The 57,671-nt window shown below is 41.7% G+C and carries 53 protein-coding genes, 1 rRNA gene, 1 riboswitch and 3 other annotated features (1 of these 58 only partly in view); of the genes, 13 read left to right on the top strand and 41 right to left on the bottom strand.

Going from position 1 to position 57,671, the window contains the following annotated elements; all coding sequences use genetic code 11:
• From pheT to lepB, 6 genes are all read right to left on the bottom strand, one after another.
• A protein-coding gene (pheT, locus tag A5877_RS16815; RefSeq protein WP_086317394.1) for a phenylalanine--tRNA ligase subunit beta crosses the window boundary here: on the bottom strand, positions 1–1,673 show its 5' portion. Its footprint begins 748 nt before the window's first position; the window shows 1,673 of its 2,421 coding nt (coding positions 1–1,673); the start codon lies at positions 1,671–1,673; its stop codon lies beyond the left edge, outside the window.
• On the bottom strand, positions 1,674–2,720 hold the full coding sequence (pheS, locus tag A5877_RS16810; RefSeq protein ID WP_086317392.1) for a phenylalanine--tRNA ligase subunit alpha: 1,047 nt from the start codon (positions 2,718–2,720) through the stop codon (positions 1,674–1,676).
• Positions 2,721–3,077: 357 nt separating this feature from the next.
• Positions 3,078–3,398, bottom strand: coding sequence for a helix-turn-helix domain-containing protein (locus A5877_RS16805; protein WP_005226192.1), 321 nt, complete (start codon positions 3,396–3,398; stop codon positions 3,078–3,080).
• 67 nt (positions 3,399–3,465) lie between these two features.
• Positions 3,466–7,143 carry a helicase-exonuclease AddAB subunit AddA gene (gene addA / locus A5877_RS16800; RefSeq protein ID WP_086317390.1) on the bottom strand — a complete coding sequence of 1,226 codons (3,678 nt, stop codon included), beginning with the start codon at positions 7,141–7,143 and terminating at the stop codon, positions 3,466–3,468.
• Positions 7,136–10,753: a PD-(D/E)XK nuclease family protein gene (locus tag A5877_RS16795; RefSeq protein WP_086317388.1), complete on the bottom strand. Its 3,618-nt coding sequence runs from the start codon at positions 10,751–10,753 to the stop codon at positions 7,136–7,138. The genes addA and A5877_RS16795 overlap by 8 nt, the downstream gene beginning before the upstream one ends.
• A 124-nt stretch (positions 10,754–10,877) precedes the next feature.
• A complete protein-coding gene (gene lepB / locus A5877_RS16790; protein WP_005236123.1) occupies positions 10,878–11,426 on the bottom strand; it encodes a signal peptidase I in 549 nt (182 codons plus the stop codon).
• Positions 11,427–11,641: 215 nt separating this feature from the next.
• Here lepB and A5877_RS16785 point away from each other — a divergent pair, with 215 nt between their 5' ends.
• Both A5877_RS16785 and A5877_RS16780 read left to right on the top strand, forming a co-directional pair.
• Positions 11,642–13,093: an NAD-dependent succinate-semialdehyde dehydrogenase gene (locus A5877_RS16785; protein ID WP_008381925.1), complete on the top strand. Its 1,452-nt coding sequence runs from the start codon at positions 11,642–11,644 to the stop codon at positions 13,091–13,093.
• Between the two features lie 112 nt (positions 13,094–13,205).
• Positions 13,206–13,802, top strand: a complete 597-nt coding sequence (locus A5877_RS16780) for a nitroreductase family protein (RefSeq protein ID WP_008381927.1) — start codon at positions 13,206–13,208, stop codon at positions 13,800–13,802.
• Positions 13,803–13,869: 67 nt separating this feature from the next.
• Here the strand turns inward: A5877_RS16780 and A5877_RS16775 are convergent, their stop codons facing one another.
• On the bottom strand, positions 13,870–14,364 hold the full coding sequence (locus tag A5877_RS16775) for a hypothetical protein (protein ID WP_005236128.1): 495 nt from the start codon (positions 14,362–14,364) through the stop codon (positions 13,870–13,872).
• A gap of 137 nt (positions 14,365–14,501) precedes the next feature.
• Here A5877_RS16775 and A5877_RS16770 point away from each other — a divergent pair, with 137 nt between their 5' ends.
• Together A5877_RS16770 and A5877_RS16765 are read left to right on the top strand one after the other, a co-directional pair.
• Complete coding sequence (locus tag A5877_RS16770; RefSeq protein ID WP_008381929.1) at positions 14,502–15,029, top strand: HdeD family acid-resistance protein; 528 nt, start codon at positions 14,502–14,504, stop codon at positions 15,027–15,029.
• A 120-nt stretch (positions 15,030–15,149) separates the two neighbouring features.
• Positions 15,150–15,593, top strand: coding sequence for a hypothetical protein (locus A5877_RS16765; protein ID WP_008381931.1), 444 nt, complete (start codon positions 15,150–15,152; stop codon positions 15,591–15,593).
• Between the two features lie 31 nt (positions 15,594–15,624).
• Here the strand turns inward: A5877_RS16765 and A5877_RS16760 are convergent, their stop codons facing one another.
• A complete protein-coding gene (locus A5877_RS16760; RefSeq protein ID WP_254907500.1) occupies positions 15,625–17,562 on the bottom strand; it encodes a heavy metal translocating P-type ATPase in 1,938 nt (645 codons plus the stop codon).
• 181 nt (positions 17,563–17,743) lie between these two features.
• On the opposite strand from A5877_RS16760, the gene rsxC reads away from it, so the two are divergent.
• From rsxC to A5877_RS16745, 3 genes are read left to right on the top strand one after another with little or no spacing between them, the layout of a single operon-like run.
• On the top strand, positions 17,744–19,081 hold the full coding sequence (rsxC, locus tag A5877_RS16755) for an electron transport complex subunit RsxC (protein ID WP_008381935.1): 1,338 nt from the start codon (positions 17,744–17,746) through the stop codon (positions 19,079–19,081).
• Complete coding sequence (locus A5877_RS16750; RefSeq protein ID WP_086317384.1) at positions 19,074–20,144, top strand: RnfABCDGE type electron transport complex subunit D; 1,071 nt, start codon at positions 19,074–19,076, stop codon at positions 20,142–20,144. Before rsxC ends, A5877_RS16750 begins: the two co-directional genes overlap by 8 nt.
• 24 nt (positions 20,145–20,168) lie before the next feature.
• Positions 20,169–20,741 (top strand): hypothetical protein, encoded by a 573-nt coding sequence (locus tag A5877_RS16745; protein ID WP_015509782.1) that lies wholly within the window; start codon positions 20,169–20,171, stop codon positions 20,739–20,741.
• A 36-nt stretch (positions 20,742–20,777) separates the two neighbouring features.
• Here the strand turns inward: A5877_RS16745 and A5877_RS16740 are convergent, their stop codons facing one another.
• Positions 20,778–20,975 carry a hypothetical protein gene (locus tag A5877_RS16740; RefSeq protein ID WP_086317382.1) on the bottom strand — a complete coding sequence of 66 codons (198 nt, stop codon included), beginning with the start codon at positions 20,973–20,975 and terminating at the stop codon, positions 20,778–20,780.
• Between the two features lie 135 nt (positions 20,976–21,110).
• Between A5877_RS16740 and A5877_RS16735 the strand changes: the two genes are divergently transcribed.
• Positions 21,111–21,383, top strand: coding sequence for a hypothetical protein (locus A5877_RS16735; RefSeq protein WP_005226206.1), 273 nt, complete (start codon positions 21,111–21,113; stop codon positions 21,381–21,383).
• Positions 21,384–21,472: 89 nt separating this feature from the next.
• On the opposite strand, the gene A5877_RS16730 is transcribed toward A5877_RS16735, so the two are convergent.
• The 3 genes from A5877_RS16730 to A5877_RS16720 form a co-directional block, all read right to left on the bottom strand.
• Positions 21,473–21,844, bottom strand: a complete 372-nt coding sequence (locus tag A5877_RS16730; RefSeq protein WP_005236147.1) for a hypothetical protein — start codon at positions 21,842–21,844, stop codon at positions 21,473–21,475.
• Positions 21,845–22,017: 173 nt separating this feature from the next.
• Complete coding sequence (locus A5877_RS16725) at positions 22,018–22,563, bottom strand: ECF transporter S component (RefSeq protein WP_016612116.1); 546 nt, start codon at positions 22,561–22,563, stop codon at positions 22,018–22,020.
• Complete coding sequence (locus A5877_RS16720) at positions 22,547–22,966, bottom strand: DUF4430 domain-containing protein (RefSeq protein WP_016612115.1); 420 nt, start codon at positions 22,964–22,966, stop codon at positions 22,547–22,549. Before A5877_RS16720 ends, A5877_RS16725 begins: the two co-directional genes overlap by 17 nt.
• A 165-nt stretch (positions 22,967–23,131) precedes the next feature.
• On the opposite strand from A5877_RS16720, the gene A5877_RS16710 reads away from it, so the two are divergent.
• Both A5877_RS16710 and A5877_RS16705 read left to right on the top strand, forming a co-directional pair.
• Entirely contained in the window at positions 23,132–24,532 is a 1,401-nt protein-coding gene (locus tag A5877_RS16710; protein WP_086317380.1) for a C69 family dipeptidase, read from the top strand.
• A 185-nt stretch (positions 24,533–24,717) separates the two neighbouring features.
• On the top strand, positions 24,718–24,888 hold the full coding sequence (locus tag A5877_RS16705) for a hypothetical protein (RefSeq protein WP_005236154.1): 171 nt from the start codon (positions 24,718–24,720) through the stop codon (positions 24,886–24,888).
• A gap of 63 nt (positions 24,889–24,951) precedes the next feature.
• On the opposite strand, the gene A5877_RS16700 is transcribed toward A5877_RS16705, so the two are convergent.
• The 4 genes from A5877_RS16700 to A5877_RS16685 all read right to left on the bottom strand — a co-directional run bounded on the left by A5877_RS16700 (position 24,952) and on the right by A5877_RS16685 (position 28,943).
• Positions 24,952–26,112 carry a MalY/PatB family protein gene (locus A5877_RS16700; RefSeq protein ID WP_086317378.1) on the bottom strand — a complete coding sequence of 387 codons (1,161 nt, stop codon included), beginning with the start codon at positions 26,110–26,112 and terminating at the stop codon, positions 24,952–24,954.
• Between the two features lie 30 nt (positions 26,113–26,142).
• Positions 26,143–27,705, bottom strand: a complete 1,563-nt coding sequence (gene malX / locus A5877_RS16695; protein WP_008381946.1) for a maltose/glucose-specific PTS transporter subunit IIBC — start codon at positions 27,703–27,705, stop codon at positions 26,143–26,145.
• A 103-nt stretch (positions 27,706–27,808) separates the two neighbouring features.
• A complete protein-coding gene (locus A5877_RS16690; protein ID WP_086317375.1) occupies positions 27,809–28,591 on the bottom strand; it encodes a MurR/RpiR family transcriptional regulator in 783 nt (260 codons plus the stop codon).
• A gap of 169 nt (positions 28,592–28,760) precedes the next feature.
• Positions 28,761–28,943 (bottom strand): hypothetical protein, encoded by a 183-nt coding sequence (locus A5877_RS16685; protein WP_008381949.1) that lies wholly within the window; start codon positions 28,941–28,943, stop codon positions 28,761–28,763.
• Positions 28,944–29,107: 164 nt separating this feature from the next.
• On the opposite strand from A5877_RS16685, the gene A5877_RS16680 reads away from it, so the two are divergent.
• Entirely contained in the window at positions 29,108–29,773 is a 666-nt protein-coding gene (locus A5877_RS16680) for an NAD(P)H-dependent oxidoreductase (protein ID WP_016612106.1), read from the top strand.
• Positions 29,773–29,946, top strand: coding sequence for a hypothetical protein (locus A5877_RS17260; protein ID WP_005236169.1), 174 nt, complete (start codon positions 29,773–29,775; stop codon positions 29,944–29,946). The genes A5877_RS16680 and A5877_RS17260 overlap by 1 nt, the downstream gene beginning before the upstream one ends.
• A 98-nt stretch (positions 29,947–30,044) precedes the next feature.
• On the opposite strand, the gene dat is transcribed toward A5877_RS17260, so the two are convergent.
• From dat to A5877_RS16580, 20 genes are all read right to left on the bottom strand, one after another.
• Positions 30,045–30,899: a D-amino-acid transaminase gene (gene dat, locus A5877_RS16675; protein WP_016619965.1), complete on the bottom strand. Its 855-nt coding sequence runs from the start codon at positions 30,897–30,899 to the stop codon at positions 30,045–30,047.
• A gap of 129 nt (positions 30,900–31,028) precedes the next feature.
• Positions 31,029–32,129 (bottom strand): AI-2E family transporter, encoded by a 1,101-nt coding sequence (locus A5877_RS16670; protein ID WP_008381956.1) that lies wholly within the window; start codon positions 32,127–32,129, stop codon positions 31,029–31,031.
• 161 nt (positions 32,130–32,290) lie between these two features.
• The gene (locus A5877_RS16665) at positions 32,291–32,719 is read right to left on the bottom strand and encodes a hypothetical protein (RefSeq protein WP_008381958.1); all 429 of its coding nucleotides are present in this window, start codon (positions 32,717–32,719) and stop codon (positions 32,291–32,293) included.
• A 73-nt stretch (positions 32,720–32,792) separates the two neighbouring features.
• A complete protein-coding gene (locus A5877_RS16660; RefSeq protein ID WP_005236183.1) occupies positions 32,793–33,209 on the bottom strand; it encodes a GNAT family N-acetyltransferase in 417 nt (138 codons plus the stop codon).
• Positions 33,210–33,409: 200 nt separating this feature from the next.
• A complete protein-coding gene (locus tag A5877_RS16655; protein ID WP_008381960.1) occupies positions 33,410–34,333 on the bottom strand; it encodes an LCP family protein in 924 nt (307 codons plus the stop codon).
• 1 nt (position 34,334) lies between these two features.
• On the bottom strand, positions 34,335–34,988 hold the full coding sequence (locus A5877_RS16650) for a phosphatase PAP2 family protein (RefSeq protein ID WP_086299476.1): 654 nt from the start codon (positions 34,986–34,988) through the stop codon (positions 34,335–34,337).
• Complete coding sequence (locus A5877_RS16645; protein WP_008381962.1) at positions 34,985–36,178, bottom strand: FtsW/RodA/SpoVE family cell cycle protein; 1,194 nt, start codon at positions 36,176–36,178, stop codon at positions 34,985–34,987. Before A5877_RS16645 ends, A5877_RS16650 begins: the two co-directional genes overlap by 4 nt.
• The gene (locus A5877_RS16640; RefSeq protein ID WP_008381965.1) at positions 36,156–37,310 is read right to left on the bottom strand and encodes an FtsW/RodA/SpoVE family cell cycle protein; all 1,155 of its coding nucleotides are present in this window, start codon (positions 37,308–37,310) and stop codon (positions 36,156–36,158) included. The genes A5877_RS16645 and A5877_RS16640 overlap by 23 nt, the downstream gene beginning before the upstream one ends.
• A gap of 126 nt (positions 37,311–37,436) precedes the next feature.
• A riboswitch (M-box (ykoK) riboswitch) is annotated at positions 37,437–37,612 on the bottom strand.
• A gap of 288 nt (positions 37,613–37,900) precedes the next feature.
• Positions 37,901–39,796, bottom strand: coding sequence for a mannonate oxidoreductase (locus tag A5877_RS16635; RefSeq protein ID WP_086317373.1), 1,896 nt, complete (start codon positions 39,794–39,796; stop codon positions 37,901–37,903).
• A gap of 359 nt (positions 39,797–40,155) precedes the next feature.
• Positions 40,156–41,685 carry an alkyl hydroperoxide reductase subunit F gene (ahpF, locus tag A5877_RS16630; protein ID WP_086317371.1) on the bottom strand — a complete coding sequence of 510 codons (1,530 nt, stop codon included), beginning with the start codon at positions 41,683–41,685 and terminating at the stop codon, positions 40,156–40,158.
• 9 nt (positions 41,686–41,694) lie between these two features.
• Positions 41,695–42,258 carry an alkyl hydroperoxide reductase subunit C gene (gene ahpC, locus A5877_RS16625; protein ID WP_005226227.1) on the bottom strand — a complete coding sequence of 188 codons (564 nt, stop codon included), beginning with the start codon at positions 42,256–42,258 and terminating at the stop codon, positions 41,695–41,697.
• A gap of 308 nt (positions 42,259–42,566) precedes the next feature.
• Positions 42,567–42,770: a hypothetical protein gene (locus tag A5877_RS16620; protein ID WP_008381972.1), complete on the bottom strand. Its 204-nt coding sequence runs from the start codon at positions 42,768–42,770 to the stop codon at positions 42,567–42,569.
• 152 nt (positions 42,771–42,922) lie between these two features.
• The gene (locus A5877_RS16615; RefSeq protein WP_008381974.1) at positions 42,923–43,882 is read right to left on the bottom strand and encodes a permease prefix domain 1-containing protein; all 960 of its coding nucleotides are present in this window, start codon (positions 43,880–43,882) and stop codon (positions 42,923–42,925) included.
• Positions 43,879–44,211, bottom strand: a complete 333-nt coding sequence (locus A5877_RS16610; RefSeq protein WP_016612097.1) for a PadR family transcriptional regulator — start codon at positions 44,209–44,211, stop codon at positions 43,879–43,881. Before A5877_RS16610 ends, A5877_RS16615 begins: the two co-directional genes overlap by 4 nt.
• 185 nt (positions 44,212–44,396) lie before the next feature.
• A complete protein-coding gene (locus A5877_RS16605; protein ID WP_086317369.1) occupies positions 44,397–45,368 on the bottom strand; it encodes a siderophore ABC transporter substrate-binding protein in 972 nt (323 codons plus the stop codon).
• 25 nt (positions 45,369–45,393) lie between these two features.
• The gene (locus tag A5877_RS16600) at positions 45,394–46,152 is read right to left on the bottom strand and encodes an ABC transporter ATP-binding protein (protein WP_008381979.1); all 759 of its coding nucleotides are present in this window, start codon (positions 46,150–46,152) and stop codon (positions 45,394–45,396) included.
• Positions 46,149–47,093 carry an iron chelate uptake ABC transporter family permease subunit gene (locus A5877_RS16595; RefSeq protein WP_086317367.1) on the bottom strand — a complete coding sequence of 315 codons (945 nt, stop codon included), beginning with the start codon at positions 47,091–47,093 and terminating at the stop codon, positions 46,149–46,151. The genes A5877_RS16600 and A5877_RS16595 overlap by 4 nt, the downstream gene beginning before the upstream one ends.
• Entirely contained in the window at positions 47,090–48,040 is a 951-nt protein-coding gene (locus A5877_RS16590; protein ID WP_086317365.1) for an ABC transporter permease, read from the bottom strand. The genes A5877_RS16595 and A5877_RS16590 overlap by 4 nt, the downstream gene beginning before the upstream one ends.
• Before the next feature lie 635 nt (positions 48,041–48,675).
• Positions 48,676–50,040, bottom strand: a complete 1,365-nt coding sequence (locus A5877_RS16585; RefSeq protein ID WP_061054071.1) for an FAD-dependent oxidoreductase — start codon at positions 50,038–50,040, stop codon at positions 48,676–48,678.
• Entirely contained in the window at positions 50,037–51,506 is a 1,470-nt protein-coding gene (locus tag A5877_RS16580) for a helix-turn-helix domain-containing protein (RefSeq protein WP_008381983.1), read from the bottom strand. The genes A5877_RS16585 and A5877_RS16580 overlap by 4 nt, the downstream gene beginning before the upstream one ends.
• A gap of 162 nt (positions 51,507–51,668) precedes the next feature.
• Here A5877_RS16580 and A5877_RS16575 point away from each other — a divergent pair, with 162 nt between their 5' ends.
• Positions 51,669–52,772, top strand: coding sequence for an SLC13 family permease (locus A5877_RS16575; protein WP_086317363.1), 1,104 nt, complete (start codon positions 51,669–51,671; stop codon positions 52,770–52,772).
• Between the two features lie 131 nt (positions 52,773–52,903).
• On the opposite strand, the gene A5877_RS16570 is transcribed toward A5877_RS16575, so the two are convergent.
• From A5877_RS16570 to rrf, 5 genes are all read right to left on the bottom strand, one after another.
• Entirely contained in the window at positions 52,904–53,617 is a 714-nt protein-coding gene (locus A5877_RS16570; RefSeq protein ID WP_086317361.1) for a class I SAM-dependent methyltransferase, read from the bottom strand.
• Complete coding sequence (locus A5877_RS16565) at positions 53,618–54,625, bottom strand: zinc-binding alcohol dehydrogenase family protein (RefSeq protein WP_016619978.1); 1,008 nt, start codon at positions 54,623–54,625, stop codon at positions 53,618–53,620.
• A 71-nt stretch (positions 54,626–54,696) separates the two neighbouring features.
• Positions 54,697–55,758, bottom strand: coding sequence for a hypothetical protein (locus A5877_RS16560; RefSeq protein WP_008381988.1), 1,062 nt, complete (start codon positions 55,756–55,758; stop codon positions 54,697–54,699).
• Positions 55,727–56,641: a hypothetical protein gene (locus A5877_RS16555; protein ID WP_008381990.1), complete on the bottom strand. Its 915-nt coding sequence runs from the start codon at positions 56,639–56,641 to the stop codon at positions 55,727–55,729. The genes A5877_RS16560 and A5877_RS16555 overlap by 32 nt, the downstream gene beginning before the upstream one ends.
• Before the next feature lie 139 nt (positions 56,642–56,780).
• Positions 56,781–56,896 (bottom strand): 5S ribosomal RNA (gene rrf, locus A5877_RS16550).
• Positions 56,897–56,988: 92 nt separating this feature from the next.
• Positions 56,989–57,251 (bottom strand) — a sequence feature (23S ribosomal RNA rRNA prediction is too short).
• A gap of 19 nt (positions 57,252–57,270) precedes the next feature.
• Positions 57,271–57,430 (bottom strand) — a sequence feature (23S ribosomal RNA rRNA prediction is too short).
• Between the two features lie 19 nt (positions 57,431–57,449).
• Positions 57,450–57,618, bottom strand: a sequence feature (23S ribosomal RNA rRNA prediction is too short).
• Positions 57,619–57,671: the final 53 nt, after the last annotated feature.

Below are 57,671 nucleotides of genomic sequence, written 5' to 3'. Positions count from 1 at the left end.
ATCAGATTCAAGCGCAAGACGGCACGCTCTTCGGTCATTGGCCAATCCAATCGAGTCACTTGGCTCGATTTATCCGTAAATTGTTGCGCCTTCTCTTCCGTTGTCAAAGCATAGCTGATGGCTTCACTGACCCCGTTGCCTTCCAAAAGAGTCCGAACTTCTCTAGTCAGACGTTGCGCTTTGGTTAAATGACCGGCAACCGTTTCTCCTTGCGGTAAAGTCGATGGCAAACGATCATAACCGTAAATACGCGCCACTTCTTCAATGATATCTGCTTCGATCGTAATATCCCAACGACGAGGTGGGACTGAAACAATATAGCTGTCTGCTTCTTGACGATGACCAAAGCCTAATGCATCAAAGATTTCTTGCACTTCTTCATCAGTGATTTCTGTGCCTAAATAGCTATTGATCCGTGCTAAAGTAATCGCAACCTCCACAGGTTCTACTGCTACTTGGGAACCTATTACTGCCTCTTTTAAGACCGTTCCGCCAGCAAGTTCCGCAATCAGTGCTGCTGCTGCATCACAAGCTTTTGCAACCGTTGCTTGGTTGATCCCTTTTTCAAAACGAGCGGATGATTCGCTTCTTAAATTGAATTTTTTCGAAGTCAAACGAATCGCTAATGGATCGAACAAGGCCGCTTCTAAAGCGACTGTGGTCGTCGTTTCCGTGATTTCAGAATCAAGACCTCCCATGACGCCTGCGAGCGCAACTGGTGTCGTTCCGTTGGTGATAACGATGTCTTCTGGGGAAAGCTGACGAGTTTCTCCATCTAAGGTAACCAGGCTTTCATTTTCTTTGCCGCGACGTACCAGTATTTCCTTGCTGTCTAGCTTTTGATAATCAAAAGCATGCAATGGTTGACCAAATAACAGTAAGATATAATTCGTCACGTCCACGACATTATTGATTGGACGAATGCCTTCATTCATCAAGCGATTTTGCAGCCATTGTGGACTTGGGGCGATCGTTACGCCATCAATGATTCGAATTTGGTAGGCGGGTGCATCCGTTACTTCAGTGACCTTCACCTGAATTTTATCGGCAGCAGCTACTTCACTTTCGGTAAGCGCAATTTCAGGAAACTTCGGTGTTTGCCGATAGATTGCACCGACTTCATAAGCAACCCCCCGCATGCTTAACGCATCCGCACGATTCGGAGTGATCGATAATTCGATAATGTGATCATCCATATCAAGATAAGGAAAAACCGGTGATCCTGGTTCTGCTTCTGCTGGTAAATAATAAATTCCTTCTGCGTATTCTTTGGGAATCACGCTATCGGCATATCCCAACTCTTGCAACGAACAAATCATGCCGTTGGAAACTTCTCCCCGCATCTTGCCCTTTTTGATTTTTACGTTGCCCGCGATTCGAGAGCCTGGTAATGCCACGATGACTTTGATGCCGCTTTTGACATTCGGCGCACCACAAACGATCTGTGAGTCTTCATCCTCGCCAATATTTACTTGGCAAATTGATAGATGATCAGAATCTGGATGTGGTCGGCAGTCGGTCACTTCTCCGACAACGATTTTTTTTAAACCCTCTTCAGGCACGTCAATACCTTCGACTTCGATCCCCGTCACTGACATTTTATCCGCCAGCTCTTTGGGTGTGATCTCAGACAGATCAAGGTATTCATTTAACCATTTGTATGATACTAACATTTATTGTTCCCCCTTGAACTGGCGAATGAAACGCACATCATTTTGATAGAATTGGCGAATGTCGTTCACGCCGTAGCGCAGCATTGCCACTCGATCAGGACCTAAACCAAAAGCAAATCCTGAATATTGGGTTGGATCGATCCCTGACATTTCTAAGACGTTAGGATGCACCATTCCAGCACCGAGGATCTCGATCCAGCCAGTTTGTTTACAAACATTACAACCGGCACCACCGCACTTGAAGCAGCTGACATCGACTTCGACCGATGGTTCTGTGAAAGGGAAATAGCTTGGTCGCAAGCGAATTTGGCGATCTTCCCCAAACATTTTTTGCATCATGACTTCTAAGGTTCCTTTTAAGTCACCCATCGTAATATTCTTATCGATTACCAATCCTTCAATTTGATGGAATTGGTGGCTATGGGTCGCATCATCTGTGTCACGACGGAAAACTTTCCCGGGTGAGATCATCCGCAGCGGCCCTTTAGAAAAATCATGAGTCTCCATTGTTCTCGCTTGCACTGGTGACGTATGGGTTCGAATCAGCACTTCCTCTGAAATATAAAAAGTATCTTGCATGTCTCTGGCTGGATGATCTTTTGGTAGATTCATCCGTTCGAAGTTGTAATGATCTTTTTCCACTTCGTAACCTTCGACTACTTGGTAGCCCATACCAACAAAGATATCTTCGATTTCTTCCATGATTTTCGTTAACACATGGCGTGTTCCTCGGTCCATCTTTTTACCAGGCAACGTCACGTCGATGGATTCTTCAGCAAGAGCTTTTTCCAAGTTTGCTGCTTCGATAGACGTCTTGGCTTCTTCGATCGCTTCTGTCAAGATATCACGAATCTCGTTGGCATAGCTCCCCACCTTCGGCCGTTCTTCCGCAGAAAGATCTTTCATCCCCCGTAGAACTTCTGTGATAGGGCCTTTTTTCCCAAGCACTTCCACTCGAATTTGATTCAAGTCATTCATGGTTGGACTTTCTTTGATTTTAAGCAATGTCGTTTCCTTCAATGCTTCTAATTTCTCTTGTAAAGACATGTGTTTCCTCCTTCTATGCTGTGAATAGTGCAAGAATAAAAAGACTGGATTGACTGAATAAAGTGAGTATCATTCGTATAAAGACAAAAAAAGACATCATCCCTTAAAAAGGAACGACGTCTCGTGTTACCATCCTCATTCGCGAAAAAAACCGCGCACTCACTTCGGCTAACGACAGCAAAACTGCCGACTGACTGTAATCAGCAAGCTCCAGAAGTGAAATTCATTTTTCGAATACAGGACTTGCTTTCAGTCTGTGACAAGTCTCCCTTTTTCTGATTCAGCCAAATTACTAGTTTCTATCAACGCTTTTTATCTATTCATTTAAGCTTAGTTTACCTAATTTCCGGTGAGAAATCAACTGCATTCTTCCTCACGCACCCAGGTTTCTGCCCAACGCTTCACACTCATCATACTCTTTTCAAGAGCAATACCTCTTGGCGTCAAGCAGTAAAGATTGTTTTCTTTGCAGACAATTTCTTCCCGCTCTAATTCTTTCAAGCGTTCGACTAACACCCGATCACTCACTTGAGGAATCTTGTTTGCTAACTCAACAAATCTTTGTTTGCCGTCTTCAAGAAGGACATCAATGATCAAGCCGTTCCACTTTTTGCCTAAAATAGAAAAAGCTTTTTCAAATTTAGGACAAAGGGCATAATCCGATTCTACTTTTATCATTCTCCATCACCTCTTTTACCTATTATAGCATATGACTTACGAATTGTAAGAAACTAGGATCGATCAGCTAGAATGCCACGATCATTTTAGGTTTTAACAGCACTAAATAGGTCTGTTTCACTGGTTTGCTCAATGCTTTCTCCAATGCTTGGCAGTAGAGTTTCAATTGACCATAATATCGTTCGCGCATTTTCTTTTCAATCTGAGCCTGACTGCCGAAAACATCATCTGTTTTAAAGTCATATAAAATGATTTCATCCGCCAATTCAATATAGCCGTCGATAATACCATGGATCAAAAGCGGCGCATCTGGTTCGTCAAACCCTTCAAAGATCGTATCAGCCTCTTTTAGCATCGAAAACGGCTGCTCCCGCTTCACCACATCAGAGGATCGGTTCAGCAGTTCACCTAGTTCAGTTTGATAAAACCACAAAATGCTCGATCGGTCAATTTTTTTGGCGATTTCTTCAGAAAAAAATTGCTTTTTCACGAGTTCAGCAATCAGGAGCTCCAAAGTATCTTGTGTTGGCGTCATTCCTAATGGAATCATTTGCAAAACCGTATGTGTTGCTGTCCCGATACTGCTGGCGAGAGGCTTCGTTTCCTGCAGAAATTTTGGTTTCGCCAATTCATCCTGTACGTAGCGATATTGCTGAGGATTCGTCTTCTCGGAAACCGACCGCCATTCCAACAAAGTGGTCTGTTGATCATCGGGATCGTTATAGAGTCTTTTCAATTCTGATACAGATTGATAACTAGTCGTTTGGGTCGCTTTTTGATAAGGATAGCGATATGCTAGGCGTTTCAAAAGATCATCGATATTGCTATCTGGCGCAAGCAATCGTTTAGACTCCTCGACTGGCACAAGGGTCTCTTGGACTTGTTGCGTGATCGTTTCTTGATTCCACCATGACAGACGAAAATGAGCAGGATGATCGATCGTCCGCTTGCGCTCTGACGCTTCAGAGAATACTGCTTCCATATCTGGATGGCGCATCAGGGTCCGTCCGACCCAATCCATCAAGCTCCCCCGGGCAACAAGCCGTAATGCAGGATCAAGAACCATCTCGGCTTGTGTCAGGCCAGATTGCCAAGTCTTAAAGGCATCCGCTTGATTTTTATAGGAGCCCACTAAGAAAAGCTTCTGCTCTGCTCGTGTCAATGCTACGTATAATTTTCGCATTTCTTCTGACAAGGCTTTTTTCAAACGAACTTGCTTGATGGCTTGAAACGGCAGTGTCTCAAATTTAAGGTTTTCTGCTGGATTCACATATTGGATCCCAGCTCCCAGCTGTTCTTCAAAGATATAGCGTTTTTGAAAATCTTGGTAGTTAAAGAATTTTGTTGTATCCAGTAAGAACACAACAGGGAATTCCAAGCCTTTACTTGCATGAACGGTCATCACTCGAACGGCATCTTCTACAGGAGTAGCCACAGGCTCCGCCAAATCTTTGTTTTTTTCTTGCATTTTTTCGATGAAGCGAATGAATTGGTACAAACCACGGAAACTGCTCTTTTCGTATTTTTCAGCTCTGTGTATCAATGCCACTAAATTTGCATAACGCTGCTGTCCTGCAGGAAGTCCCACAACATAATCCAAGTAAGCAGTATCTTCATAGATTTGCCATAATAAGGTTGGGATCGGTAATCTGCGTGCTTCTTCGCGCCATTGATTTAGTTTGGCTAAAAACCCATCCAACGTTTGCCACAAGGGTGACTCTTCTTGTTGAACATGATAATCCAATACTGCATCATAGTAGTCGCTGGAACGATTCGCTAAACGGATCTCAGCCAATTGATCTTCTGTTAGGCCGACGATTGGCGAACGCAAGACCGCCACAAGGGGGATATCTTGGTACGGATTGTCAATGATTTGCAGCAAAGAAACGACGGTTTGGATTTCCGTTGCCTGAAAATAGTTTTGAGCATCATTGACCGCCATCGGAATCCCAAACTGCTTAAAGACATCCAAAATGACAAGATTGTTTTTACGTGTAGGGGTCAATAAGACGATATCGTTGTAAGTGATTGGTCGATTTGTTTTGGCTTTTTTGTCATAGATCATGAATTTTGATTCAATCAACTCTCGAATCTTCAATGCAGTAATCTGCATTTCACCCTCTGTTTTGTCATCGATCAATTGTTCTTCGGATTCATGCTCTTTTTCATATAACAAGAGCTCTGTGGCAAAGGCGTCGCTTTCTGGAAAATGAGGAAAACCGGTAATCAAGGCTGCCGCCTCATCATAAGGGATTTGTCCAACCCGTTCATCCATCAGCTGTTGAAAAACTAGATTCGTAAAATCCAATACGTCGGAGCGAGAACGGAAATTTTCTGCTAAGACGATTCTCCGCCCACCATTCTCCGTTTCAAATGCCAAGTATTTTTCGATAAATAGCGTCGGATCTGCTAGTCGAAACGAATAGATCGACTGCTTTACATCCCCCACCATAAACATATTGCCGGGGTTATGATCGACTTGTCTCACCCAATATAAAATTGCCTCTTGCAGCCGATTGACGTCTTGATATTCATCAACTAAAACTTCTTCAAAGCGATCACGATAATAGGTCGACGCTTCACTTCCGCTACCGTCTCCTTGTAAAATCTGCAAGGTGAAATGTTCCAAATCATTAAAGTCTAAACGGCCTTTTGAAAGTTTCCTTTCTTGGAATGCTTTCATAAACGCTTCGGTCATAGCTGCCATTTTTTCAACGACAGGTGCGGACCGATGAAGCAGCTCCATCATTTCAGCCGGTGGGTATGGAAAGGCCGCTTTCAATTGCTCAACCAATTTTTTCGCATCATCTCGCAAAGGTTTAATTTCTTGAGAGAGTTCCTTTTGTTCTGGTTTGCGAAAAGCTGGGTAGCGAGCAAAACGCAACACTTGGATTTGCTCATAGAAGCCATCGACATCGTCTGCATCAAGCAGAGCCTTTAAGGTTTCCACCATTCCTAATTCGGTATCGATCAATAGTGCCGCTTTTTCCATCGCTTCATCAGAACGGGCATAGTCTTGCGCCGCCTGCAGCAAATGCGCCGCTGTTTTCAAGTTTTCTTGCAAAGTCGGCTTGATTTGCGATTGGTACAGGGTATTTTCAGCAAAGGTTTCTTTGCCGATATAGTGATCACTTAGATGAGCTAACCAGTTCACTGGATCCGGATTTGCTCGGGCAAAGTCATAAAGAGACAGGATCAGATCCCCGACGCCTTCATCGGAACGATCACTAGAAAAATTTTCCGTCAAACGAAAGAACGCTTCATCATTGGCTTCATATTGTTGATCTCTCAGCTGTGTCCAGATTTCTTCTTTCATCAATAAAATTTCGGTTTCATCAGTCATCATGCGGAAATTTGGATCTAAATCGATCAAATAATAAAAACGCCGAATCACAGTTAAACAAAACGCATGCAAGGTAGAAATGTTAGCTGTCGGCAATAGCTGCAGCTGACGGACGAAGTGCTGGCGCTTTTGCTCGTCACTTTCTTGATTGATGGCCTGCTGCAATGCCGCTTGAATCCGTTCTTTCATTTCTCGAGCAGCTGCTTCGGTAAAGGTCACGATCAGTAAAGAATCGATCGTCGTTCCTGCTTTTAGCTTTTCAATCACTCGCCGAACCAAAACGGTGGTTTTACCTGAACCCGCTGAAGCGGAAACGAGGATATTATCCCCTTTATCAAAAATGGCTTGCCATTGGGTATCCGTAAAGGTTTCATTTTGCGGTTTTAAAGGGATCTTACTCATCTTCTTCCTCCCTTAAGCGATGGATAATCTCATCTTTAGATAAGTTTTCTAAACGGTGGTACTCATTTTCTTTCAATAATACATCAAAGTCACAGATGCTGCGAAACGGACAAAACTCACACGCCCTTTTTTTGTCTTTTAATTTATAAGACGGGTTTAAGGCGATTTCACCGCTCAACAGCTTCTCACCACTTTGTTGCATATTTTTCCGATTGTGTTTTCTTAATAGTTCAAGCTCTTCTTCTGTATAAAACTTGTTTTTCGCCTGTGTTGTTTTTTGATAATTGCCGTTTTTGTCTTTCCGAACAGGAAATACCGGCGAATTTTTGCTGGCTTCAACTTCCTCATCGAGTAACGGGAAAACAGCCGGTTCGTCAATAAACAACCCGTCATACTTGAAACGTTTTAAACGTTCTTCTTCACTGGCTTCTTGTCCGTCCAAAAGCGGATTATGCACATGCAGATAATATGCCCCCGCTGGTCGAACCTTTGGCGAACCAACCAGTTGGACAGCATCCGTCAATGCGACGTCGAGATACGTGATCAACTGCATCGCAAGTCCGTAGTAGGCTTCAGAAAGGTCAAAATCTCGGCTGCTAGATTTATAGTCAACAACGGAAAGCCATTGCTCTTCTTCCGTTTTCGCCGTATCGACACGATCAATCTTCCCCCGCACATGTAGTTTCCCGCCAGAACTTAATGGTAATTCGATCCCGTTAATCCCATTTGAGCCAGCGATCTGGCCGAACAGCACCTCCGTCTTTTCAGGACTAAAATGCATTTTTTGTCCTTGTTTCGCTAATGCCCACGCTACTCGCTGAATCGTCTTGCCTAATTGATACCGAATAAAATTCATCCGAGCAGAACTCGTCAGTAAGCGATAACGGCTTTCGCCAAAAATTTCCTGCAAAACGACTTCCACAAATTGCACGCGTTGGTCAGCAGTTAACTGGGTCAAGGAAATATTTTCAGCAATTAGGACTTTGACAAAGCGGTCCAACGCATCATGGAAAAACTCACCGGTCATTGCTGGATTTAAGCCATAAACTTCCCGTTCTTTTAACCGTAATCCGTAGCTGACGAAATACTTGTATTCACACTGATAGAACGTCTCCATCTGAGAAATGGAGCTGTAGATCGACGGGCCATATAGCGCCGCAGCTTGTGCTTGAGACAAAGGAATCGGAATATTTTGATGGGTTTGGCTTTCAAATACTTGGGCAGCTAAATCTGTCCATTCCGAACGTAACAGCGCTTGTTTCAGTTGCTCCCACACTCGAGGCAAATTCTCTTTGTTTTTTTGCGCTTGCTGACTGAGATTATTGATTTGGTAGATCAGGACACGATAACTGCCAACATAGTCTCTCGGGTCACTGACTAGCGTCAAGATCCCCCGCTCTTGCAGTGGTACATCCAAATGCTTGACCACGCGGTCTAAATAAGGCGACATCTTGATGTTTTGCTGTGTATCAAAATTAACGGCATAGGACAGTGATAAGTGCTCTGTCGCTGAAAGCAAGACAGAATAAAAGGCAAATGGTTCTTTGACACTGCCTTCCACCACTGTATCTCTAAGGTATTTTTCACCATTGAATAACTGATTGAAATGCTGACGTTCTTCATTCGTCAACAATGTTTTATTTTCCATTTTTCTTGGCAAAGCCGTTTCATTCAATCCCGGTGCAAATGTGATCTTCGCTTGTTTCGGACGCGCCAAATCAAGGCGGTTGATGTTGACTTGGTCGATCGCTGTTGGGATCTTTCCGAATGTGACATTTTCTAAGCCAGTCAATAAGACATCTTCAAAGAGCGCAAAATCAAAGGGCTCATCTCCATAGATCGTGGCATACTCATCCAGCAGATCCATTAAAGCTTGCCATGCTTGTTCATGATTGCGGGCTTGATCTAATTTTCCTTGTTGGATTGCCTGGTCTCGCCAATGCCTCAGCTGTTGCTCGACACCCGCATTCAGTAAAAAGCGATACAGCAGTTCTACGGCATCTCGATTTGTTCTAGCTGCTGTCAGCCAATCGAGTGTATCCACGACATCTTGCTTGAAAGCCCTACGAAGCTGATTGGTGTACGCCGTCAAATCCACTTTGTCCACTGCTTCTTCTTCCGATTGTAAATACTCGATCAGTTCCCAATCTTCGTTTCTCGTCCAACTCGCTCCTTGGAAATCATGAGCCAGCGCTTTGTTCTCGGTAATATCCACCAACTTACGAAACTGGTCACGCCCAACAAGCCAATCTGCTTCGGAGCGATAGGCTGCCGGTAAGTAAAGTTCCGTTCTAAGCAACCGTAAAATATCATTTAAGCGAAAGCCATAGGATTGACAAGCAAAAAAAGCATTCAAAAACTCAACCAATGGATGTTGCGCCATCATCTGCTCTTCATCGATATAAAAAGGAATCTCAAACTCAGTAAAAATTTTAGGAATATACTGATGATAGACTTCTGGTTCGGCGATCAGTAATTGGATATCACGATACCGTAATGTTGGGTACCGTTTCTTATCACTCATCATCCCGCGGATCGACGCTGCGATTTGACGAATCTCTTCTTCGGGATTCCCAACTTTCCAGACAGCCAAGAAGTCTTTGACGGACGTCTGCTGATGATAATTGGCTTGTGATTGGGTCTGCCGCCAAAAAGTTTCTACTTCCTTGTATGCCTGCGGGATCGATCCCTCGTCTTCTTTGTCCACCTCTTGGTTGACGGAAAGTTTCTGATCTAAGTAAATGTTCACTTGATTGTCACGAGCAAAACTGATCAACTGATAATAGGTCCGTCCTGCTTCGTAAAATAAATTCAATGGCGTGGGCATCTCTTGTGGGTACCCGCGATCCAAAATAAGATCAATCACTACATGACTTCTCTTCATCAGTACTTGAATCAACTGTTGCTCTTGTGTTGAAAAAGCGGAGAAACCGCTGATAATAAATAAGGCGTGGGAAAGATCTGGCGCTTTGTTCAAAGAAACAGTGGTTGGCATTGCATGATCCACCGAGGAATCGCCCAGCAAGGAACCTTCCAGAAAGCGTGTCAGTAAGGTGATCGGTTGTTCGACTTGCAAGGCACGCTCTAGAAGTTCTTGTTCAAATCGTTGAAAAATTATCGCTAATTCACTGTATTTTTTTTCTTCGTCTTGGGTTGCGCTTGGTGCAGCACCACCTGCTAATAAATCTTCGATCCCCAATCGACTTGTATGCATTTCTTGATAGAAAGCCAACAATTGTTGGATAAAACCCGCTTTGTTGATCTCACCACGGTATAAGACGAGTTCTTCTTCTAGTTCCAAAAGCAGCTTACGCATGATCATGGAGGCACCATTTTCAGTGATGGCATTTTGAGAAAGCAAGCCGGTTTGCTGCAGATAAAACCAAGCCAAACGGTGAAAACTATACACTTGCGCGCGAATAGAAGCAAAATCTTCTACGCGATCCTCTTTCAGTAATTGAAGGATCTCGCGCTCTCGTTCAAATTTGTTGTAGTTAGGTACCAGAAAAAATACTTCTTGATGGTCTTTTTCTAACCAGCTTTTTGCATTTTCTATCACTGCTTGATCATGACGACAACGGCCATCGCCAAGAATAAATCGTAAACTCATGAAAGGACTCCTTCTCTCCATCGTCTTTTAAAAAAATCCACTAAAAAATCAGCGACACGCTTTTTCGAATGCGTCTTTATTTTTAAGAGACTCTCCTTAAAAACAAAATAACAATCGCAGAATTTCATTCTTTGCCTACCATACCAAAATCGGCAATTGGCCAGAAAACAAATTTTACATCCCCCAAAATTGTTGATTCATCGATCAGACCTAATTGACGACTATCTTTGGAAATTCGACGGTTATCCCCTAACACTAAAATTTGACCTTCAGGAATGACTTCAACACCAAATAACCCCATATCAAAATCACTAGTCAACGGAAAGCCATCTGCGACAGCTGCTTTGAATTCATCCAAGTAGGGTTCATCATATGCTTGTCCATTGATATAAAGGGTATCGTTTTGATAGGAAACCTGGTCGCCAGGTAATCCGATTACGCGTTTGATATAGTTTTTGCCTGCTTCATCCGGTGCTTCAAACGTTATGATATCGAAACGTTCGATCTCGGTATTTTTCAAAGCAATCACCCGCTCACCATCATGTAATGTGGGGTCCATCGAATCTCCTTTTACGATCACAGGGGTAAAGACATACTGTCTTAATAACAAGAGGAATAAAGTAAAGATCACGACAAATCCTACTGTTTTTAAAAGCTCTTTTACTTGTTGCACGCGTCCCTCACTCCTTGAATGTTTTAACTATATTTCCCAAGAATCGAACAAACATTCTTATTTTTCTATTCTACCATAAAATGAAAGGAGCAGGACATCTCCTCTCTGGTTCTTTATGAAAATTTGGGGAATCATTGGACTTGCGTATGAATTGTCATCTTATCTAATCCGTGCTACGGTTGAAATAGAACCCATTATTGAAAGGAAGTGCCAAAATGAACCAACAGTTACCACAAGTGCCCACGAAGTTATTGATTGACGGAAAATGGCTTGAAGGAACAAAAGAGTCGGTTTCGGTTACCAATCCTGCCACTAATGAAGAACTGGTAAAAGTCAGCCAAGGAGGCATCGATGAAACAAAACAAGCGATCGATGCCGCCGCGAAAGCCTTCACAGATTGGTCAAAACGTTCGCCTCGAGAACGAGCCGATTTGATGAACAAGATTGCTGATTTAATGGAACAAGAAAGCGACCGTTTGGCAAAAATTATGAGCATGGAACAAGGAAAACCATTAAAGGAGGCAGAGGCAGAAATCCAATCCAACGTAGACAATTTCCGTTGGAATGCCGCCGAAGCACAACGGGTCTACGGCGAAGTGATTCCAGCTCCTGCACACAATCATTGGCTGGTGCGAAAAGAAGCCATCGGTGTTGTTGGTGCGATCACGCCTTGGAACTTTCCTTCCAATATGATTGCTCGAAAAATCGCTCCTGCCATGGCAGTTGGCTGTACCCTTGTTATGAAACCATCTAAAGAAACACCCCTATCAGCATTGGCTTTAGGTGAACTTTTTCAACAAGCGGGCCTTCCTGACGGAGTCGTCAATATCGTCTTAGGGGATTCTTCTGAAATCGGGAAAGAATTGACTGAGAACAAACAAGTCAAAAAAATCACCTTTACCGGCTCCACGAAAGTTGGGATGAAATTATACGAACAAGCTGCACCAACTCTGAAAAAAGTTTCATTGGAGTTAGGCGGCCATGCCCCGTTTCTTGTTTTTGCTGATGCTGATTTAGATTTAGCTGCTGAAAAATTAATTGCAGCAAAATTCCGCAACAACGGTCAGGTCTGTACATCCCCCAATCGAATTTTTGTCGAAGAATCCATCAAAGAAGCCTTTACTAAAAAGCTATTAGGGCAAATGGAAGCCGTAACTGTTGGTAATGGTTTAGAGAACCCCACCGTTGGTCCTTTGATCAATCAAGCAAGCGTTAAAAAAATCATCGACCAGCTGGAAGACGCGGTAAATAAAGGGGCTAAAGTCTTATTCGGTGGGAAGAAGCTTACTGAAGGTGAATACGAAAAAGGCAACTTCTTTGCACCAACGGTCATCGACGGCATCACTCCTGACATGACTATTTACTATGAAGAAACCTTTGGACCCGTGATTCCATTGATCTCATTTACGGATCGACAAGCAGTCATCGCTGCGGCAAATGATACGGAATTTGGATTAGCCTCTTACTTCTTTTCAACGAATCTGCAAACAATCTCGGATGTAGCCCAAAACCTCCAATATGGGATGGTTGGGGTCAATGACATTGCGATCTCAAACCCGGCGGCTCCCTTCGGCGGCGTCAAACATTCCGGTTTTGGTCGTGAAAACGGCAAATATGGTCCTGAAGAATACGTGACTGTCAAATTTATCGCCATTGATGCCCAGTAAGAAAAAAAGTCAGGCGCGTTTGCCTGACTTTTTTCTTACAAAGCATTTTGTTTTACTAACATTAAGTAAGAATGTATACTTCATTCTATGACAATAGAAAAGGTGGAATACTATGACAAAATTTCTTGATACGATCAAACAGCGCCGTTCAATCTATGGATTAGGCAAAGATGTTTCACTCTCAGATACAGAAATCGAAGCCATCGTGAAAGAAGCAGTAAAAAACAGCCCAACTGCTTTTAACGCACAATCGCCACGTGCCGTGATTTTATTTGGCGATGCCCACGAAAAATTATGGACGTTAACGGAGGTTGCTTTAGAACCATTGACACCACCGGAGGCGTTTGAAGCAACGAAACAAAAACTTGCTGGCTTTAAAGCAGGTTATGGGACCGTTCTATTCTTTATTCACACAGATACCGTTAAGAACTTGCAAGACCAATTTGCCCTTTATGCAGATAACTTCCCGGTCTGGGCAGAACAATCGAATGGGATTGCCCAAGCGAATGTTTGGGTAGCTTTAGAAGAAGCCGGATTAGGCGCCAACTTACAACATTATAATCCAGTAATTGATGATGCTGTTGTAGCTGAATGGTCAATTCCTGAAAATTGGCAGCTGCGGGCCCAATTAGTTTTTGGTTCAAAACAAAGCGAACCAAATGAAAAAGAATTTTTAAATGATGACGAACGTTTCCGCGTTTTCCATTAAAAACGATTCCCGATTTTAAAAAAAAGACCCTTGATTACGGCCACATACGGCAGCAATCAAGGGTCTTTTAGTCATTTTTTCCTTGATCATGATCGACCAGAATATCGATCGGTGTTCCTTCATTCAAGTGCTCCGACAAAAAAACCACCAATTCAGCTAACGGTTGTTTGAATTTCATTAATGGTCCCCGCATCCCTTTTCGAAAATAGTTCATCTTGATGGGCTGCCCTTCCTTTTCTTGAAATAATACGACCCGATCAATGTCTTGGTACAGTACCCCTTTAATACTCATTGGATGGACAATAATTCGATCTAGGGCTAACCCGCGGCTGTCTAGCACAAAGCTTAAAAAGACAAAACCTGAAACGATTCCTCGCACCTGATTATCCAATTGGTCATCCATCATCAACATGGATAGGATAATCATTACTGAAAAGATCGTAATAGCGATTTTGCTTAGTTTGCGCTCAACAGCAATAAAGTGAATCTCTTTGCGTACCACCAATAAATAGAGGTACAAAACGATCGTAAAGGCACACATCAATAGCGTTAACCCACTCATAAAACTCTCCGTTCTGTTTTCTTTTCCCTATTTTACCAAAAAATGATCTGTTACAAAAGGCTTAGCCTATTTCCTAGGTTTTTTGATATCTATTTTCACCAGAATTCGGTACAATAAGAAAAAAAGGAGGAATTATCATGAATGCATTTTTTGATAAATTACAACGCTATGACTTGCTTCGTGCCGTCGTATATATCGTCTTCGGCTTCATTATCTTGATTGCACCACGATCTGTTTTCAACACGATCGTTTATCTCGTTGCCGGATACATCGCATGTCTAGGAATCATCAGCTTGTATACGAGCTACAAAGAAAAACAAAAGGGCTATCGCAATGTGCAGTCGGTCTCTGGTATCTTACTGTTGATTGCTGCAGCTGCGATTTTAGTTTTTGCTAAAGGATTACTTGCCATCGTGCCATTTTTCTTAGGGATTATGATCACCATCAGCGGATGCACCCGCTTAATGGCAAGCTTTAACCAAAAACGCATTGGTTTACCTTACATCACGAGCTTAATCATCAGTCTTTTGATTATTGCTGCTGGACTCGTTCTCGTATTGAATCCATTCGCCACTTGGCTACTGTTCTTCCAAATTTTTGGCGGTATCTTGATTTTCATGGGGGCATCCGACGCTATTAATCATTTTCAACGAAAAAGAGCCTAATAAATGAGAATGTTTTAAAATTTTCTACGAATCTAACATCTACATGTAGACTTTTCCCGCTATTCCTTTTAAAATAGGAGATATCAAACAGTCAGTCCATTGAGAGGCGGGAGGTGCGACATGAAGAAAATTAAGCAAGAAGCAAAACATCCAAATGATGTGCCGGTAATTTTTTTGACCGATGCAACTGGCAAAGTCGTACGAAAAATCTCGATCAATGAGTGGCGTGCGTTAAAAGCGAATCCAGAACAAATCGAAGAACTCGATATCAAATTGTATCGTGAAGCGATCAGTTTCTATCTTCAAGAAGACTATGCGAAAGCAAAAGATCTCTTGCACTTCTTGATCAATAAAACGGACTATAGTCATTACGAATATGTTGAACGATTAGCCAATATCTATCGCATCGAAAATCGTCCTGCTAAAGAAAAAGTCCTATTGCTGACTGCTTATCATGCAATCAAACCGTTAGAATCCTCTGAAGGAATTCTAAGAAGGATCGAAAATCGATTACAAAAAATCGATGCCTTTGATTTTCCAACTTCGACACAATTCAGTCATTAAAAAAGCAGCTATCTTTCGATAGCCGCTTTTTTTATGCTTCTGGCAGTTTACGCAAAAGACGTAACCCGTTAAACAATACGATCAATGTACTGCCTTCATGGGCAAATACCCCCAACCCAATGTTCATCAAGCCGAATAGATTCAAGCCGACTAATAACGCGACGATAAACATGGAGAAAAAAATATTTTGCCAAATGATCCGATCCATCTTCTTCGCTAAGCGATAGGCATATGCAAAACGCGAAAGATCATTCTTCATGATCACTGCGTCTCCTACTTCAATCGCAACATCTGACCCTTCCCCCATCGCAAAGCCGATGTCTGCTTGAACAAGTGCAGGGGCATCATTGATACCATCACCCACCATGGCGGTTTGTCCGTATGCTTCTTGGAGTGCTCGTACCGCTTCCGCTTTGTTCTCAGGCAAAACATTGGCAGCCACTTGGTCAACCTTTAAGCGCTGACCGATTGCTTCACCAGCAGAAGCACTGTCTCCGGTGATCATAACAGTATGGATACCTTCATTTTTCAAATAATGAATCACAGAAGCTGCCTGTTCGTTCGGCTCATCCATCAATGCGATGATCGCCGTAACCTCTTCGTTGATGGAAAACACGACCATTGTTTTTCCTTGCGCTTCCAATTGACGGTACTGTTGCTCCATCAAACCTGTTAACTGGGTGTTTTCGGTTCTTTTTCCTAATCGATAGGTTTTTGTTCCTGCGACGGCACATAAACCGGAACCAATCTCGTTTGTGACAGTCAACTGTTCGATTTCTCGTATTTTCTCTGTCTTCTCGAAATAAGTAACGATCGCATCTGCTAATGGGTGGTTGGCTTGCTTTTCCATCGAAACGATGACCGCTGCTGCCTCTGCTCGATCGATCGTATCAGCGAAAACGGCTTCCGTGACTGTAGGTTTTCCGACGGTCAAAGTTCCCGTTTTGTCAAAAGCCACCGCTTTGATCTGAGCGAAATTGGTCAAGTAATTGCTCCCTTTAAAAAGAATCCCTTTTTTCGCTAGATTCGAGATCGCCGATAAACTAGCAGGGACGGCGCTTGCCGCTAAAGCACAAGGAGAAGCCGCAATCATCATTACGATCCCACGATAAAAACTTGTATACCAATCCCAACCAAAGAGAAACGGTGCAGTCAAAATGAACAAAGGAACTGCAATGAAAACAACTGTTACATAGATTGGTTCGATTTTTTTGATTCGTGTTTCGGTCGGTGATTGATTTGATTGCGCCGCTTCCACCACTGAAAGAATTTTTGCGAAGACTGTTTCAGAGCTGTCTTTCGTGACTTCCATCAAAAATGTGCCGTTTCCATTAATCGTACTCCCATAGACTTCGTCTCCTGTAGTCTTTTCTCGAGGAATACTTTCCCCATTGATCGAAGCTTCATTGATGGCACTCGTTCCAGAAAGGATTACGCCATCTGTTGCTAACTGATCACCAGGTAGCACTTGCAAAATATCTCCTTTTTTTATCTCAGAAGCGGCAATTTTTTTAGCTTTCCCATCCGGACCCACCAAACGGGCTTCCGTGGGATTCAATTTGAGAAGATTGGTGATTTCTCGTCGACTTTGTCCCTCGGCGTATTCTTCTAAGAAGTGAGCGCCTGCAAAAATCAAAATCAACAAAGCTGCTTCATTAAAATTTCCTATGACCATGGAACCAATCGCTGCCAACAACATCAAAAGATGTACATTCGGTGTGAATCGCCGATTGGCTCTGGTACTCTTTATGGTATCCTCGATTCCTTCCCACGAAATGTGATAACCTGCTAATAAAACCGCAGCAAAATAAAACCCATCTTTCACCCATTGGTTCGGAACAAAAAGTGCCAGTATAAAGAGCAGTAAGCCTACAAAATAAATGTTACGTGGGAGAGTCCCATGATCGTGAGTATGAGAATGCCCCTCCGTTTTTGTGTGATCATGTTGACAAGTATGTTCAGCCATCATTAAAACCTCCTCTAGTCCATCTGTCATATGAACGATCAATCATATTTATAGACTTATTATATATGAATAAACAATCATATGTCAACCGAAAGAAGTTTTTCTTGTGAAATGTAAGCGTTTTGGGTTTTGTGATTCCTTATGGCATGCTAGAATAAACTTAGGAGAGAAAGGAGTGTTGGTTATGAGAACATTTACTGGCGGTATTTCACTAAGTCCCCCATTAAAAATGTTAAAAGAAAAATTAATGATCGAACAAGATGAAATTCTTACCTTTTCACCCACGATGGTCTTTATCCCTTTAGCACAACATATTGGTGCTCCGGTGGAACCGATTGTTTCCGTTGGTGATTACGTCAAGCAAGGGCAAGTGATCGCTGAGTCTGATGCGTTTGTATCTGCCAAAATTCATGCATCTGTTTCGGGTAAAATCGTCGACATGGTCGATTGGCCGAATCAAAACAATGAAGAAGGAAAAACCATCATCATTGAAAATGATTATGCTTATCAAAATGATTTTTTGTCAGCCCCCTTCGACTGGCAATCTGCTGCTAACGAAACCATCCTCAACAAAATCCGTCAAGGCGGCGTCGCCGGCAAAGGCGGTGCAACGTTTCCCACCCATGTCAAATTCAGTATTGATGAAACCAAAAAAATCCATACTTTGATCTTAAATGGTTCTGAATGTGAACCGTTCTTACGCAGTGATGCTTTCTTAATGCAAAAAGAAGCCCAGAAAATCATTCACGGTGCAAAGATTGCCCAAAAGTTACTGGATGGTCCAAAAATCATAATAGGCATCGAAGATGACAAACCAAGAGCCATTTCAGCCATGCAAGCCGCAAGTGCAGAGGATGACACGATAGAAGTCGTTACTGTCCCAACTGTTTATCCAACCGGTGGTGAAAAGCAGTTAGTAGAGTTATTGACCGATCAAGAGGTGCCGTTAGGTGGTTTGACTGCCGATATCGGTATCGTCTTGATCAATGTTGCCACCAGCTTTGCCATCGGCGAAGCGGTCTGTTATGACAAACCGTTGATTGAACGCTATACAACCGTTACCGGCGATGTTCAAAATCCCTGCATCGTCAAAAATCCGTTAGGAACACTCGCAGGAGAATTGATCGACTTTGCCGGCGGCTTTCAAGGAGCCCCCAGCAAATTGATTCTTGGTGGACCAATGATGGGAAAATCCGTCAAAACCTTGAAAGTTCCGGTCACCAAAGGCAGCAACGGCATCGTTGTTTTTAATGAAGAAACCGATTGGCTCTATGCCGAAAACCCCTGTATTCGCTGCAACAAATGTGTCGAAGCTTGTCCAATGCGCCTCATGCCAATGGAGATCGATCAGTTTTATCGAGCGGGGGATTATCAAAAGTGTGAAGAATTATTGGCAGAAGCATGTATCAATTGTGGTGCCTGTACCTTCGTCTGCCCAGCTAAACGTTCCTTAGCTGCCAATATCACTGCCGCAAAAGGCAAAGTTGCCCAGTTGCAAAAGGAGGCGAAGGAAAGTGCCTGATTATTACAAGGATTCCGATAGCGAACGTCTCTTTCAGCAAAGGAAAAATCAAGAAACACCCCCAAGCCCCCATATTCGCAGCAATGACGAGACCATTAAAATCATGGGGTGTGTGGTATTAGCCTTGCTGCCAGCAGTTTTATTCTCTGGCTACCTTTTTGGATTGAAAGTTTATGGCTTGTTTTTCATTGCACTAGCCACGGCGTTTGCTGCCGACGGACTTTGGTCCTATCTTGTCAAACGGCCGTTTCGCTTCGATTTAAGCATCGTCGTGACGGCCTTGCTTTTAACGATGAACCTCCCACCAACCGCACCTTGGTATTTTCCCGTGATTGGGGTGGCGTTTGCCGTAATCATCGTCAAAGAATTTTTTGGCGGTATTGGTTATAATTTTCTAAATCCAGCCCTTGGCGGTCGCGCCTTGTTGATTGGCTTGTTTTATAACCAGATGTTTTTGATCAGTTGGCCAGATCCACCTTTTGGCAGCATCGCTCCTGATGTGGTTTCGCAAGCTACAGCGAACGATGTCGTTTCCGGTGCTACGCCATTAGCTGTCATGAAGGCCGGGGACACCTTAAGCGGTTCTGATCTGTTGGATGCTTTTTTAGGATTTACTGGGGGACGAATCGGTGAAACCAGTGCCTTGCTTTTACTTCTGGGTGGAATTTTTCTTGTTTACAAGAAAATCATCTCCCCTCGTATCCCACTGATTATTTTTGCAACGATCGGGCTCTTTGCTTTTATCCTTGGTCCAGAAGGACTTTTTACAGGCAGTTGGCAAACGGTGATTGGGCATATCATCAGCGGTGGTGCCATGTTGGGTGCGATCTATATGGCGACTGATTATTCTTCGACTCCAGGAACAAAAGCAGGAGAAAATCTTTTTGCCTTAGGCGTGGGGCTTCTCGTTGTCCTCTTCCGTTTCTTTGGTTTCACAAACGAAGGCATGAGCTATGCCATCTTGATCATGAATTGTTTTACTCCACTCATCGATCGCTTCTTACGCCTTCGCATTTTAGGGGAAGGAAAAAAGACCCCGTTCAACCTTAAAATCATGAGCTAAAACGCAAGAAAGGAGCGTTCTCATATGATGATCGCCAATCGACTAGTGGTCTTCCTAGTCATTCTACTCACAAATTACGCCTGTCAAAATTTGGCGCCGACCGTCAAAGAAAAAAAACCGAACGTGACGACACGGGTGGTTTTCCTGTCAGGGATCATTGCAGTCGCATACTTGTTGAGCGGTTTAAGTTTTTATCTTTTGCTTCAAAATCGCTTTGTCTATGGCAATCAAGTGGTCACCAATTTGGTAAGTGCTGCCATCATCGCCTTGATTACTGCCAGTTTATGCTTACTGATCGTTCCAGCAAAAAAACGTTTCTTGACGAATGATCTAAAAAAGACGACCCTAGTCAGTGTCATCTTGCTGACGATCGCCACTGTGACCCAATTTCCCTATACCGATTATTTAACCAATTTATTTGTTGCTGTAGGCATGTATTTTCTCTTTTCCTGTGCTTTGTCAGGGGTTCATACACGAAATCAAATTGCCGCAATTCCGCCAATTCTGAAAGGCCTACCCCTGGACATCGTGACACTTTTTCTATTTTATCTGAGCTTTTCCTTTCTCAACGGTGTCTTCTTCAATTATTTATTCTAAACAAAAAGCAAGTCCCGCTTTGGCAGCGGAACTTGCTTATTTCTTGCGGAATATTTCTCTGAAGGAACCGATCAAAAAACCAGTCGAAAAAGCATTTTGTGCTTTTTGCTCTTTTTCAGCAGCGATTTTTTGTCGGGTTCGCAGCCCCTTATTGGCATTTTTGGACTTCTTCCCTTCACGGAGTTCTTTCGAAGCCTTTTGAAACTCATTTGAGAAACGATTATACCCAACCATGTCGTTTCCCTCCTTTCTTTGTGCTTGACCTATAATAACGAGGATTTATTATAGGAATTGCCTTTCTGATGCAAATCAGGTAACATAACAGACAGAAAGATGATTTATCCCAGGTTTATCAGAAAGGAAGATCCCATGAACGAAACCCACACTGGATTGTTAGTCAATAGCCGCGTTTTTCAAGAAACGCCAATGATGCTGACAGGTATCCAACTTTTAGAAGACCACAAAATCGTAAATTGCATTATTAAGGATCGCTACTTAGCCAGCTATGTCTTACGCCTTCCATTAAATAAATACCAATTAGAAGTTGAAGGAAAATGGAACAAGCGGGAACAGTTAGTGATCAAACATATGAAGATCAAGAATATCGATGAATTTATTAAAATCGTCGGTACGCCAGAATAACAGGACTCACGAAAAGCAAGTGCAGACAACTGCCCTTGCTTTTTTTCTGAAAAAATCCAGCTGATTTTTCCCGCGTGTTCCTCCGATGTTTATCGCGACATTCTGGTAAACCGATCGATCAAGGCTTTTTGCTCCTCTTTGATACCGATCGCCAACGGTTTGATCATTAATTTGACAGTGGACGAAGGTGTCTGAATCTGAACTTTTTTATTTACCACACCGCCTAGTTGTAATTTTGTGATCTCATGGATCATAATTGTCTGCATCCCTTTTTCATGAAATTGCAGATCTAACTGAATCAAGTGGATTTTTTCTTCGTCAACCACCACGATAAAATACTTTGGTGTTGGCAGGGCAATCATTTTGGCTTCCTCGGCATAACCAGCCAGTTTTCCATGGAACTTCGCACGGTAGCTTTCTAAATCATCTTTTTTCACGATCCATTTCATCAAAAGCCACATCCTTCCTTAGATACCTTAAGGATACCTGCAGAAAACGCTTTTGCACAACAATATGCCTGCTTGTTTCCTCACATAGCCCCATTCAACACGTTTGATCATCAAAGACTTTTCCTCTAGACATAGACGTTTTTGTCACCACGACTGCTGAGTCAAGCAAAAAGACAGCGAGGCGCTTAGTGCCCTTCGCTGTCTTTATTTGGATAGTAGTGTTGGAAAAGTCGCAGAAAAATCGGTGCCAGCATCAAATAAAAGATGCCATTCCCCGCTGCATGCAACGCATCAAAGCTCACTCCTTGAAAATAGTAAGCCCAAAAACTAGGAAACCCATAAAGCTTGACACTGATCCAAGATATCACAAAGCCATACGCAAAACCTGCAAATACACTATAAATGACTTGTAAATACAACTTTTTCATAAACAGTTTGCTTTTTGATAATAGATACATTCCAAAAATTACGACGGCATAGCTAATCAATTGGGCAATCGTCCATACCCCCATTCCCATGTAAAAATTGGTAATCAGCATCGAGAGCAGACAAACGATCAATCCACGACTAAGACCTAAATGGATGGTTACTAATAAAAAGATCACCGTCATTGGTTGAACATTGGGTAAAGGTTGAAAAAGTGTCCTGCCGACGACGGCTGCTGCTACAAGCAACCCTAAATAAGCAATTTCTTTTCCAGCAAATACAAGTGGTTTATTCGAATTTTTCATAGGTGAAAACCACTTTATCGTTGTTTCCTAAAAAGGTATCATCTGCCCCAGTCGTAATCATTTCATCATTGATCGTATATGTCCAATAATAGCCAGCTTTTTCATCTTGGGCTAAACCGTCGATGCTGGTGATCATCCCTTGATTTTCTTCCAAGTCAAAGTTCTCTTTCATGATAGTCATCAAAGAAACCCCTTCTTTAAAAGTGACCGTTTTGGTTTCGATCTCCTGGTCTTGCTCTTCACTTTTATTATTGAAGCTGATTTGGGCAGTGCGCTCTTCGGCATTTTGTTGGACTGACGAAGAGTCACTAGAGGAGTTACCCGCATCCATCGATGGTTTGGCACATCCGGCAAAAACCAGACTTAGTAAAAAAATATAACTAAAAATTACTGTTTTCTTCATAATAATGGCTCCTTTGATTTTTTTTACAACACCTTATTGTACTAAAAATAAATAAAAAAGGCGAAATTTTTTTGTTCCCCTCTATAGAAAGCATTGTAAATCCATGTGACTATGGGTATACTAGCTTCAATCATTCGTAAGAAGAAATGAAGGAGTGTTGGAAAGATGGATAGAAAAAAAGCGTCCTGTACCACTTTACTAGTAGGAAAAAAAGCATCGATTGACGGCTCGACCCTGATTGCCCGTAATGAAGATTCAGGGAGCGGTTCGGAACCGCAAAAATTCGTCGTCATCACTCCAGAACAGCAAGGAAATGAATTTTACGCCGTTTTAAGCGGCTGTCGAATCCGTTTACCTAAGGATCCCTTACGTTATACTTCGACACCTGAAGCAGATGAATCCCAAGGAGTCTGGGCAGCTTCAGGAATCAATGAAGTAAATATCGCCATGACTGCGACAGAAACGATTACGACCAATTCACGCGTTTTGGCCATTGATCCATATGTGGAAGATGGTATCGGGGAAGCTGATTTCGTCAGCATTGTACTGCCTTACATTCATTCCGCTAAAGAAGGTGTTCTTCGCCTAGGGGAACTCTTAGAAACCTATGGGACCTACGAAGCCAACGGGATCGCGTTTTCTGATGCCGAGGAAATTTGGTATATGGAAACCATCGGTGGACATCACTGGGCAGCTGTTCGCATACCAGATGATGCCTATGTCGTGGCACCCAATCGCTTAAACATTGATCACTTCGATTTCGCCTCAGAAATGACGTTGTGTTCGCAGGATCTCGAACAGTTGATTGAAGACTATCAATTAAATCCTGATTTTGAAGGCATTAATCTACGCCATATTTTTGGCAGCTCCTCAGAAAAAGATACCCGTTACAACAACCCGCGGGCATGGTACATTCAAAAACACTTTAGCGGAACAGTTGCTGAACCGATCGATCAAGAGCTCCCGTTTGTATGCTACCCAAAACAAAAGCTATCCGTGGAAGATGTAAAATGGGCATTGAGCTCCCACTTCCAAAATACGCCTTTTGACCCTTACGGTACAGGGACCGAGACACAAAAAACACAATTTCGATCGATTGCTCTCAATCGCAACCAGCAAGTCCATATTTTGCAGATCCGCAACCACGTGCCTGCAGCAATCGCTGGCATTCATTGGCTCGCCTTTGGCCCCAATACCTTCAACGGCGTTGTGCCCTTTTATGCAGCTATCACTAAGACCCCACTTGGCTATTGTGATACGACAAAGACCTACGATCCAACAAATAGCTATTGGTTAGGACGCACCTTGGCGTTGATTGGGGACAGCGACTACGATCGCTATAGTGATCTTGCCAACCGTTTTGAAATGGAAACGATGGCGGCTTGTCGCCGCATCCAACAAGAAACTGATCGTAAAGCTTCCGCTGAAAAGGAGCCTACTCGTCTGCTTGAAGAAGCCAACGCTGAGATGGCCGAACTGTATTTAAAAAATGCAACAACGTTACTAGGAAAAATGGTGGAGTCTGGCAGTAATAAAATGGCCTTGCGTTTTTCTTTAGCCGATTAGTCAATCGTTGAAAATAAAAGGATTAACAAAAACTTTACATGGAATTGCAGCAATCTAAACATTGCTCTCCTATACTAAAGATACCAATTCGTTTTCTTTTTCCTTGCTGGTACAAATCAAGCAATTGATTTGTACTGGTCCCCCTATTGAAGACCAGTTGGGAAAAAACGTTGGGAGGAATGAGCATGACTGCAAGTATTTATCGGACTGTCACCAACGAAATTGTTAAAGGTGAAATCATCAAGAGCCAGAGTCAGCAAGATATGCTGATCATTCAAGACAAAAAAGGCTATTTCCATGTCGTTGAACCAATCCCCGCTACTACTACATCAACTCCCCACAGGACCAAAGACTAAAAAATCCACTGGCGATCAGAAAGAATACAGGATCTTTCTGATTGCTCAGTGGGTTCTTTTTTGTTATGTCAAACTCAATGTGAATCGGTTCAATCCATCAATGAGTTTTTCTCGCGAACAGCCAACGTTTAGGCGTAAAAAATTTCTCCCTTCATTCCCATAGATTTCCCCTGACATAATCGCGACTTTTCCCTTACGAATCATTCGTTGCTGCAATTCCACCATCGTTAAATCCAGTGCTGTACAATCAATCCACATAAGATACGTGGCTTCGCTTTTCGTGACCACGAGTTCTGGATGATATTCCTGTAAATAAGCAATCACATAAGCAATGTTATCATCCAGATAGTCATTGAGCTTATCCACCCACTTACTTTCATTATCGTAGGCAGCAATCGTTGCGGTCATGCCAAAAATACTGGTGGAGCTCAACCCATCGGCTTCTTTCAACTGAGTTAAGAAGCGATCACGCAACTTGGAATCAGGAATAATTCCATAAGAATAAATCAACCCTGGGAAATTAAACGTTTTGCTTCCCGAAGTAACAAGGGCTACATTTTTTTGCAACAATTCAATGATTGGTTGATGCCTTTGTCCTTTTCTTACAATATCCATATGAATCTCATCAGAGATGATAAATACATCATGGATTCTCGCCAATTCGATCATTCGTTGCAACTCATCTTTTTGCCAGACTCTCCCAGTTGGGTTATGAGGACTACATAAGAGAAGAACTTTGTTTTCAGGCTGTGCCATCAATCTTGTTAGCTCTTCAAAATCAATGCGATACGAGTTGGCATCATAGATGAGTGCATTAGGTACGATTTTTCTTTTGTTCTCTTTGATCATTTTATAAAACGCATCATACGCTGGCGTCTGAATAATGATCCCATCTCCTGGATTGCTGAGTAAGGTGACGAGTAGTTTGATGCTATACATGACGGAAGGACTGTAGACCAGCCAATCGCTGTCGATCCTACTTTTAAAGCGTTCAGAATACCATTTGCAGACCGCTTGCTTGAATTCATTATGATTCCAACGTGTATACCCAAATACCGGGTGCTGCATCCGCTTGATAAGTGCCGCTTCAACTGCAGCTGGCACCTTGAAATCCGTATCGGAAATCGTAAATGGCAACAAGTTTTTTTCACCAAAACGGTCTTCCACATAATCCCACTGGGTACAATGGGTTCCTTTACGATTGATTGGCTCATCAAAAAACATTTTCTTCACTCCTACTACTTGACAATTTTGCTAAAGAATCGCATCAAGTTGATTTCTGACTGTTGTTACTTTCGTTCCAATGATTACTTGAACGTTCGTATCATCTAAGTGAACGACCCCAAGCGCACCTAGTTTTTTTAGCCGTTCATCATCAACCAATGTACCATCGTTTAGAACGAGGCGTAGCCGTGTAATGCAATTGTCTAAAGAATCAATATTGCTTGCTCCCCCTAAAGCTGCCAAAATACCATGGGCATCGTAGCCACTCTTTCCAGAATAGGTCATTTCCTCTTCCAACTCATTCGTTTGATCGTTGTTCTCTTCTCTACCAGGTGTCTTCAAGTTCTTGCGAAGGATCACTGTTTTAAAAACAAAGTAATACAGGGCAAACCAGCAAGCTCCTACGATCAGAACGAGCCACCATTTTGTATATGCGCCTTGCATCACGCCAAAGATAAGAAAATCAAGCACGCCCCCATCGGTATTTCCAATCGTGACACCCAATAGACTCATTACCATAAATCCAGCACCTGTCATGATGACATGAAAAATCCATAATAAAGGGCTGATGAATAAGAATAAAAATTCGATTGGTTCAGTAATTCCTGTCACAAAAGTTGCAATGACGCCTGAAATCAACAAGCCTTTTATCTTTGAACGATTCTCAGGTTTTGCTGTCTGGTACATAGCTAATGCTGCTGCCGGTAAGCCAAACATAAAGGTTGGCATTTTCCCTTGAGACAAGAACGCCGTTGCACTTGGTGAGATGCTTAAACCGTTTTGTAATTCCGCATAAAAAATATTTAACGCCCCAAAGACTTGCTGACCATCGATCAGCTGACTTCCCCCTGCTTCGGTAAAGCGAATCATGGAAACCAAAATATGGTGTAACCCAAATGGCAGTAATAAGCGCTCACCTGAACCAAATAAGAACGGACCGAAAGGACCAGCTTGTTGGATCAAATGTCCGATTCCTGTGATGATCATAGCAAACAATGGCCAAATCATCGGAATGATCACCCCGACCACAGCTAAAGTAAGCGAGGTGATGATTGGAACAAACCGGGCTCCTGAAAAGAAGGCAAAACTATCTGGCAATTGAAAATGGTAGAAGCGCGTATGCAATTTATAAACGATCAATCCTGCGATAATACCACCTAGAACACCCATTGATAATGTTTGAATGCCAAAAACGATCTCTTGTCCTGCTTCTCGAAGTTGATCTGCAGTAGCTAATTGATTCGTTTCTTGTAAATAAAAATTGATGGATAAATGCATCACGACATAGCCCACAAAGCCTGAAAATGCCGCAACTCCCTTCTCTTTTCGTGCTAGACCTAAAGGAATCGCCATCGCAAACATGACGGGTAAGTAACTAAAGGCAAACCCACCGATCGTTGACATGAAACGAAAAACCACTTGAAGCCAAGAGGCACCTAAAAATGGGAAAACGTCGATCGTTGAAGAAGATGAAAATGAACTACCAATCCCTAAAAATAAACCCATGAATGCGAGTAAAGCGACTGGCAACATAAATGTTTTCCCAAGTCCTTGAAAAATTTCCATCCAGCTTGCTTTCTTTCCTTTTTGCATATCATTTCCTCCTAACACTTTTATCTCTTAAAATGTAAACGATATCAAGAAGGCTTACAATACAGTTACCAAAACAAGAATGACCATTCACAAAATGGAATGGTCATTCCGGAGCAAGTACTTCTTCGATTTGATTGGCGTATTGAATAATTAAAATATCCAGTAACGCTGCTAAAGAGATCCGTGGGCTCAAATCGACTTCATGATGATAAATCGTTGTCATTTCAACAGAAAAAGAGAAGGTGACAAGCTTTTCCAACGTGCTTGTTGATTGACCAATACAGGCTAAAATCGGCACACCTCTTTGTTTCAACCGGTTAGCATAATTTAGCATCCCGATTGTTTCCCCACTATGACTAATAAAAATAGCCATATCTTTTTTTGATAGTTGATTAGCGATGGTTGTCAATTCATCCCAATCCGTTGAAGCGCCAACCGTTTTTCCTAAGAACCGCAACTTTCGACTCGCAGATAATGCAACCGGCGCACTTTGCCCTAAAGCAAAAAATTCGATTCGTTGTGCTTGCTGCAACATTTCCACGGCACGCTGAAAGTCAGCCTCTTCAATCATTGATAAGGATGTCGTCAGCTGGTCAATCATTTGCTTGATCAGTGGGGATAAGCCAAGAGAAGCTTGAGTAGATGATTTTCTTTCAAGAGTTTGATAATTCTTCAGTGAAAATTTGAATTCTTGAAAACCGGTAAAGCCAAGCTTTTTTGCCATTCTGCTGATCGTCGCTTGACTGGTGTACGTTTGGGAAGCTAACTCATCGGCCGTCATTTCTGAAACTTTCTCGGGCGCCCTTAAACAATAGTTAAGGACCGTTCTTTCTACTCGGTTCAGCTCTGGAATTTTGTATTGGATTCGTTTATATAAATGATTCATCACCTGCTTCTCCTCCCTACTATTGCTTCATTCTTCCGTCTCCACTATGCTTCATTTACTCATTATACCTTCCCTCAACAAAAGTACAAACTGATGATGAATGGCTTGAAATAAAAAAAGGACTCACCCTTTGAGGAGTGAGCCATCTTTGTTATTTTCTTTGCATCGGTCATCTGTAGACAGTCACTTCAGTAAACTCTTGCCCGTTGCCGTAATCATTTTCTTTCGTTTGACGCTTTCCATCAATTCGTTGTTTGCAACTGGCAAGTCCATTTTCGACATAGTTCACTGTATTTGCAACGATCCTTATTATAGTTGCTAGACCTTTCATCAAGGGATCATTTGATTCCATCCTCTATTCCCCCATTTCTATCACGCTTAAGCCGCTACTGGCTTTTTCTTATAACAAGTATAAAAGAAGTACCTTAAACGAAACTAAAAGAGAAGAACTTCGACAAAAAGAAAAGCAGACTAGTTTCTCTTTTTGGTAAAATATGGTAAATGTAATAGGAAAGGATGATCAGTCTCATGATAAAAACTTTAGTGGTAGCCAGCCATCCGGATTTCCACAATTCGCTTTCCCAACGATTCTTTAGTGAAAGTGCCAAGCTTCCTAACGTCACCATGCATTTCCTTGATGATCTTTCTGATTTTTCTCTCGCCAATGAACGGATGCTGTTGCAAACATGCGATCGTTTGATTCTACAATTCCCCCTATATTGGTACAGCGTTCCAGCAAAAATGAAAGCTTGGATCGATACGGTTTGGGAAAAATGTGCCCCTGCATTGGTGGGCAAGGAAATCAGTTTCGCCGTTTCTACCGGCGTTGCCGCCAAAGAATTTCAGCTAGGCGGCCGAGAAAATACGACCTTCAATGAAATTTTGCACCCACTGGTACTCATGGCAAAAAAACACCAAATGACGGTACTCCCCATCGTTGTCCTCGATCAACTGATGTATAAATCAGAACAAGAGAAACGAGCCTTTGTCATTGCCTATCAGCAACTTTTATCAATGCCGGCTCCCTTTACATTTGATCAAAAGCAACAATGGTTTAGCGAAAAGCTGGCGCGTTTGGTTTCTGAAAAACCGCAGCTTGCTCCTTTGCTATCCTTGTTGCAGGAAAACCATGAAACGTTGATCGAATTAGATGACGCTTTAACTGAGTTGGAGGTGCTGTGATGGATCACGAATGGCTGAAGCCACTGATAGAGCAGTCAATAAAAGAAACAGCTGACTATCACGAAAAAGCATTTTTGCAAGAACTAGAGAAGTTGCTTCATCAGCAAGAAATTCGAATCGAATTGAAACAAGGAGAACTTGACGGAAAATTGTGGAATCCTAGTGAATGGTAAAATCTGCACTTGTATCCAAGAAAAAACTTTGGTCCACCTAGCTATAAAACATGCTGGGTGGGCCAAAGTTTTTTTGAATCGTTTCTTTTGCTTGTTAACTAGGATTCGCACATACTCTTTGTAGCAGCGATATAGGCTGCTTGCAAACGTTTCGTGATCGAACCCAATGTACCATTGCCAACTGATTTCCCATCTACTTTGACGATAGGCACAATTTCCCAGACAGAATTGGTCAAAAAACATTCTTGCGCGTTGTTTAGTACCTCAACAGGGACAGGTTCTTCTCGATAAGGAATTTCTAATTGCTGACACAACTGTAGCACCTTCATTTTCGTGATACCTGGTAATACCAAGCGTCCATCCGGATGTGTATAGACGATACCATCAATGACAAACCAGAGATTTGATGCCGAAGCTTCCGTGAAACATCCATCTCGTTGCAGGAGTGCATCATCGAACCCCGCTTCGATCGCTTGATCTAGCGCTAACAGATTTCCTAACAAGCTCAATGATTTGATATCACAATGCAACCAACGCTCATCTGGAAGAACGGTCGCAGATAGCCCTGCATGCTGCATTTCCAGAGGTCGTTCAAAGGGGATCACATTTGCGGTCACGACTCCTTTGACTGCTCCAGCAGACGGAAACTCGTGATTGCGGGGAGAGGCGATTCCTCTGGTGATTTGAAGATAGATCTCTCCTTCTGTGATTCCTTCGGTTTTAACCAGTAACTTAAGGTTTTCAGTTAATTGGGGAATTGTATAAGGCAACGTCAGTTTAATTTTTTGCGCACTACTTTCTAAGCGAGTCATATGCTCCCCTAACATAAAGCAGCGACCATTATAGATTCGAATCACTTCATAGATTCCGTCACCATACTGATAACCGCGATCTTCAATGTCAATTTTCACCGCTTCTCGATCAACGATTTGATCGTTCCATAAAACCTTCATTTCCTCACTCCTATCGTCCTTCTCGTTTCAATAAGTATAGCATTTGTCTTGAGGCCTTGCTACGTAGTGCTTAAAAACAAAAAAACCTGCTGATGGAGACCACTCCAACAGCAAGGTAGAACATTTTCGTTATAATGAATCTTTATCAATTACAGATCGTTCTAATTTTCGTTCTTGAAAAAAACGCAACAATGTACCAGACATTGCCATCACGATCGAATACACTGGCAGTGCCACGATCATGCCTACAAATCCAAGCAAGTTGCCGGCAATCAATAATAAGAAAACCGCAATGATTGGATGGATATGCAATACTTTTTTCATCACTAATGGTGAAACAAGATAAGATTCACCTAACTGAATGATCGTGATTCCGACAATCAGAAAAATAGCTGTTCGAATGTCTTGACTTAACGCAAATAAAAAGGCTGGTGCTGCTCCGATAAAGGGGCCGAAATAAGGAATAATGTCCAGAACGCCGCAAATTAATCCTAATAGTAAGGCATTTTGTAAGCCTAGCAAAGAAAAAATGAAATAGCTTGAAACCGCAACATAAGAACAAACCAGCAATTTCCCACCGATGTACGCTGACGCTGCTTGATGAAAATCACTACAAAGTTGTCGCATTAAGCCTTGATAGTTTTTCGGTGTCTTACTTGCCAAAAAATCAGGAACTTTCTCACCGTCTTTAAACATATACACTAATAACAGTGGGATCGTAAACAAGACGATCGCTGAATGAGAAACGATGGAGATCAAACTCGTCAGACTATTGGTTGCCCCGGTAATAAACTGTAAGGCAAAGTTGCTAGCTTGGGAAATATCAATCGAATCAATAAAAGGACCAAATAATTCTTCTAAATAAGAATGATCAATAGTATCGATCACCAAATTGATGATGATGGGAATTTGATTGATAAAACGCCCCATCTCATAGGCTAATGCTGGTCCAATCACCTGAACGATCAAATACGCTGCAAAAACGATCAGCAGCAATGTCGAATATAGCGCAATGCTTTTCTTTTTCGTTCTTTTTTTTACCCAATTAAAGAAAGGTAAAAAGATGTAAAAAATAAAAATCGAAATCAATACTGGTAAAAAGACACTAGAAAAAATGGCTTCCAGTGGTCGAAAGACAAACAGTATATTTGAATAGATCCAGACCGCGATCCCTAAGAGACAGACGATCACTAGACCTGCAAAAATTTTTGATTTTTTAAGAAACTCCAATAATAAATCCTCCTGATTCTAGAAAGTAATTCAACTTCTTTCAGTTTAGCATAATTTTAAAAACGAAGGATGATTTCAAGAAGAATTTTTCAAAAATCCATGTTTTTCATAGCAAACTTTCAATTAATTTAATTTTTTTCATCTCTATATCTCGAATCTAATCAATTTTGATGAGCTGAAAACGGCAACGGAATATGCAACCGTCTGACAAAGTAGACTGCTGAAGCAAACTGGAGCAACCCTAGCAAAAAGAAAATCACATGCAAGACATTCCATTCTTGTAATAAGATGACCTGCACGATGATCCAGACAACTAAACTCATGCCTAAAAGCATTACCCCGTGGTACCCTTTGTTAAGCCGCAAGAGGAAAACAACAATCAGATTACCCAAACCTAAGATAGCGAACAAAAACAAGCCGGGAATTAAGAAGGTCGTGAAGGGTGTTCCTTGCAGCATGGCCGCTTCCAAACCAGCAAATGTCTCCCCTTTGCTTAACGGCTCAATGCTTTTAAACGCCAATAGACTTCCTCCACAAGCGCCAACACCAATAAAGAGACACAAAAAAAGTAACGCAAAGCGCATCTTCATTTTTCTCCACTCCTTCTTAAAACCCAACGCAACTAAAAAAATATTCTCAGTGACACATCGATTTTCTTATTCCTTATTCGCTTTTTGCTGAATAGATAAATGCGGCAATTTGCTGCTCTTCCACAGAGGAAAAGCCACACGCCTCATAAAAATGACGCGTTTTTTCTGTGTTGTCCGTAATCAAAACCTTTTGCCGTATTGATGGATGATTCGCCAGCATTTTTTTGAGTAATCGCTGACCAATTTTTTGACCTTGAAACTCAGATGCTACTAATAGATCTTGAATATAAAGAATGGTTTGTCCATCGGTTATGCAACGGATAAGCCCCACTAGCTGCTCTTCAACATAGGCCGTGATCACCTCTGAGTGGGCTAACGCTTTTAAAAGACGCTCGGGATCTTTAGTATAGGCGCTCCAGCCAACTCCCTCATACAAAGCGAGTACTTGATTTGAATCAGATGGTAATTGGTCTTTAAAGACGATCTTCATACTTTTCCTCCTTGTAAAAACTTAGCGACAGGGTGGAACAATAGAAATAGAGTTGACAGCTCTTTTCCAAACAAACTCTTGTTATTAAGCCGTAATGCATTGCTTGACTAAAGAGTATCCTGAGGAAAAGCGGCTGTCAACTCTAATTACGAAATACTTGAAGAACAAAATTGAACTGGTTCTGTTTCTAAGCCAGGACGTTAATCAATCAATAACTCATTTTTTAAACGTTGGCTCGTCGTCTGTTGCTCTTCAGGCGTTACTTCTTGATAGGAAATTCCATATTCTCCTCTGAAGCCATCGCCGGTGAACCCACTGCCAGCCATTTGGTAAGACTCGACAGTCCCTAATGCTGATTGATATTGGATAAATAATTGACTCATTTGCGAAAAAGTTAGATCGGTTTCGCCATTTTCTCCAATGATCGTTAGCAGATCCTGAATCCGCATCACGCTGGAAAGTGAAACTAACTCTTTTGCCAGAATCTCAGTCACTTCTCTCTGACGGCGCTGACGGCCATAGTCACCTTCTGGATCATCCTTTCGCATACGAGTATACTGAAGCGCCTCCCAGCCATCTAAATCGAGGATCCCCTCTGGGTAATCGATTTTCTCAGCAGTAAAAGCAAATTCATTTTCAACCGTGATGCCACCAATTGCATCAACAAGATCTGCCATCCCATCCATGTTTAAGGAGAAATAATGATGGATCGGTATATCAAGATATTGTTCGACGGTTTCAATCATCATCTTTGCCCCACCAAAAGAATGGGCATGATTGATTTTATCATGGTACCCTTGTCCCACGATTTCCACATAAGCATCTCTAGGAATACTCGTGAGGGTGGTTTTTCTTGTGGCAGGGTTCAACGTTGCTACCATGATGGTGTTGGCGCGAAAATCGGTTTTGCGACGAGAGTCATTGGCGATCCCTAACAAAAGAAGGCTTAGAGGCTCGGCATTTTCGATGACTTCCGCCTCTTCTCGTCCTTCGATTGGACGATGGATCGAGTGGGCAACATCCTCTACTTGAAAATACACCCTAACCGCATAGACAGTTCCTGCTGAGATAATTCCGGTCAGCAATATCAGGAAAATGATTATTAGTTTTTTTGCTGTACTCAATTTATCTCCCCCTAAGTACATATTTTTTGATTGAAAAGACGAAAGCATAGGTGATATAACTGATCCCACTTGCCAATAAAATACTTGCTAGCAAGTCGCTGGGATAGTGAACCCCAAATAGCAACCGACTCATCATAATCAGCAACAAATAGATCAATCCTAGAAATAGGGCCATGTTTTGGATAAAGTGACGCTTGCCTCTTTTGGCAGGAACTGTTTGCCCCAAGAAAAAGAGGAGAGAAATAATCAACGTGGTCGCTAATAATGTATGTCCACTCGGAAAACTTGCTGATGCCCGTTCCATACTGTCAGCAAAATCCGGTCTCGGTCGATCAACTACTTTCTTGATCACTTGACCAACACCACTGATCACAATCATATTCCCCATCAACCAAAGACTTTCTAACCGCTGCTTGCGCATAAATAAAAAACTTGCTAACAGGAAATGAACGAAAGCTATGGGAATGATCGTGGCCGTACTGGCAAGTGGGAGAAAAAGCGATTCCACAGCAGGTGTCCGCCATTGAGGCAACTGGGAAAAAAGGTTGTCAATACTTTGGAACCAGCGTGGTTCTAATGCAACGAGGAAAAACAGCCATGCAAAACAGCTGCAGAGTATTCCGCCTATCACTCCTTTTTTTGCTGTTTTACTCATGTTAAGCCCCTACTTTCTTTTAATGTATACGACCTATTTTTGGCTTTTATCGGAAATTTGTCTAACCCAAAGATAATTCCCATAGCAATGCTGATCGCAATCAGAGAGGTTCCTCCTTGACTTAAGAATGGTAAGGGAATGCCGGTTAAAGGCAGCAAACCGATCGCCGCTCCGATGTTTTCAAAAATTTGAAAAACCAAACCAAACACATAGGTAATCGCAATATAGACCGATGCTTTGTTATTTGTTTTTAAAGCAGCAAAAATGATTTGATAGATCAGATAGAAATAAAGGAAGATGACTAAAGTACTTCCTAAAAAGCCATACGTTTCTCCAATGACTGTAAAGATCATATCTGACTCCCGAACCGGCACATACACCGTTGTATGGGTATCAGGTGCCCCCAATAAGCCGCCAGAACCAATCGCCCACATACTGCGGACTTGTTGGAAAGCGATGGAATCTTGGTACGCGAGTGGATCTGCCCAGGCTCTCACCCGATCCAATTGATATTGTGAAAAGTGAAGGCGAAACAACACACGATTGCCCCATTCCGTGAATACGAGTAGCAACAAAATAGCACCAAGAGCGGCAATCAAACCGATCACGACGGTCAGTATTTTCCAATGAACACCGGAAATGATGAATAAGGCACCTAACATCACGATAAACACCAAACTCGTTCCAAAGTCCCGCTGCATAAACATCAATAAAAATGTGGGTAAGCTGTATAGCAGGATCTTAGTAACATAGATCAAATCGGATTTGATTGTTCGTTCTGCTTTACGTTTCTCATAGACTAAAGTGAGATAGACCATAAAGAGCATAAAGGCCACTTTCATAAACTCAGAAGGCTGAATCGTAAACGCACCAAATCTGATCCACCGTTTGGTGTGCGTTTGTTCAAACATCGTTTGATCGTAAAACCAATGAAGAGAGGCCATCAAACCAAGTGATAGTAAGTACAAAAGACCAGAAAAGCGGAGGAGTAAATTCGTAGGAATCAAACTCGTTACAAAAAGAGCAATCGCCGAAAGGATACAAAAGAGGATCTGCCGAAAAACAATCCCTGAAGGATCATTGCCATCCATCACAGAAGCCTGATGTTGTACCCAGATACTTAACAAAAACAGCAGGAAAATCGGCAGCAATAAAGCATAGTTTGCTTCATGTCGTTTGAGGAACTTCATTAAGTATACCCTCCTCTCGTTCTAGTTTCAGGCATAAACTGAAGGCAAATGAAAGAATAAAGTAACTGGAGCCACCATAACTAATGAATGGCAAAGGTACCCCCGTCATCGGCATCAACCCTAAAATACTGGCAATATTGATACTTGTTTGTAATAACAGCAACGTGCTGGTTCCCAATAATATTAAGCCAATCTGAGGATTTGCGATTGCCGCTGATCGTATAAACAGACGTAAAATGATTACGAATAATAAAGCGATGACAAAAATGCCGAAAATCAACCCTAATTCCTCTACTAAAACGGAGAAAATAAAATCAGTCTCTGCTACTGGTAAAAAGCCTTTCTTGGTGATGCTATTTCCTAAACCAAGGCCCGTAAGACCACCATTGAACAAAGCATAGTAGGAATGGATCATTTGGAATCCTTGATTATATGGGTCGGAAAATGGATCTCCCACTAATCGAATTCGGTTATACACATGCATAAACATGTGGGGCAATAAATCATTGTTTCCTAAAAAGAGGATCAACATAGCAACCAAGAACAGACTGATTAATAACCCGCCAAACAAAAGAGCCGTGAGTTTAACGGGTACCTGAACCGTGGTAATCATGATAAAAGCCAAGAAAAGTAAAATCATCACGCCGGCTACTTTTGGTTGAATGAGGATCAACACACAGCACAAAAATAAAACGAAAAGCGGACGTTTCATTTCCTGCAAGGTAGTTTTTGCTGATTGAAAGTAATGAGCAAGGTATAAGACCATGCCCACATTCACGATCTCTGAGGGCTGAAATTGTATCCCTACAATCGAGACCCATCGTTGCGCTCCATTGACAGAAACACCGAAAAACGGCAAACGTGCCAATAGTAAAGTAAAGACGCCAAATGCCAACAGACCGATCGCTAAATATTTACTGAGCAGAATCTCACGCCGTGTTCGCTGAATAATGAAAAGGAGCACCCAGCTGAGTAACAGAAAGACAAGCTGACGCATAAATAAGCTTGCTGGCGGCTGATCTCTCGTTAATAAACGATAAGAACTTGCACTATAAATCATTAAAAGACCGATAAGGCTCAATAGCAAATAAGCTATGATCAGCAGCCAATCGATCTTCTTTTTTTCTATCATTGCTTCCACTCCTCTTGCCTTGGAGTAGGTGTTCAGACGGTACCAGTTATTATGCCCTTTGAGCTTAGTCATCCATCAAAGAGAAAAGCAAAAAAGTCTCACTTCTCTTAGGACGTCAGACTTTGCTAGCAATCTCATCGTCCGAGTTTTAGCACTATACAACGTAAAGAAAGTTGTTCCCTTTCTTAGCTATTTTATGAAAAGCCTTAATCCGACAATTCCTGTTTTACACATTGGCGTCTTTCGACGTTTCTGCGCAATAGCTTATGTTTGTATAGGAGCCTCACCTAACAAGGTTATATGTTATTTTCAATCCACTATGAATGGTACCCTTCCTCGTATAAAGATACAACCCATTCTTTGTTATTTTTATTTTTCTTTAACTTTTCTTAAAGAATTTAGATATTTCGAGTAATTTCCGATATTTAAAGAAAAATCAATGGAAATCATTCGACCATCACTGGATTCCCTTCGATCATACACGTTATTAAAAAACGGTCATTTTCAAAAAAAGACAGCTCTTTTTCTAAAACTCGAAAAAGAGCTGCTTTCTTGATTTTATACTCCCGCTCTAAATATATCTGTGCCGATCAATCCAATGATCGTTTGGCCTGACGCTCTTGCGCTGCTTTTCGTAACTGCTTTTGCGCTTTTTTAGACCCACGTTCAATATCTCGGGTAAATTTACGTTGGTCAAAATCGGAAAATAATTGATCTAGATCATAGCCGGCTGGATAGAGTGCTTCTCGTTTGGTGAGCAGTTGCAATCGCCGAGCAGCAACAACGAAACATTGTTTCTCAATATAAATCTTCGCTTGTCCCTGTTCCAAGTATTCATAAAAAACTCCCCGTTTTTCATGCTCTGCTGAAAAGACCTGGTCTCCCTTTTGAAAAATGTGCTCAGACTTTGTTTCCTGAGGATCGGTTCGTTTTCTGGATGTCTCAAAAGGCTGCTTCTCAAAAGAATAAGATTTATTCTTTAAATAGTCCTTTGCCGTTTGCACGACCTCAGCAGGAATCGCCATTTTTTCGGCGATCCAAAACGCATTACTTTCACCGACCGCATTGGTCAACAAGCGGTATTTCGGCGTCAGGGTCTTGGCATCAAAAGCCATCGCCGCTGTTTCAAAATCTTGGTGATCAAGAGCAAACTGCTTGATTTCACCATAATGAGTCGTGGCGATCATTAACGCCCCCGATCGATAGATCGATTCCATAATGGCGATCGCTAAAGCTGCCCCTTCATTTGGTTCAGTCCCGCTGCCAATTTCATCTAACAAAACGATACTGTTCCGGCTGGCATTCGTCATGATCTGTGCAATATTCGACATGTGTCCAGAAAAGGTACTTAAAGAATTTTCTAGACTTTGCTGATCCCCGATATCCATCCAAAGACTTTTTAAAAACGGCACGCTGCTGTTGCCATTATGCGCTGGAAACAAGCCGTAATGTGCCATCGCACAAACGAGTCCGACGGTTTTTAAGACAACCGTCTTACCACCAGCATTCGGACCTGTGATGACCATACATCGGTTCTCTTCTCCTAGTTTTAAAGATAGAGGAACAGCATCAGTGCCCAGTAAAGGATGCCGGACTTGATCAAGAAGCAAAACTTCTTCTTCAGTAATTGCTATCGGTTGACCATTGATTTCCCGACAATACTTTCCACGAGCAAAAATAATATCTAGTACCACTAAAATATCAAGACAGGCAAATACTGCATTCATTTGTTCGGCGATTGCCCCGGTCAATTCTGATAAAACTTGGTATTGGGCGGCCGTTTCTTCCGCCTGTGCCAAAATCAATCGATCATTCAGACGGGCAGCTGCCTCTGGTTCAATAAAAACAGTCGCGCGTTTATTAGAACGTTCGATGATCGTCCCTTTAATTTGCTGTTGAAATTCAGCACGTACCGGCAGCGTATAACGGTCGTTCTTTTTGATCACACGGTTTTCTTGCAGATAGCGACTTTCTTTAAAAAACTTTGCAAAAACTTTTTTTAAATCGGCCTCATATTTCTCGATTGTGCCACGAATTTTCCGTAATTCTCGGCTGGCGTTACTATCTACCTGACCATTGCGAATTTTTTGGAAAATCATTTCGGCGATTTCAGAAAAGTCGGCCAACCCCTGAGCATAGTGATGCAATCTTTGGGCAATTGATTGATTTTTTTCAAACAATTGACGGATGATTCGAAAAGACCGTAAAAAGTCTCCGTATTCAATCAATTCCTGCGGCTCCAATACAAAGCCTTTTTCAATCTTCTCCGTATGATGTAAGACATGCTGCAGCCCCATGAAAGGGACTTGACGTCCGGCGTCTAATAGCGCCATCGCTTCAGTTGTCTCAGACACTCGTTTTTGGGCGGAATGGATCGTAGCTGCTGGTTTTTCATTGGCAAAACGTGCTTTACCATAATCGCTGATTATTTTTTTACTTACTTGTTCTTTAATTTGTTCAAATTCAGTTGCTTGAGGTATCTTCATGAGTGATCCTTTCTTGTGCCTGAGGATCCCGGTAACATCCCCGTCCAAAAAAGTGTACAAAAAAAGCGAAAGTCTCCCATCACCTGATTCATCAATAACGATTTTTATCGGTATCTACAGGCACAACAAATAAACAGTCTGTTTTTGCTTATTTGTTTTAATTAGCTGATTAGATACCTACGACACTCATTAATATACCTCTTTCTTTTTTGAACGAGTTTTTTTCATTGTAATATAGAAACTGTCCTTCTGTCAACTTCCTTCAAATCTCCTTCCCCTCAAAGAAAAAACGTCTCAGAAGCTGCTAGAAGCTCCTGAGACGTTTCTGATCTAGATCAAATAATAAGCTACTTACCTACTTACGAGCGAATCAGGTAATCAAACGCACCTAATGCAGCAGTGGCACCTGAACCCATTGAAGTGATGATCTGTTTGTATACACTATCGGTACAATCTCCCGCTGCAAAGACCCCTTCAATGTTGGTTGCGCCATGTTTGTCCACCACGATCTCATTGCGTTCATTTAAGACGACACGATCTTTTAACCATTCAGTATTCGGCATCAAGCCAATCAAAATGAAGACACCCTCCACAGCTAAAGTGAATTCACCATTCGTTTCACGATCAACGTAGGTCAATTGTTCGACATGATCGGATCCAACAATTTCCTTCGTTGCCGCATTCGTAATAACAGTCACATTATCTAACGTGTTCAAACGGTTTTGTAGCACAAGGTCCGCTTTTAGTTCTGGTAAAAATTCAAGAACATAGACATGTTTCGCCATGCCAGCTAAATCGATTGCTGCTTCGATCCCAGAGTTTCCGCCACCAATGACGGCAACTTCTTTCCCAGCAAATAACGGACCGTCACAATGCGGACAATAGGCAACACCTTTATTTTTGAATTCTTTTTCTCCCGGAACATTGATGTTGCGCCAGCGAGCGCCAGTTGCTAAAATGGCCGTTTTGGTTTTTAATACTGCACCATTTTCTAATTCAACTTCGATGACGTCATTGCGGCGAATATCTTTCGCACGCTGACCTTTCATCACGTCTACATTGTATTCGTTGATATGCTCTTCTACCTGACGCATTAATTTTGGACCTTCGGTATAAGGGGTACCGATCATATTTTCGATCCCCAGGGTTTCCATTACTTGTCCACCCATTGTTTCGACGACCATCCCAGTATTGATACCTTTACGCGCTGCATAAATCGCTGCGCTTCCGCCTGCAGGTCCGCCACCGACAACTAATACATCGAAAAGCTCTTTTTCAGCAAAGTCATCTTTACTCGTCGGACCAGCTGCTTTTTCCAACAACTGCTCGATCGTTTGTCGGCCGCTTGCAAATTCTTCACCGTCTAAAAAGACGGTTGGCACAGCCATAATTTTTTTCTTGTCAATTTCTTCTTTGAACATCCCACCTTCAATCATGGTGTGGCTGATGGAAGGATTTAGCACTGCCATGATATTTATCGCTTGAACAACATCAGGACAGTTATGGCAGGTCAAACTGACATAGGTTTCAAAATGTAATGGCTTATCGATCGCTTTGATACGCTTTTGTAGTGCTTCATCAATTTTCGGCGGACGACCGCTTACTTGAAGCAACGCTAAAATAAATGAAGTGAACTCATGTCCTAACGGTAAACCAGCAAAAGCGATGCCGCTTTCTTCACCGGGACGATTGATCGAAAAGCTTGGTGTCCGTTCACTTGCTACAGCTTGAATCGTGATTTTTGACGACATTTCTGCGATTTCTTCTAAGAATTCACGTACTTTCGTTGAAGAATCATCCTCACCTAAAGTCGCCGCAAAAACAACCTCTGATTCTAGCATCGCTAGATATTGCGTCAGTTGGTCTTTGATTGCCTTATCTAATGCCATGAGAGCCTCCTAAATCTTGCCTACAAGGTCTAAGCTTGGCGTTAAAGTTTCTTCGCCTTCTTTCCATTTTGCAGGACATACTTCACCTGGATGGGTACGGACATATTGTGCGGCACGGATTTTATCGATCAAACCACTAGCATCACGACCGATACCATCCGCATTGATTTCAACCGTTTGTACCACACCATCCGGATCGATGATAAATGTACCACGTTGAGACAAACCTGATGCTTCGTCTAATACATCAAAGATTTCTGAGATCACATGAGAAGGATCAGCAATCATGATATATTCGATTTTATTGATGGCATCAGAGTGGTCATGCCACGCTTTATGTGTGTAGTGGGTGTCAGTTGATACAGAATAAACTTCTGCGCCTAATTCTTTTAATGATGCATATTGGTCTTGCAAATCCTCAAGTTCTGTCGGACAAACAAATGAGAAATCTGCAGGATAAAAACAAACAACGTTCCATTTTCCTTTAAAATCTTCTGATGAAACATCGATAAATTTTCCATTGTGGTAAGCTTTCGCTTCGAATGAACCAATCTCTTTTCCAATTAATGACATATCATTTCCTCCAATTAGAATAATTATTTGAGAATAATCTCTATTAATTATTAGTATATCTAACTACAAAATGCAATAGTTTATTCAGAAATAGTCAAAAAAAATGTTATCATCCTCAGAAATGAGCATATTTATTTTTTATCGAAAGCAAATGGAGTATAGTAATAAGTTTGGCTAATCATTTCTAAGCAAAGTTCCTACCTGTTAGATTCTCAATTACATCTCTTATTCTCAATTAAACAAAAAAAGATTGCCTCTTCCTATGATTCCTCACAATGGAAAGTGAGTCATAAAAAAAGACAATTTTTTTATTTAGTATTGAAATAGTTGAACAATCCACCGATCGTTCGCTCCTTCAATGTAATCCGCTTGCCGTCTAGAAAAACTTCTTCGACTGGGTAATGATCTTGAAAAGGTGGAACTTCCAAGTATTGACTTGCGAGAAAGCGCTCTGGGGATTCAATTGTTGTTATTTCTTTGCTACCATTTTTCAGATAATGAATTTCTAACATATCCATTGCCTCTTTTCTTGTATTCTGAACTTTTGAAAAAGCATTGAGAGGATCTTATTTCTCGCTGTTCTTTTTGCTTGGTTCAGTTACAAGCCGTATTATAGTCTTCCTTTTTTTAAAAGTAAAGAAACCACTCTCGGTTGAAACATCTCTTATTTTTTGGCTTTTGTCTGACCGATAAAGTAGTCCTCTAAGACACCACCAATCACAAAAATGACCCAAGAGTATGCCCATGCATGAAACATGAAGGACCAAAGCATATAAACGACCAAAATCACTGGCCAGTAGACTGTTCGAAAAAAGGTAACTCTACCAGCGGATTCGCCATATTTATGACGTGTTGCTCGATCACCAAGATTCTCTTCGTCACGAATAAAATACGTCTCAGTTGCCAGCTTCGCAAAGCCTGTACGAATAATACTTACATAAATAATAAAGAACACACCCACTGCAACTGTCAAGAAAAACAAGGAAATACCAAACTCAACAGAATAATAAAACAATTCACTTAAAAGTACAGGCGCAATTGATAAAATACAGGCACCAATTCCTAAAACAAGACCAATACGAAAACTTTTTTCATAATTTGCTAGTTGCTGAGCGGCTTCTCGTTTGGCATCCCTTTTGATTGGTCGATCATCTAACTGCTTACGAGCACCGGAAAAGTGCAAACTGCTAGAGATGATAAAACCAACCCCGATGGCGATGAAAAGAAACATCACCATTATTCCAAAGGTCTCAGCATAAACACTAACAAAGAGCATTAGGGCTGCTAGGGAGGCGATACAAAAGCCGATTCCTATCGACAACGAAAAAGCAAAGTGCCGCACAGTTCCCCAATAATCAAACGCATCGTCTTCTGTGATGGCATCGGACCAATCATCAATCGGCTCTTCTTCTTTTGAAACATCTAACTCTTGCAGCAGTTCATCCACCGAACCAAACTCGCTGATCACCGCACCGATGGCTTCATGCTCACTTTTCCCTTGGTGAATCAGTTCCAAGTAATGGTCTTCCATAATCGCTAAAAGATCTTCTTTTGCCTTCTTCGTTTCCGGTGTGATGGGTACTGATAAAAATAAGCTGTCTAGATAGTCATGAATGGTTTTCATTTGTCTCCTCCTTGTAAGAACTGGTCAACGACGATCTTCGTCTGCTGCCACTCCAATAGTTTCTCCGAAAGGCTTGCTTTTCCGTCTGCAGTTATCTGGTAATAGGTCCGCTTTTTGCCATGTGTCACTTCTCCGGGATACGAACGGATCAATCCTTGTTTTTCTAACCGAGTAAAAGCGGAATACAACGTCGTTTCTTTGATCACATATAAAGCATCTGTTCCTTCACGAATACGCTTGGATATTTCATATCCATAAGAGTCTTCTTTCGAAAGAATGGATAAAATGATTGCGTCGTTATAGCCGCGAATTCCGTCACTCGAGATCACGCAATCGCCTCCTAAATTACTTCATCTGTCGTACTAATTATAAATCAATTACTACGACAGGTAAAGTAAAGCTGGATAACTTGTCAAAAATCAGTCGCAGGTCCTAGAAACAGTTTGAATAAAAAGACACGCTTTCTCAGTAAACTGATAAGCGTGTCCCTTATTACTTAATTTTTTTCACCTATTTATTCAACGGCTGGCTTGACATCATCCATCATCAATTGGATCGACTCCAATCCGGAACCAGCTAAATACCAAACCGCAGCATCCAATTCAATCACTTGATCGTTTTGCCCTGCATTTGTTTCTTGAACAATTTCATTTGCAACAAATTCACTTTCGCTTTCATTGCCACCGATCGCTTTTGTCCGATCGATCACGAAAATGACATCAGGATTTTTTTCAAGCAAGTACTCATAAGAAATACTTTGTCCATGTGTCGACGCCTCTAATTCCTCATCTACTGCTGGGAAACCAAACGTGTCATACAAGATACTGTAACGAGAACCTGGACCAAAAGCAGAAAGATTGCCTTCATTTACCATAACAACCAAGGCTTTCTCGTCAGCATTTTGCGCTTGCTCCTTCAAGGTATCAATCTGACCTTGTAACGATGCTAGTTGTTCTTGCGCTTCCTCTTCCTTACCAAAAATTTGACCAATGGTCGTAATGTTGGCTTCGATCGATGCCCAAGTATCACTATTGTCAACGCTTAAGAAAACGGTTGGCGCGATTGCAGACAATTCCTCTTGGAAATCACGTTGTCGACCAGAAATAATGATTAGGTCTGGCTGCAGTTGATTGATTTTTTCTAAATCAGGCTCTTTGATTCCCCCTGCTGATTCAACATCCGCATACGCTGATAAATAATCTGGCAAATTGCTGGTTGCGGCAGCAACGATTCGATCCCCAAGGCCAAGTGCATCCATCGTATCTAATGCACTGTTGTCAAAGACAACAACTTTTTCCGGCGCATAAGGAACAGTGACAGTCCCATTGCTGTCCGTAATCTCGACTTCTGTCGGCGTTTGTGTACTTTCTTCTACTTGGGTTTGAGCTGCACCCGTTGAATCTGTTGTCCCTGTATTATTCGAGCCGCAAGCGGTCAACCCCGCTAATACGAAAATACTCATAAAACTTACTGCTATTTTTTTCATTTTTTCCTCCTTTGAAACATATTTTTTATTGGAAGGTGTAGCAAAATTGCCGCCCATCCACTTGTACCAGTTTGATTGGAATCTCATACAATGATTCTAATAGTTGTTCTTGAATCACTGCCTCTGTGTCAGCCGCTTTAAAAATCTGACCATCTTTCATCGCGACGATGTGATCGGCATACCGTGCTGCAAAATTAATGTCGTGCAAAACGATCACAACAGTTTTCTGATAGTCTTCCACCAAGGTTGTCAATAGCTTCATCAGCTGGTTGGCGTGTTTTAAATCTAAATTGTTTAACGGTTCGTCCAAGAGTAGATAATCTGTATCTTGGGCTAAAATCATCGCCAAGTAAACTCGTTGTAACTGACCACCAGAAAGTTCATGAATCGATTGATCACTATATTCGGTTAGAGATAACTTAGACAAAGCGTCATCAATGATCCCATCATCTGCTGCCGATTGTCGCCCCCGGTTATACGGATAGCGACCAAATGCCACCAGTTCTCTTACAGTCAGATTGACGGCATAGCGATTGCTTTGCTGCAAAAAAGCCATTTTTTTTGCTAGCTCTTTGGACTTCCATTGACGAATCTCCGTTCCATCCAGATAAATATCACCGGTGCGTTGATCCAACATCCGACTGACTAAAGAAAGCAAGGTACTTTTTCCGGCACCATTGGGCCCGATGAAGGCAATCATTTTCTGTTCCGGCAACGCTATGGAACATTCCGTCAAAACTTGTGTTTTTGCATAATTCTTGGATACATTTTTGGTTTCGATCATGATTTTTTCCTTTCCAGCAGCAATTTGCTTATAAAGAAGATACCGCCTAATAATTGGATCACGGTGCCGATGGTCGTTTGCCATTGAAAGACCTGTTCCACTAGGAATTGACCTCCTACCAACAGGAGAAAACCAATCAAACTCCCACCGAAAAACAACCAGCCGTGACGATAAGTTGGGAAAAGCTGATAGGTGATCGTTGCCACCACAAAGCCTAGAAAAACTGCTGGACCAACTAAAGCAGTGGCGGTGCCTGTCAGTAAAGCAATCAAAAATAAGACACCTTTATGAAGCCATTGAACAGATACACCTAAACTTTTGGCTTGCCCACTTCCTAAATGGAGCAAATTCAATTCTGGAATCAGCAGAACCAGACAGATACTCCCTAGCAAAATGATCGCGGCAGCAATCAGTAGATGCTGGGTATTGATATTGCCAAAGCTGGCAAACAAACGACCTTGTAGTAAATCATATTCATTTGGATCCATCAACACTTGCAGAAAGGTGCTGAGACTACCGAACATCGTGCCACAGACCATCCCTGCCATCAATAACAAAAACAACCCAGCGACTGCTTTTTGATAGAAAAAACCAATTAAGAAGCTACCTAGAACGGCAGTTAAGCCGACAGAAAACAAAAACATCGTTGCTGTTTCTTGGCTCAGCATCTGAATTCCGCCGATAAAAAAGAAACAAAGGGTTTGAACAAGAACATACAGTTGGTCCAAGCCTAAAATTCCAGGGGTCAGATAGCGATTGCTTGTCAGTGTCTGTAAGGTGATGGTACTAAAGGAGATGGCGATTGCAACTAAGGCAAAAGCCAAGATTCGGCGTCCCCTTAATGCAAAAGCAAATGACCAGTTTCCATAGGTGTTATAGGTCAGATAGGCACCACATGCACAAAGGATCAGAAACAACAAAAGAAAGAGTTTTTTCTTCATCGAAATTTCCTCCCCAGAAGCAAAATCAAGAAACAGCAGCCACCCAGTACGCCGGCAACAACACTGACTGGCATTTCATAAGGTGCGATGACGATTCTCGCCAATACATCACACAATAGCAAGAACGCGCTTCCGGCAAAGCTGATCAAAAGCAGATTGTTTTTCAAATGATCCCCAAAAACCATGCCGATCATATTTGGGATAACGATCCCTAAAAAAGGAATTTGCCCCACAGTCAATAAAACGATACTGCTAGCAAACGCCACCAGCGCAAATACAGCAAAACGCAAGAACAAGTAATTGATTCCCAGACTCTTAGCCGCACTTTCTCCTAAACCGGCGATCGTGATCTCATAAGCCAAGAAATACAATAGACCGAAAACGGGAATCGTCAAATACAAAAGTTCATACTGTCCAACTATAATGGTGGCAAAATTTCCTTGCAGCCAAGAAGAAACGTTTTGAACCAATTGGAAGCGATAGGCTAAGAAGCTACTGATAGCGCCGATGATATTACCGAACATCACCCCTGTTAAAGGCAGCATCATTGGATCTTTCTTTGGTAGAAATTGGCTTAAAAATAAAAAGAACAACACACCTGCGTAGGCAAACACAAATGCTGCTGTAGTGCGAATCAAATTTGAGGCATTTGGTAGAAAGAGCATAACCAGCAAAATTCCTAAACGGGCGCTATCCGTCAGTCCAATCGACTCCGAGGCCACAAATTTATTTTGCATCATGTGTTGCATAATTTTTCCACAGATACTAATGATCCCACCTGCAATGATCAAACTGATCGTCCGTGGAAGCCTAACTTTTACCAAAACAAGCCAATGATTCGGATCACCCTGCTGTAAACCTGATAAAGACAATTCATGGGTGCCTGCCAACAAGGAGCAACCCACTAGAAGAACAAAGATCAGCAGTAATCCGATTTTTTTAAACATGCCCCGCCCTCCTTATTGAGAATGATTCTCACTCTCTTTAATAGGGTAACGTATTTCACTTAAAATCACAAGAATTTTTTTAAAAAAATCCCTTTCCTATCGCAATTTCGAAAAAATGAGTGTGTAAAGAAAAGGATTATGTGATGTTTTTCTCTTATATCCTTGCGAGAAAACTTATTTTTACCTCAATATTGTCTATTTTATTGCTTTAATTATAAAATGCTCGCTCATACTATATTCATTTTATGAGGATCATTCAATAACAGATCACTTAGATTTGCAATTATTTTCATCTATTGAAACCCTTGTAAAGCCAGCACTTACTGATGCAATGGTGATGTAACTTTTCAGATAAAAGCAAATGACGCGCCGTCTCCTCCACCTAAACACCATTCGTCTATCGATAAGAATTTGTGAGTAAAAACAGTTTAGTCGTGGAACGAGTTTTATAGTTTTCGTTTTGAGTTTCTTCTTCCAAAAAATCATGATACCAGTTGAATTCAATTTCCGACAAAAGCCTACCTGTTTTCAATACGCGATACCAGTCACTGATTGTAATCGATAGTCTTTCCCGATTATCTGTAATTAAAAAAAATAAACCTACGATCATCGCAGGTTTATCAAGAGTTATTATTTTACTTTAACAAGCCATCAAGGGCTAATTGATTCAAAAAGTGCAAAGGGAAAGAAATGGTTGGATTGAAAAAGTAATCCATTGTCGCTAGTTGGTGCAAGGTCGTCTTGCTATTGATCAAGGTTGAGATCGTATTGATGATCTCCAAACTTCCACGATCACTCGTAATGATTTGTCCCCCCATAATCACTTTCGTTTGCTGATCAAAAATCAGTTTTAACGTTACTTCAAAATCCTCATCTGTCGCGAAAAATGTCCGAGAATGAAATGTCTGCGTCACTGAATCTACTTCAAAGCCGTAATACGGTGCCTCGGTCTCATTAATACCTGAACTGCTGACGAAATAGCCAAACAGTTTACTAACGACGGTCCGTTGCATATTTGGAAAAGGAATTTTCGTCGTTCCCCGTTCATTTGCCAATAAATTGGTGGCAGCAACGATCCCCGTCCGATAAGCATTAGTCACTAAAGGGATATACAAAGAGCTATCCGAATGATTGAAAGGAATCGAAACCAGGTCACCAATTGCATAAATCGCTGGGTCAGACGTTTGTAAATATTCATTTGTAAATACCGTGCCATCGAGATTTAGTTTTAAAAAGTCTTCAACCAATGCGACATTCGGTCGCGGATTTACGGCATAAACGACCACGTCAGCTCGAATCTTGGTTCCGTTTGAAAGCTCGATTCCCTGATATTCACCCTTCTCGTCTTTGATCGTATGGGCGACATTGCTGTTAAGATAGATTTGTAAGTTCTCTGGAAAGCGCGCCATCAAAATTTCAGCAATTTCTTGATCAAAATAACGGAACAAAAGGGTATCCATTCGATCAATCAAATGAACGGCTTTTTGCTGGCCACTTAAAGATTCCGCCAATTCAAACCCAATCAGACCCGCCCCAACGATCGCCACGGTTTGCGCACTTTCGATTTTTTCTAACGCTTGCTTTGATTGACCAATGGTTTTGTAGGTCGTTATATGTGCTTCGACATCTGAGGCAAACTCCGAACGGAAAGTACTCGATCCCATCGCCAAAATCAAGCCATCATAACTCACTTCGTCTTCTTGCTGATAAGATTCCGTTGATGTGACAAAATGAACCGTTTGTTCTTGCGGAAAGATTTTTGTGACTTCACTGTTTAACATCACATTGATTCCTTCAGAAAGAAGCTCACTCGCAGTTGCCGTTCGGGAATCTTCCAATCGTTGAATGTAGCCTTCCAGCACTAAATTCAAACTGCTAGCAACATAACCCAGAACGCTTGATTTTTCAATAATTATCACATCGACTTTTGGGTCAACTTTTTTTAAATGACGGGCAGCAGCAATTCCTGCATGAGAGCCTCCAATAATCACTATTCTCATATCTTTTCCAACTCGCTTTCAAGGTTCTCATTGCGTATTTCATCCACGATTTGATGAAGCCGCTCTTCTTCAAATGGGGTTGCCCCACCTGTTAAAATCAATCGTTTTTTATAACGATAGCCTTCCGAGATCTCAGAATGGTCAACGATCAATAAATCATAATCCTTCTCCTTCGTCCCCTCAAAATGAATATTCGGATAGCCAGCCAATTCTTTGATCAAAAAACGCCGCAAAAAGCCACTGCGTAATCGTGATTGAGTCAACAAAATGCCGACCGTAAATGCTTTTTCCTGTTTTACTTGAATCCATTGACGGATCAAAAGCAATTCATTGGTCAAATGCTGCTTTTTCTCAAGAGAAAAGGACTGGTTTACGTTTTTCTCCAACTGTTCGATTGCTTGCTGTGCCACTTCAATCAAGCTCTCATTCGCAACACTTTGCGGCTGAAATTCAGCAAAGGCAATAATGCCGCCATGAATATACAACGCTTGGATCGTCACACTCGTCAAGAAGACGCATAATTCCGTAGAAGTTTCTGTAGTCTTTCTCTCACTATCACCAATTGCCTGCAGCAGCTCCCCATTTAACGCATCGATCTCTTGGAAGAAAAGTGATTTTTGCAAGGAGTCATCCAGTGAAGGGCGAATCAAGCCTTCAGCTAATAAAAATAAATAGAAATAAACCGTTTCATAATCGCTCCAGGATACGGCAAAACGACTGAGATAGCGTCCTAATATATTCCGCAAAAGCTGGAACATCGCTTCATTTTCCAATGACTTCAACAATGGATACGATGCTTCATGCTGCTGCGAGCCACGATAATCAAAACGGGCTTCCATAATACCTAACCACAGCCCGACTTTCCAGCGTTCGGATTGACTAAACGTTGTCTGTAGCTGTTTTTCGATTACTCGAATCAAATTGTTGATGGCTGGTGCATTCAAGCGAGCGATCAATTCTTCATTGGGATAACTTTGTGAAAAAAACTGATAATAGAAAAAGCGAATCTGTTTTTCATCCCCAAGCAATTTTTTATTTTTTAATTGGATGTCGAATTCTTTCAATAACTGATTGATGGCTTTGAATCGACGAAACAATGAAGCTTCACTCAACATCAGTTCTAACATCATTTTCGTCGTTGACTCATCTCGATGAAAAAACAAATACGACAATATCTGAAAATCGATTGCTTCTGAAAGATACGCATAAAAGAATTTTTTTAGTGAGAAATCAAGCGGAAGTGTTAACTGTACTTGATCATTTTCTAAATAAGTCAACGCCGCATCCTCATGGAAAGCGACTAAATTTTGATGAAGATTTTGAAGTTCTTTTTGCAAAGTGGGTGCGGAAATGGATAATGTTTTTGCAAGTTTCTTGTAAGAGATTTCTGAGCCGTTCTGAAAAAAAACAGCTAAAATTTGAAAATGAACCTGCTGATTTTTTTCAAGCAGCTGCATAACATTCATTTTTGAACCTCCTTCACCTTTCACATACTAATTTCCCAATTAATGGGTCGTTTGTCAACTATAAAAATTGCCTGAATGCCTTTGAGTTATATAGAAAAAGCGTTATTTATTGTTCCTAAAGCGCGGGAATGGTAAAATTCTTGAGAAGAAAGGTGGTGAACTATGGGAAAACGAATGTTAGCATTTTTTCGAACGGATCGATTATTTTCGATTTCCCTGTTACTAGCACTCATTGCGTGTTTTTTCGGCACCTTCCGTTGGTCATTTATTGACTTTAAAGTGATTTTATCACTGTTTGGGTTGATGTTAGTAATCAATGGGTTAGAAGAAGCTGGTCTTTTACGAGCATTTGGACAAAAATTAGTGGAAAAAAGTCGCAATCTGCGTGACTTGATCCGTTCAATCGTCTTGCTAAGCTTCTTCAGTTCGATGTTTTTAACAAACGACGTGGCTATCTTAACATTATTGCCCATCTACTTACTCTTAACGAGGAAAGAACAACAGCGCACCAGTGTCTTATTAGGCGCTGTCTATTTGATCGTGGCAGCCAATTTAGGAAGCAGCCTGTTTCCATTTGGAAATCCGCAAAATCTATTTTTATTTTCTTACTATCAGATTTCGCTGCCACAATTCATGTGGACTACCGGCACCTTTGTGGGACTTTCTTTGCTATTACTCCTTGTTTCGATCCAGCTCATCCCAAAGACTCCATTGGAAATCGCCCTGCAAGAAGAGCCCTTTGAAAAAAAGCCAGCGCTGCTCAATGCAGGATTATTTGTCCTTATGATTCTTGGTATTTTTAGTGTTCTACCTATTTCAATCGCTGTGCTCGTCGTCGCAGCCGTGGTTTGGTTTAGCAACAAACGATTATTCGCAAAAGTTGATTATCGGTTACTACTTACCTTCCTCTGCTTCTTCTTGATCGTTGGGAATATTCAAGACCAACCTCTGGTCACCGATCACATTCGACCATATTTTCAAGAAACACATCGCGCTTTTTTAGGTAGTATTTTACTCTCTCAAGGAATATCTAACGTTCCTGCAGCGATTTTGATTGCTCCTTTCACCGATTTAGAAAAAGCCGTTCTTTTGGGCGTCAATGTGGGTGGTTTGGGTACATTGATTGCTTCTTTGGCGAATTTGATTGGGTACAAATTACTGAAACAAGCCAGACCCAAAGAAGCGGGAATGTTTCAAAAGCTATTTTTTATCGTTAACGTCGTTTTTTTACTGTTATTAGGCAGTATCGTCTACCTTTTATTGTAGTAAATTCACTGTAAAACGAGATTCCAGCATAAGATGTTTCCAGTCAGCAGTCAACAGAACCCTACTTGCTGTACCTGTTTCTTGATCTTATGTCAGAATCTCGTTTTTTGATGTCTATTGTGTGATTTCTCCTAGGCTAAGAGAAGCTCAAAGGTGATTTTCGTTTGGCTTTCGACAGCCAATGCCTCACCAAAGACATGTTGAACCATTTCTTGCCGCTGTTCCAATGAATACTCCTCCTCAAAATAAAGATGAAATAATTCTTGATCGATCTCTTCCTTCAAAATATACTCGAATTGCCGACTCTGCCAATCGATCGCTTCTTCTGTAAACCACTTCTTGTAACAAGTATTTAGGTTCAGATCGTTCTTCGCTGAATGATTTTTTTCATAAGGCTGAAACACGTTCTCTTCTTCTGCGATCATTCTTAGAATAATTAATTGATGGGCCTTTCTTTGAAACTGAAGCAAAGTTTCTTTGTCTCTGACTGCTGGATTCATTGCCATAAAAATACAGGGCCAGTGCTGGTCTGCAGATAAAAAGTCTTTTTGGCTCTGCTGAACCAGATGGAGCTTGCTCATCGGATCTTCCATCGTTTCTTCGATGATTTTTAACATTTCTTTTGAAAAATCAATTGCGTAATACTCATCTACAAAAGGATAAAAAGCTGAAATGTAGCGACCAGTGCCCGCAGCAAAGTCAACGAAGGTCGATATCGGAAACACTTTCTGCTCCACCAAAAAAGCTGCTGCCTCTTCGGCGATTTTCAATTGGGATTCTCTTTGAATTTGCGCATATTCTTGCGCGAATTCATCCCAAAACAGCATCGCTTCCTCTTCTTCCATTTAGCGGACGCCTCCAGTGATCACTGTCTTTCCTTTCGTTCCTTGCTCAACCGCTTTTGTAGCGTGCTTTAAGGTCTCGATGGTAATTCCTCCATCAAACGTTTGGACCGCAGTCGTATGGATCTTTTTGTCAGCGAGCAACGAGGCGATCCGTTGCAAAATGCCCCCTTGTGTTTCAATCATCAACTGAGCATCTGTTTTTGTGAACATATACTCCCAATAAAAATCGATGCCGAGGTTTTTAAATGGATTTAAATCTAGCGCTTCTTTCGTATTCACGATCATTCCGACTTTGCCAAATGGCAAGATTGCTTTTGTTAATTGTGGCAAATAGGCAGATGCGTCATAAAAAAGTGCAACGGCTGAAAAAGGTTCAGTGATTTGTTCAGCTAACGGCAAGCGGTGATTCAGTACCTGATCCACTTGATTGTCTTTAAGCCACTGATCGTTCTTAGGACTCGCAGTGCCATAGACTGTCAATCCTGCCCATTTTGCTAGTTGCGCCGCAATCGAGCCAACACCACCGCTGGCATTGACCAATAAAATTGATCCTTCATTCGCGTTCTCTTCAGGCACATACCCAAATTTTTCAAAAAGCAATTCCCATGCCGTAATACTCGTTAATGGCATAGCTGCAAGATCACCGTCAGAAAAGCCGGCTGGCGCCTTTGCTGCGATTCGAAAATCAACGACTTGAAACCTTTGATTCGCACCAGGTCGTTGTGTGGTTCCAGCATAAAACACCCGATCACCAACGGCAAAGCCATTAACTGCTGAGCCGATTTCATGTACTATACCTACTGCATCATATCCCTGGATATGGAATTTCTCACTTAAAGTGGTTGTTTGGCGGCGTTTCGTGTCAATTGGATTCACAGAAACAGCTTGCACTTCCACCAATAGATCGTTTGCCTGACAAGTTGGCATTGGAAATTCCTTTTCAATAAATACTTCTGGATCATCTAAAGATCGTCCTTCATAAAAACCTAGTGCTTTATTTATCATCATACTGCTCCTTCCAAAAAAAGTGCTGAATAGTTATAAAAACCATTCTAGCACTTTTAACCAATTTAGAACATTTATTCTTCACCTTGAACGACAAGCGGAACCAAAAACGGATAACTTGTGAAGAAATCCAATAAAGATCGCTTCCATTGATCCGAGTCAATCGTGAGTAACGTTGATTCTGTGTACAAATGAATCGTCAAACGCTGATTTTTATCAAGCAGAACAAGGATCTCGCCTTTGTTTTCTGTGATAAAATCATACGACTGATTCTCCATCGTGATGATGAAAATTTGGTCAAGGACTTCCGCTGCAACAGGAAAATCTGTTTCCATATCGACAGCTAAGGTTTGGGTATTGTCGATCAAACTTGGCGAGACAGTAAAATCCAATTCTTTTAAATGAGCCAGTATCAAATTTACATCGTAATTAAACAGTGAAAGTTGATTGACTGAGAAAATATTATCGGCATGCCATTGACTGATCAGATGTAAAATCTGTTCATCGTTGACCACCACCGACTGGGAATTTGAATTGATTGTCAACAACGGCAAATAGTTTGATTGGTAACTTGAATTGACCGGATTTAACTTAAAACTAAACTCTAGTTCTTTTGTTTCTGTTAAACGAAAGCGGACATTGAAGTGCTTTGTCTTCCAGGTATCGTAATTGTCGGTAGCTGTTAAATGAATCACTTTTAATGGTTTCAAGAATTCATAGGCATAGTACTCAAGCAAGGTTTTTTTTGCAATGACAGAGATTTCTTGTTCTGTTAAGATCAAATGACGATAATGGTTGAGCAACCCGGAGAAATCAGCCTCCATGATTGATTTTCGCAATTTTAAATCAGCTAGTTCATTTTCGGCTTGTTCAATAAGGGACTCGATGCGCTGATGATCTTGTGCTTTTACAGCATAGTAATCATCTTCATATTCCGCTTCCTCTTCCTCTTCCACTAATTTGAAAGAATCATCCTCTACATTGTCTTCTACTAAAGAGCGATCATCAACTGTGGTAGACGCATTGGTTGCTGAATTTTCGTCGACCTCATTGACTTCTTCTGGTTGAACTTCTAGAGTCTCTTCCTGATCCATCAGTTGTGGTTCAAGAGGATTTTTCTGTGTTTCTTTCGTCAATTTCAATCAGCTCCTTTCCCGTATACTGAGCTAAGAAAGCCAATAATTTAGTATTGAATTCTTCAAAAGAACCAAAAAAAGTATCAATTTGTCGGAATTCTTTTTCTACGATTGCTTTCTTTAAACGCAATGTTTGATATTGCTGCTGCAGGCGTTCTTTTTCAGCAAAAACTTCTTCATTATTATTTGAATATCTTTCCCATTCTCTACGTTTGGCTTCTAGAGCTTTCCGGTCAGAAGTCAAACGCTCTAGTTCTTCATCGATTTTTGTCCGATTGAAAAAGCCCTTTGATTCCGTCAATTCATTTTCGGCTTCCGTAAGTTTATCGATCTGATTTTGGATTTCCTTCACTTCTGATAACGCAGTGATCCGTTTGGCTTCCAGCTTGTCCATCTGCTGTTCGATTGCTGTCAGCATCTCACGATTGCCTCGTTGGAACTTTTCCCATTCTTCATCTATCTCAGGGATAACAAAAATTTCGGGAATACTCGCATCGATACCAATCGTCGCTCGCTCATGATAATAGGTTCCTAACTTATAGTAATGCACCGTAGGAGATATTTTGGCACAATGCATCATAAATGGGAAAGCTTGGGTAAAGTTATCGTGGAACTTCCTTGATAACAATTCATCAATCTCATGATTTTGATTTGATGTTTCTTTTAACTGTTTGTGTAATCGACCATTATATATACGATAAATTTCAGGAATATCCTCTTTTTCGATCGCGACTTCAAAATCTTGCAGGTCTTGCAGCATCTGACCTATATTTTTTGAGGCCACTTGTTTTATATCGCCAAAGGATACTTCTTCATTCGTTGAAACTGAAACAACGTCTTGATCTTGAACAACATTTTGTTCTTTTTTGGCATCGTCAGTCATATGATCCCTCCTAAAAATACTTCACTACTAGTGTATCATTTTTTTCCATAAAAAGTTATTTTAAGTGATTGTTTTTAGTAAAATGATACATCGTTGTAATAACAAAAAAACACATGTCAATGAAGACATGTGTTTGACTGCGTGGCGACGTCCTACTCTCACAAAGGGAAACCCTTCACTACAATCGGCGCTAAGAAGCTTAACTTCTGTGTTCGGCATGGTTACAGGTGTATCCTTCTTGCTATCGCCACCACACTATTCAATTGAGTAAGTGTTGCTCACTCAAAACTGGATCGAAGAAATCAAAACGCTACGAGTTTACGTGCTTTTTCTTTTTGGTTAAGTCCTCGATCGATTAGTATCAGTCCGCTCCAACCATCACTGGCCTTCCACTTCTGACCTATCTACCTGATCATCTCTCAGGGATCTTACTTTCTTAAAGAAATGGGAAATCTCATCTTGAGGTGGGCTTCACACTTAGATGCTTTCAGCGTTTATCCCTTCCCTACATAGCTACCCAGCGATGCCTCTGGCGAGACAACTGGTACACCAGCGGTAAGTCCATCCCGGTCCTCTCGTACTAAGGACAGCTCCTCTCAAATTTCCAACGCCCGCGACGGATAGGGACCGAACTGTCTCACGACGTTCTGAACCCAGCTCGCGTGCCGCTTTAATGGGCGAACAGCCCAACCCTTGGGACCGACTACAGCCCCAGGATGCGACGAGCCGACATCGAGGTGCCAAACCTCCCCGTCGATGTGGACTCTTGGGGGAGATAAGCCTGTTATCCCCAGGGTAGCTTTTATCCGTTGAGCGATGGCCCTTCCATGCGGAACCACCGGATCACTAAGCCCGACTTTCGTCCCTGCTCGAGTTGTAGCTCTCGCAGTCAAGCTCCCTTCTGCCTTTACACTCTTCGAATGATTTCCAACCATTCTGAGGGAACCTTTGGGCGCCTCCGTTACCTTTTAGGAGGCGACCGCCCCAGTCAAACTGCCCATCTGACACTGTCTCCCAGCCCGATAAGGGC

Origin of the sequence: Enterococcus sp. 3C7_DIV0644, from assembly GCF_002141235.1 — a bacterium.
GTDB lineage: Bacteria > Bacillota > Bacilli > Lactobacillales > Enterococcaceae > Enterococcus_D > Enterococcus_D entomosocium.
Note: the sequence above shows the minus strand (reverse complement) of the source record. Positions and strands in the feature narration are given on the sequence as shown.

Bases quoted from the DNA above. Each gene is read 5' to 3' on its own strand.
- pheS (WP_086317392.1), bottom strand. From the start codon at position 2,720: ATGTCTTTACAAGAGAAATTAGAAGCATTGAAGGAAACGACATTGCTT.
- A5877_RS16805 (WP_005226192.1), bottom strand. From the start codon at position 3,398: ATGATAAAAGTAGAATCGGATTATGCCCTTTGTCCTAAATTTGAAAAA.
- addA (WP_086317390.1), bottom strand. From the start codon at position 7,143: ATGAGTAAGATCCCTTTAAAACCGCAAAATGAAACCTTTACGGATACC.
- A5877_RS16795 (WP_086317388.1), bottom strand. From the start codon at position 10,753: ATGAGTTTACGATTTATTCTTGGCGATGGCCGTTGTCGTCATGATCAA.
- A5877_RS16785 (WP_008381925.1), top strand. From the start codon at position 11,642: ATGAACCAACAGTTACCACAAGTGCCCACGAAGTTATTGATTGACGGA.
- A5877_RS16780 (WP_008381927.1), top strand. From the start codon at position 13,206: ATGACAAAATTTCTTGATACGATCAAACAGCGCCGTTCAATCTATGGA.
- A5877_RS16775 (WP_005236128.1), bottom strand. From the start codon at position 14,364: ATGAGTGGGTTAACGCTATTGATGTGTGCCTTTACGATCGTTTTGTAC.
- A5877_RS16770 (WP_008381929.1), top strand. From the start codon at position 14,502: ATGAATGCATTTTTTGATAAATTACAACGCTATGACTTGCTTCGTGCC.
- A5877_RS16765 (WP_008381931.1), top strand. From the start codon at position 15,150: ATGAAGAAAATTAAGCAAGAAGCAAAACATCCAAATGATGTGCCGGTA.
- A5877_RS16760 (WP_254907500.1), bottom strand. From the start codon at position 17,562: ATGATGGCTGAACATACTTGTCAACATGATCACACAAAAACGGAGGGG.
- rsxC (WP_008381935.1), top strand. From the start codon at position 17,744: ATGAGAACATTTACTGGCGGTATTTCACTAAGTCCCCCATTAAAAATG.
- A5877_RS16745 (WP_015509782.1), top strand. From the start codon at position 20,169: ATGATGATCGCCAATCGACTAGTGGTCTTCCTAGTCATTCTACTCACA.
- A5877_RS16740 (WP_086317382.1), bottom strand. From the start codon at position 20,975: ATGGTTGGGTATAATCGTTTCTCAAATGAGTTTCAAAAGGCTTCGAAA.
- A5877_RS16735 (WP_005226206.1), top strand. From the start codon at position 21,111: ATGAACGAAACCCACACTGGATTGTTAGTCAATAGCCGCGTTTTTCAA.
- A5877_RS16730 (WP_005236147.1), bottom strand. From the start codon at position 21,844: ATGTGGCTTTTGATGAAATGGATCGTGAAAAAAGATGATTTAGAAAGC.
- A5877_RS16725 (WP_016612116.1), bottom strand. From the start codon at position 22,563: ATGAAAAATTCGAATAAACCACTTGTATTTGCTGGAAAAGAAATTGCT.
- A5877_RS16720 (WP_016612115.1), bottom strand. From the start codon at position 22,966: ATGAAGAAAACAGTAATTTTTAGTTATATTTTTTTACTAAGTCTGGTT.
- A5877_RS16710 (WP_086317380.1), top strand. From the start codon at position 23,132: ATGGATAGAAAAAAAGCGTCCTGTACCACTTTACTAGTAGGAAAAAAA.
- A5877_RS16705 (WP_005236154.1), top strand. From the start codon at position 24,718: ATGACTGCAAGTATTTATCGGACTGTCACCAACGAAATTGTTAAAGGT.
- A5877_RS16700 (WP_086317378.1), bottom strand. From the start codon at position 26,112: ATGTTTTTTGATGAGCCAATCAATCGTAAAGGAACCCATTGTACCCAG.
- malX (WP_008381946.1), bottom strand. From the start codon at position 27,705: ATGCAAAAAGGAAAGAAAGCAAGCTGGATGGAAATTTTTCAAGGACTT.
- A5877_RS16690 (WP_086317375.1), bottom strand. From the start codon at position 28,591: ATGAATCATTTATATAAACGAATCCAATACAAAATTCCAGAGCTGAAC.
- A5877_RS16685 (WP_008381949.1), bottom strand. From the start codon at position 28,943: ATGGAATCAAATGATCCCTTGATGAAAGGTCTAGCAACTATAATAAGG.
- A5877_RS16680 (WP_016612106.1), top strand. From the start codon at position 29,108: ATGATCAGTCTCATGATAAAAACTTTAGTGGTAGCCAGCCATCCGGAT.
- A5877_RS17260 (WP_005236169.1), top strand. From the start codon at position 29,773: ATGGATCACGAATGGCTGAAGCCACTGATAGAGCAGTCAATAAAAGAA.
- dat (WP_016619965.1), bottom strand. From the start codon at position 30,899: ATGAAGGTTTTATGGAACGATCAAATCGTTGATCGAGAAGCGGTGAAA.
- A5877_RS16665 (WP_008381958.1), bottom strand. From the start codon at position 32,719: ATGAAGATGCGCTTTGCGTTACTTTTTTTGTGTCTCTTTATTGGTGTT.
- A5877_RS16660 (WP_005236183.1), bottom strand. From the start codon at position 33,209: ATGAAGATCGTCTTTAAAGACCAATTACCATCTGATTCAAATCAAGTA.
- A5877_RS16650 (WP_086299476.1), bottom strand. From the start codon at position 34,988: ATGAGTAAAACAGCAAAAAAAGGAGTGATAGGCGGAATACTCTGCAGC.
- A5877_RS16645 (WP_008381962.1), bottom strand. From the start codon at position 36,178: ATGAAGTTCCTCAAACGACATGAAGCAAACTATGCTTTATTGCTGCCG.
- A5877_RS16640 (WP_008381965.1), bottom strand. From the start codon at position 37,310: ATGATAGAAAAAAAGAAGATCGATTGGCTGCTGATCATAGCTTATTTG.
- A5877_RS16635 (WP_086317373.1), bottom strand. From the start codon at position 39,796: ATGAAGATACCTCAAGCAACTGAATTTGAACAAATTAAAGAACAAGTA.
- ahpF (WP_086317371.1), bottom strand. From the start codon at position 41,685: ATGGCATTAGATAAGGCAATCAAAGACCAACTGACGCAATATCTAGCG.
- ahpC (WP_005226227.1), bottom strand. From the start codon at position 42,258: ATGTCATTAATTGGAAAAGAGATTGGTTCATTCGAAGCGAAAGCTTAC.
- A5877_RS16620 (WP_008381972.1), bottom strand. From the start codon at position 42,770: ATGTTAGAAATTCATTATCTGAAAAATGGTAGCAAAGAAATAACAACA.
- A5877_RS16615 (WP_008381974.1), bottom strand. From the start codon at position 43,882: ATGAAAACCATTCATGACTATCTAGACAGCTTATTTTTATCAGTACCC.
- A5877_RS16605 (WP_086317369.1), bottom strand. From the start codon at position 45,368: ATGAAAAAAATAGCAGTAAGTTTTATGAGTATTTTCGTATTAGCGGGG.
- A5877_RS16600 (WP_008381979.1), bottom strand. From the start codon at position 46,152: ATGATCGAAACCAAAAATGTATCCAAGAATTATGCAAAAACACAAGTT.
- A5877_RS16595 (WP_086317367.1), bottom strand. From the start codon at position 47,093: ATGAAGAAAAAACTCTTTCTTTTGTTGTTTCTGATCCTTTGTGCATGT.
- A5877_RS16590 (WP_086317365.1), bottom strand. From the start codon at position 48,040: ATGTTTAAAAAAATCGGATTACTGCTGATCTTTGTTCTTCTAGTGGGT.
- A5877_RS16585 (WP_061054071.1), bottom strand. From the start codon at position 50,040: ATGAGAATAGTGATTATTGGAGGCTCTCATGCAGGAATTGCTGCTGCC.
- A5877_RS16580 (WP_008381983.1), bottom strand. From the start codon at position 51,506: ATGAATGTTATGCAGCTGCTTGAAAAAAATCAGCAGGTTCATTTTCAA.
- A5877_RS16575 (WP_086317363.1), top strand. From the start codon at position 51,669: ATGGGAAAACGAATGTTAGCATTTTTTCGAACGGATCGATTATTTTCG.
- A5877_RS16570 (WP_086317361.1), bottom strand. From the start codon at position 53,617: ATGGAAGAAGAGGAAGCGATGCTGTTTTGGGATGAATTCGCGCAAGAA.
- A5877_RS16565 (WP_016619978.1), bottom strand. From the start codon at position 54,625: ATGATGATAAATAAAGCACTAGGTTTTTATGAAGGACGATCTTTAGAT.
- A5877_RS16555 (WP_008381990.1), bottom strand. From the start codon at position 56,641: ATGACTGACGATGCCAAAAAAGAACAAAATGTTGTTCAAGATCAAGAC.